Consider the following 56,551-nt stretch of genomic DNA (forward strand, 5'->3'; position numbering starts at 1 on the left):
GGAGACGCGTATCCGGGAGAGCGTTCCGGGACTGCCCGGTCTGGTCGACGACGTCGTGGCCACGGCCCGTGCGCTGCCCGGCACCGCCCCCCTGCTCGTCGTCGGGGTGTGCTTCGGGGCGATCGTCGGCCTGGAAGCCGTGCGCGCACTCCAGCGGGACGACAGTGTCCGCGTCGCCGGCATGGTGGCCGTCTCGCAGTGGGCGGTGACCGAGAAGCCCGATCCCGAGCGCCGGTTGCTGCGCGACACGGACGACACCGACGACGTACTGGCGATCCTCGACGGGTTCGGCGGAGTCCCGGAGAGGCTCGCCGCCAACGAGCAGATGCTCAAGCTGGTGCTGCCGACGATCGTGGCGGACATCCGTGCCGTCGAGGACTACTCGTCGGGCCCCGACCCCCTTCTCCGGTGTCCGCTCCTGACCGTGTTCGGGGACGAGGACCCGCTGTGCCCGGAGGAACGGACCGCCGACTGGGCCCTGTTCGGCGAGAACACCCGCACTGTCTGGCTGCCGGGCGGACACATGCTGCTGACGGACAGTCCCGCCCTCGTGGTGGACGCCCTCGTCGGCAATCTCGACCAGTTCGCGGCAGAACAGTCCTAGCCCGCCCACCCGGCCGAACCGAGGTTGACCTCCATGACGACCGTGCAGGCCCCCGCCGACCGCCCGTCGACCGATGCGGACCACCGGCTCGACGCGCTCCTGCTCGAACGGTGGGAGCGTGATCCCGCACTTCCCGCGATCGTCTCCGGCGAGACCGCCCTCACCATGGGCGAGTTGAGGGAACGGGTCCTGCGGACCGCGGCGGCCCTTCGCGCGCACGGCGTACGGGCCGGTGACCGCGTCGTGATCCACCACGAGCGCTCCGTCGAGTTCGTGGTGGCCGTGCTGGGCGCCATGTTCGCGGGCGCCGCCCACGCGGCACTCGGCGTGGACGACCCGCCGCGGCGCATCCTGCGGTCCGTCCAGGACTGCGCGCCCCGGGCCGTGCTCACCGAATCCGCGCTGCGCGACCGTTTCTCGGACGTACCCGGCCTGTCGGACCTGGTCGTCCTGACGGACGAGGAGTGCGCCACGTACGCGCCGACGCCCGAATCCGTACAAGGGGACGTGGACGTACGGGGGGACGCGTCCGCGGACGACCCCGTCGCCGTCATCCACACCTCGGGATCCACCGGCCGCCCCAAGGCCTCGCTGATCAGTCACCGCGCTCTCGTCTCACGGATCAGGGCCCTGCAGACCACGCACCGCATGGACGAGCGCGACCGGATGATCCACCACACGGTGTGCACGTTCGACATGCATCTCGGCGAGCTGTACTGGCCGTTGCTCGCCGGCGCCACCGTCGTCGTCGCGGCCCCGGGCCGCCATCGCGACGCGGACCATCTCGCGGACCTCATACGCGACCAGGGGATCACGACGGTCTACTTCGGCGTGTCCCAGCTCGAACTCTTCCTGCTGACCCGCGATCCCGCCGAGCGGTACGACGGACTGCGGCAGGTGCTCACCGGCGGCGAACCGCTCGGTCCCGACCTGGTCAGGCGCTTCCACTCGCGCTCCACCGCCTCCCTCACCAATATCTACGGGCCCAGCGAGTGCACGATCTACTGCACGGCCTGGGTGCTGCCGCGCGATCCCGACCTGGACACCGTGCTCATCGGCCCCGCCATCCAGGACACCGAACTGTGGATCCTCGACGAGAAGGGCGCTCCGGTCGCCGAAGGGGAAACCGGCGAGCTCTACATCGGCGGCGCCGGCGTCGCCCTCGGCTATCTGAACCGGCCCGAACTCACCGCCGAGCGTTTCCTCGGCGCCGAGCGTTTTCCCAACGCCCCCGCTGTGAGCCCGGACAGCCGCTTCTACCGTTCCGGCGACCTGGTCAGGGCGCGGCCGGGCGGTGTGCTGGAGTTCCTCGGCCGGGCCGACCGGCAGGTGAAGATCCGGGGCATCCGCATCGAGCCCGGCGAGATCGAGGAGACCGCCAAGCGCTGTACGGGAGTCCGGCAGGCGGCGGTCGTGGCGCACGGCTCGGGTGCCGAGAAGCGGCTCGCCGCGTTCGTGGTGCCCGAGAAGGGCGTGGCATCGGACAGCCTGCCGTCGTCCGTGCGCGAGGCGCTGCGGACCTGGCTACCGCCGTACATGGTGCCCTCGGCCATCGAGGTGACGGACGAGCTGCCGCTGACGCCGAACGGCAAGCTGGACCGCCGTCTCCTGGAGGCCCGGGCGGCACAGCGGTCGGCCGAACCCGCGCCCGCGCGGGCCGTACACCGGGCGCCCGCCGACACCCCCGCCGACACGTCCGTGGACGCGGAACCGGATGTGGAGAGCGTCGTGTCCGAGGTGTGGTGCGAGGTCCTCCAGGTCTCCGCCGTGGGCCGGGACGACGACTTCTTCGACCTGGGCGGCGATTCCTTCAAGGTGCTCCGCGTCGTCGAGACCCTCCGGGAACGGCTGCGGGCGGACATCCCCCTGGCGGCGCTGCTGCTGGAGCCGACGGCCGCCGACTTCAGCGAGGAACTGCGCCGCATCATGGCGCACGGGCCCACGGACTGAACCCGGGAGCCCGGGGAGACCAGGGAGTCCGGGCGTCCAGGGAGTTCCGGGAGCGCGAAACGGGGGCCCGGAACTCCCGGGCCCCCGCGTCTCGTTCCGTACGGAGCTGCTACTTGGCTGCTACTGCGCTGCTACGGCGCGTCCGTGACCGTGCCGTCGAGCACCGGCCCCTCCACCTGTTCGCCGTCCTCCGTCCAGAGGGACAGCCGGATCCGCAGTGACTCCTCCGGCTCGCTCACGCCGTCCGCGACGACGGGAATCGTCACGTCGGTGCTCAGCTCGCCCTGGGGAATGGCGAGGGGCAGATAGAGCCCTTCCAGCTCGGACAGCGGCCGGGAGGGGGCCGGTGACTCACCGGTGGTCTCGTCCAGCCAGGCCGGGTCGACGTCGGTGGTGGACAGTTCGGCGCCGTCGACCGGCGCGAACGCGGAGTCGATCCAGATCTCCGTGTCGGCGACCGCGGACTGGGTGATCCGCCACGTCAGGCTCTGGCCCTCGGTGGCCCGGCTCGGGACCGGCGTCACGCTGAACGTGGGCATCGGGTCGTCGTCCCTCACGGTCACACCGCCGAGGTGGTTGCCGACCACCGTGCCCTGGACGGCCTTCGCGAACACGTTGTACGCCGTGCCGTAGCTGTAGCGGGTGTTGCCGGGCACCTCGACAGGCACATCGATGCTGTCGCCGCCGGGGCGCACGGTCACCACCCGGGACGTGGTCTCACGGGTCTCGGGGTCCGAGACGAAGAGCCGGATCCGACCACTGCCCTGCCCGGAGAGGCGTACCGGCACCTGGTAGGTCTTGACTCCGGAGTCGCCCTCGTCGGCGGTCAGCCGACCGATGTCGACGCGGGGGAGCGAGACCGGTCGTACCTCCGCCATGCCGGGGCGCCAGCCCCAGGCGTCGATCAGCCACGCCTTTCCAGACCCGCTGCGAGGGGTCAGTTCCAGGGACTTCACCTGCTTGAGGTCCAGCCCGGCCGCGGTCGCGGCGGTCAGCGGTACGCGTACCTCCTGGCCCCAGTACGAGGTCGTCCGCTCGGTGCCCGGCAGCCCGTCGAGGCGGATGTCGCCGAGCGTCGCCCGTCGGCCCGCGGTGTCCGTGAGGGACACGTCCACGCGGGTGCCGGTGGTGTTCGGGGGCACGACGACCCGCAGGGCCAGCGACTTGGCCCCGGTCACGGAGACCGTTCGCTCCGGCTGCACCCGTACCGCGGAACCCGGCGTCGACCAGTCGAGCGCCACGGCGTTGCGGCCCGGTTCCCGGTCGGTCTCCCAGCCGGCGAAGTGCGGCGACGCGCCGGGCTCGTCAGGGTTGAGGCAGCTCGTCGCCGGGTCGGGGTCGACCTGCTCGCACAGCCGGCCGCCGTCCACCTTCACCGAGGGATCGGGAAGGAACCCGCCGGCGCGACGGGCACCGACGGCGTGGGTGAGGACGCGGGCGGGACCCGCGGACTTCGCCCGTACGCCGGAGCCGTCCAGCAGCGGCCTGACCCGGTCGTCGCCCGCGACGAACAGCCGGGCCGCGGCGGCTGTGTAGGTGGAGCCGGCGGCCTGTTGCTGCCTGGCGGTCAGGCGCGTCGCGGCGCCCGGCGTGCACACCGCGTCCGGCGACCCCTCGTCGTCCCAGAAGTCGTCGTTGGCGGGCGCCTCGGCCTGGCCCGGCGTCCACTCGGTGTTGAAGTAGTTGTGGTTGGCGCCGACCATGTAGACCGCGCTGTGCAGAGCGGCACCACGGCTGACGCCACGGGTCCCGTCCACGTAGATCTCACCCTGCAGATCGGACACATCGCCGTCGCAGCCGGGCAGGATCGTCATCGACGGCACCTCGGGAGCGGGGTTCTGCCCGAAGACGGTGGGGCCGATGAGGACGGTCCCGCGGATCTTCCAGCGCACCGGACCCCGGTAGCCGTCCCGGTCGGCGGGAGGCTTGGAGAGGCTGTCCATCGCCGCCCGGTTCACGCCCTCGCCACCCCGCGAGTGACCGACCAGGAGTACGCGCGACAGGTCGGCCCGCGCGGCCTTCCGTACGATCTCCGGTGCCGAGGTCCGTCCGGCACCCGACCAGTTGGCCCAGCGGGCGAGGTGCTGCCGTACGAGGGACGAGCGGGCCTGTGCCCCGCCGTCCTCCGCCGCGAAGTCCTGTCCGTTGACGCCGTTGGCGGATATGGACACCGTCACATAGCCCTGGGACGCCAGCAGTTTCTGGTCGTGCAGATAGCCGCGGTGGCTCGGTATCGCCTTCGAGTCGGTGGGGCAGGGCCAGTCGCCGACGAAGTCGCCCTCGGGGCCCCCGGTGTAGCAGGTGGGGTGGCGGCCGTGCAGGAAGAGGGCCAGCGGGCGCTTGCCCTGGGCCCCGGCCGGTGCGACCACGGCCGCGCGCATCTCGACCGGTTCGGGGAAGTCGGGCAGCTTCACGGACTTCAGCTCGTACTCGCCGCTGACCGTGCGGTACGGGCCGGGGACGCCGGGGTCCACGGGGTTGACCGGTGGCAGGGACGACGGCTTCACCGGCGCCTTGGAGGAACGCCGCCGTGAGTCCTCCTCGATGCCGGCCTCGTCGAGGCGGCGGCCCGCGGCCCGCACCTGGAGGTCCTTCGCCGGTCCGAGCGCCACGCCCTGGAGGTCGAGGCTGAACGTGTGCCCGTCCTTCGCGGCGAGGGGCCGGCCCAGGAGCCGGTCGCCGGAGTAGAACTCGACGGCGGCGTCTCCCATGGGCACCGGTGTGGTCGAACGCCAGGTCAGCTGCTGACCGGCTCTCGTTCCGGTGATCTGCCAGCCCTCGGGCAGTCTGCCGTCGGGGTCGGCCGAGGCCGCGGGCGGTGCGGGATCGGCGGCCGGCCGGGCCTGTGCCACTCCTTGCGACCCCACCACCACCGCCAACAACGCCGCAGCGGCGACCAATGTGCGCCGGGCATGGATCAACGTCCTTCTCCTCCTGTTGGCTCCTGCGCCCGGGCACCTCGGTTGCCCCAGGTGACCCGGGCATCACTCTCGTCCCTGAGAAGAAGATGAGAATCGAGGCTGCGGGGTTGCTCGGAGCGGACGTCGGGCCGAGGCAGGCGGAGGCCTCAAGTGGAGCTTGGGGAGGCGGAGTTGACCCCGCGGGGAACCTCCCGGTCGGAGCCGGGGAGGGAATCGTCGGACGGGCGGACCCTAGGAGCCGAGCGTCGCCAGGGCCGGGCCGAAGGCGATGAGCAGCGGGATGAGCGGGGCCAGGGCCGCGGCCGTCGTCGTACCGCGTCGCTGGGTCCGGGGCAGTCGGGGCGGCGGGTCCAGGAGGCGCTCCACCCGCTGGTGGAGCAGGGGGCGGGGAGTGGCGCAGGACAGGACGCCCCGGTGCTGGTTCAGCTCGATCAGCGCGAGAGCCGTGGTGAGGTGCCCGCAGCGACGGGAGGCCGTGTCGTCGGCGGAGAGCTCGACCAGGCGGTGGGTCTGGTCGCGGAAGTGGGTGAAGAGCGGGATGCCAGGGAAGCCGGAGGCCAGCGCCTGGGAGAGGTGCAGGAGCCAGTCGTGGCGGGCCCGGGCGTGACCCAGTTCATGGGCCTGGATGGCGTCCAGCTGGTGGTCGGTGAGGCGCTGCAGCGCGCCCGTGGTGACGACGAGCTGGGGCGGGCTGCCCGGCATCCACCAGGCGTCCGGGTACTCGTCCTCCAGCACGAGGAGCGGGCCGCGGGAGTCGCTGAGCCCGGCCGGCAGCTCGGGGGCGCGTTCGCGCAGGTGCTCGCGGCGCAGCCGGCCCCGCCTGCGGGCCTCCGTCACCTCGCGCGCCAGCATGGCCGTGGTCCAGGCGGCACCGCCGGCCAGCAGCAGCGTCAGCGCGGTGGTCCAGGGCGGGGCGGCGGCCAGGTCGTACGCCGCGGTGACCCTGGGCGGCGCGGGCGCGAAGACATGGACACGGACGGTGTGGAAGACCGCCGAGGCGCTCAGCACCAGCGAGGTCAGACAGCAGAGCAGCACGGTGGCGACCAGGCACTGCCACACCCACAGCGCGAGCACGGGCTCCCGGTCGGGCCAGAGCGCCCGAGTCAGGACACGGGGCGCCGCGACCGCGGCCGCCAGGGCGACGACCGCCATCAGGAGGAGGGAGATCGATACGGTCATGTCGCGGGGTACCTCTCGTCCGCCGGCCGTGCCGTGGTGAACGTGCCGCCCGTGGTCGCGGGGACGGCGGTGAGCCGTGCGGGGCGGACGGTCATGTCGCGGGCTCCTTCGGGAAGCGGCGGTGGACACGCTACCTGCCACCGGGGCCATGACGGCAATGAGCGGCACGACTGCGAACCGCGAGTAACCATGGACGGCATGGACGCATGGACGGTGGTGGCGCGGTGAGCGGGGCGAGTGGCGGGAGCGCGGCCGGTGATGGGAGCGCGGCCAGTGGTGGGCGCGGGGTGAGCGGTGGGTACTCCGGTACGCCGCTGGCCAAGAAGATCGGGATCAAGGCCGGGCACCGGGTGCGGTTGCTGCACCCGCCGGGGGAGGGGTGGGCGATCCCCGGGCTGCCCGAGGGCTGTGAGGTCGCCGAAGGCGGACCGAAGGAGGCGGACATCACCCTGGCCTTCTACCGGGAGGCGGCCGTTCTGGCCGCAGAGGGGTCCGGGCTCGTCGAGGCGCTCGCCGACTCCGCGATGCTCTGGATCGCCTGGCCGCGGAAGGCCGCCGGCCATGTCAGCGACATCACCGAGAACGGACTGCGGGAACTGTTCCTGCCCCTGGGTGTCGTGGATGTGAAGGTCGCCGCGCTCGGGGAGGACTGGTCGGGGCTGAAGTTCGTACGCCGCAGGGAGAACCGGCGTATTTAAAGAGTCCTTACCATGAACGGCTAGCATCGCCCCTTGTTGTCGAACGAGGTCGAGTGGTGGGGGTGGGCGCCGTGCCGATGGAGCCGCGGATCGCGGTGGCCGTGGTGACGATGGGCACACGGCCCCAGGAGGTCGACGCGCTGCTCGCGTCGGTGGCCAAGCAGGACGTCGCACCCACGCGGATCGTGATCGTCGGGAACGGCTGTCCGCTGCCCGAGTTCGCCGACCGGCTGGGGCTGCCCGGCGAGGTCACCGCCATCGAGGTCGACGAGAACCTCGGCTGCCCCGGCGGCCGGAACGTCGCGCTGCGCCGGCTGCGGGAGTTCGGGGACGTTGACGTCGTCGTCGACCTGGACGACGACGGGCTCCTCGTCGACCCGGACGTCCTGCGGCGGGTACGGGACCTGTACGCGGCCGATCCGCGCCTCGGCATCGTCGGATTCCGGATCGCCGACGAACACGGCGAGACCCAGCGGCGGCACGTGCCCCGGCTCGGTGCCAAGGACCCGATGCGGGGCGGGGAGGTCACCGGCTTCCTCGGCGGCGGACACGCCCTCTCCATGGAGATGCTCGCGCAGACCGGGGACTGGCCGGCCGAGTTCTTCTTCGCGCACGAGGAGACCGACCTGGCGTGGCGGGCCGCCGACGCGGGGTGGACCATCCGGTACGAGCCCGAGCTGCTGCTCCAGCACCCCAAGACCTCACCCGCACGGCACGCCATCTACTACCGCGTCACCGCCCGCAACCGCGTCTGGCTGGTCCGGCGCCGGCTGCCGCTCCCGCTCATCCCCGTCCACCTGGGGGTCTGGATCGCGCTGACTCTCCTGCGGACACGCTCTGTTGGCGGGCTGCGGGCATGGTTCGGCGGCTTTGTGGAGGGGCTCCGGGTCTCGGCGGGGGAGCGGCGGCCGATGCGCTGGGGGACCGTGTGGCGGCTCACGCGCCTGGGGCGGCCGCCGGTCGTCTGAGCGGGCTCCCGCCGACGTGCTCTCGGCCCCGGTCGCTACGGCGACACTCCCCCGAGCCGCGGCGACCTACGACGCCAACCGCGTACCGGAACGACCGGGTCCGAACGGTGATCAAATCAGGCCACGCCAACCGATCGCTAACATGGGGCGAACGGTGTGGCGAGGCACAGAGTTTCGCCTGGGAGGTGGCGGGAGCGGCGGATTCCGGCCGTTGACGGCCGCCGATGGGAAGAGGCGGACAGGTGGGCGGCGGACAGCGGTCGGATCGGGGCGCCGGGCTGCGCCGCGGTCGCTCGCCCGGCGCCCCGGGCGGGCCGTCGCCAGGGGCGATACCCGCGCCGCCGGAAGCACCGCCCGAGTTCTCGCCCGACTCCCCGTCCGAGTCCTCGCCCGAGCCGGGTTCCGGAGGGCGGTCCGGTCCGCGGTCCGGGTTGCCTCTCGGGCTGCGTTTCGGGCTGCGTTTCGGTCTTCTCGGGCCGACCGTCGTGTACGACGCCGACGGTGTGCCGCGGCCGGTGAGCAGCGCGAAGGGGCGGGTACTGCTCACCGCTCTGCTGCTGGAACCGGGCCGGGTCGTCTCCGTCGACGTGCTCAAGGACGCGCTGTGGGGCGGGACGCCGCCCGCCTCCGCGCACGCGTCGCTGCAGAACCACGTGACCCGTCTGCGGCGCCTCCTGGACGACCCGGACCGGCTGCGGTCGGTACCGCCCGGCTACCAACTGCGCGTATCTGAAGGCGAGTTGGACGTACGCCTCTTCGAGACCCGGATCGGCGCCGCCCGGGCGGCACACGCGCGGCGGGACTGGGAACGGGCCGTGGCCGAGGCCGTGGCGGCACTCGGGCTGTGGCGCGGCACCCCGCTGACCGGCATGCCTCCCGGCCTCGGCGGGCTCTCCCTCGTCCAACGGCTTGAGGAGGCACGGCTGTTCGCCCTGGAGTGCCGGTACGAGGCGGAGCTGGAGCTGGCCCGCGGGATGTCCGACGGGGACGTGCGACTCTCCGGTCTCGCGGGTCTCGCTCCCGAACTGGCCGCGCTGGTCGCGGAGTTCCCCCTCCGTGAGGCCTTCCATCGCCAGCTGATGATGGTCCTTCACCGGACGGGCCGCCGGGCCGAGGCCCTCGCCGTCCACCGCGACCTGCGCCGCACCCTCGTCCGCGAACTCGGCGTGGAACCGGGACTCACGGTCCGGGAGGCCCACCTGGAGATCCTGCGGGACGAGGGTTCGGGGGCACCGACGGATTCGAGGGCGGACGCGGGAACAGGGAAGGGCGCGCCTACGGAGACGCGATTGAGGTTGGGCACGGGGGTGCCCGCCGGTGCTGAGATCGGTGCCGCCGGGACAGCGGCTTCCACCGGAGCCGCGGCTTCGGGCGAGACAGTGGCTTCGGGCGGGACGGAGGCTTCCGCGGGGGCAACGGCTCCCGGCGTGGCAGCGACTTCCGCGGGGGCAGCGACTTCCGCCGGGACAGTGGCTTCCGCCGGGACAGTGGCTTCCGGCGGGACGGAGGCCCCCGCGGGGGCAACGGCTCCCGGCGTGGCAGCGACTTCCGCGGGGGCAGCGACTTCCGCCGGGACAGTGGCTTCCGCCGGGACAGTGGCTTCCGGCGGGACGGTGGCTTCCGCGGGGGCAACGGCTCCCGGCGTGGCAGCGACTTCCGCGGGGGCAGCGACTTCCGCGGGGACAGTGGCTTCCGGCGGGGCAGCGGCTTCCGCAGGGGCAGCGGCTTCCGGCGAGTCCGCGGTCTCCGCGGGGGCAGCGGCTCCCGGCGAGGCAGTGGCTTCCGCCGAGGCAACGGCTTGCGGCGAGGCGGTGGCTTCCGCCGGGCGGCAGTTCGCCGGAGGCGACGGCGTCTCCGCCCCGCTGTCCGCCGAGTCGGCCTCCAGCCGTACTGATCAGCGCGGAGCCGACCACCAGCCCTCTGCGGAAGCCACCCGGGCCGCCCTGGCAGGCCCGGCCGCCCCGGCGGCCCCACCCGCCCCGGTCATCCAGGCGGCTCCAACCCCTCCAGGCGCTCCCAAGGAGCCCGCCCTCGTCCCCGTCCCCCGCCCCGCCCAACTCCCTCCCGCTCCCCTCTGTTTCACGGGTCGCGCCGAGACCATCGGCAGGCTGCGGGCCACGCTCGTGCCGACCGGCGGCGGGCACCCCAGCGTGGCCGTGGTCAGTGGCATGGCGGGCGTCGGAAAGAGCGCGCTCGGCGTACAGGTGGCGCACGGGCTGCGGGCCGAGTTCCCGGACGCCCAGCTGTACGTACGGCTGCACGGGGCCACGCCAGGCGTGCCGCCGCTCACCGTCGGGCAGGCCCTCGCCGCGCTGCTCCGCGACCTGGGTGTGGAACCGCGGGGCGTCCCCGAACACCCGGACGCGGCAAGCGCGTTGCTCCGCTCGCTGCTGGCGCCCACCCGCACCCTGCTCGTACTCGACGACGCGGTGAACGCCGCCCAGGTCCGCCCCCTGCTGCCCGCGGGCCCCGGCTGCGCGGTGATCGTCACCAGCCGCTCGCCCCTCACCGCGCTGGACGGCGTGACCCGCTTCCCGCTCGCCCCCCTCTCCGACGAGGAGAGCGCCGAACTGCTGCGGGCCGTCTCAGGACGGGGCGGCCTCGACGGTACGCACCCTCTCGTCGGCCTCACCGGACGGCTGCCGCTCGCACTGCGGATCGTCGCCGCCAGGCTCGCCGCCCGCCAGGTCCTCACACCGGACGCGCTCGCCGGTCAACTGGCCGCCAGCGACGGACGGTTGCACCACCTCGAATACGACGACCTCAGCGTGCGCCGCTCGCTCGCGGTGGCCCTCGACGCGCTGCGGGCCTCGGACCGCGAGGCCGACCGGGACGCCGCCCGCGCCCTGCGCCGGATCGGGGCGCTCGACCTGCCGACGTACGGGGTCCCGCTCCTCGCCCGGCTCCTGGGCACCGACGAACGCCGAACCGAGGCCGCCCTCGACCGCCTCGTCGACGTCGCCCTCCTCGACGAGACGACGTACGGCCGCTACGCCCCGCACGACCTCGTACGCGACTTCGCCCGCGAGGTCGCCCGAGAGGCGACGGAGAGGGGGAACCCTGGCCGCACGGACCCTGGTCTAACGGGCTCCGGCCCCACGGACCCTGGCCCCACGGGCTCCGGCCCCACGGACCCTGGCCCCACGGAATCCAGCCTCACGAACTCCGGCCCCACGAACCCCGGCCCCACAGACCCGGACCCCACCGACATCGCCCTCCGCTGGTACATCGCCTCCGCCCGCCGGTGCGTACCGGCTCTGATCCCCGCCGGTGTCGACCGCGACAACCGGCTGGGTGCGACGACGGCCGAGCCGGAGGGCGCGGGCGCCGGAGACGGTGAGGCCGTGCCGTTCGCGTCGGCCGCCGAGGCCGTCGCCTGGGGGGACCGCGAGGTGGCGAACGTCGTCGCGCTCGTCGAGGGCCGCGCCGCCGCGTCCCCGCTGGTCCCCGTCCTCGTACGCGCCCTCTTCCCCTATCTGCAGCGCCGCGGCCGGCTGCGTGAGCTGGCGGTGCTCGGCCGGCGGGCGCTGACGGTGGCGCGGCGGCTCGGGGACGACGCCGCCGAGGCGATCGCGCTGTCCGACCTGGCGGGCCTCCACTTCATGCAGGGACACGCGGGCAAGGCGCTCGTCCTGACCGACCAGGCCCTCATCCGCTGGCGCGGCCTCGGCGTCGTCCCGCGCATCCAGCGCTGCCTCAACAACCGCGGGCTGCTGCTGGAGAGCCTGGGCCGGTACGTCGAGTGCGAACTCGCCCTGCGGGAAAGCCTGGAGCTGGCACGGGAGCTGGGCGACCTGGACGGCGAGGCCGTCGCCTACAGCAACCTCGGCAACCTCTACGAGCACTCCGATCCGCGCGCCGCCATCGACTGGCACGAGCGGAGCCTCGCGCTCGGCGAGACCATGGGCGACTCCCGGGTCCGTGAGTCCGGGCACTGCAACATCGGGTACGCCCACCTCACACTCGGCGAACCGGCCCGTGCGCTGGAGCACTTCGACCGTGCCCTGAGCGTCTCGGACGGGGTCGACTGGCAGAGCGGCTCCCAGACCCGCCTCGGTCTCGTCCGTGCGCTCCGCGGCCTCGGCCGCACCGAGCGGGCCGCCCGAGAGTGCGCGCTGCTGCTGGCCCGCGCCGAACAGCGCGCCGACCGCTACACCGCCGGTCTCGCCCGGCACCAGCAGGGCCTGCTGCACCGGTCGGCGGGCCGCCCCGACGAGGCGTACGAGCAGTGGGAACTGGCCCTCGACGACCTGGACGGCACCGACAGCACGGTGTCCGACGAACTGCGGGAGCTACTGCTTATCCGCCTCAATGGGCCTTCCACACAGGGAAGTTGAGCGGGTCTCATCGCGAACGGGCGGGGAGCGCTCCCACTTGGCCCCGCTCACTTCACTTCGCGTCCGCGTAACACTCCACCACCGCCGTCGTGAACGGAAACCGCACCGGCGTCTCCCCGAACGTCAGCCGCCCCGCCAGCTCCGCGGCCTCCCGGATGGCCTCGACCACGGTGTCGGCCTCCGCCGCCGGACAGTGCACCATCACCTCGTCGTGCTGGAAGAAGACCAGCTCGGCCGCCATGTCCCGGCAGGTGCGGCGGAGTGCGGCGAGTACGAGGAGGGTCCAGTCGGCGGCACTGCCCTGTACGACGAAGTTGCGCGCGAAGCGGCCCCTGGCACGGGAGTTGGTCGAGGCGTACCCCGGCACCCAGTCCTGGGCGTCCCCGGGCTCGGTGCCCTCGCCCGGCACGACGCCGACCTGCTCGCTCTCCGGAATCCCCGCCTCTTCCCCGGAGGAGTCCGACCCCGCCGCCGGAGGGCACGTCCGACCCAGCCAGGTCCGCACGAGCCGCCCCTCCTCGCCCTCCCGCGCCGCGTCGTCCACGTACGCCACCGCCTTGGGGAAGCGGCGGCGCAGCAGTGCGAGGTTCTTGAGGCCGTCGCCGGAGGTCTGGCCGTAGACCGCGCCGAGCACGGCGAGCTTGGCCTGTGCGCGGTCGCCGGAGAAGGCGCGGTCGGACACGGACTGGTAGAGGTCGGTCTCCCGCCCGGCGACCTCCATCAGGCCGGGGTCGCGGGAGATCGCGGCCAGCACCCGCGGCTCCATCTGGTCGGCGTCCGCGACGACGAGCCGCCAGCCGGGGTCGGCGACCGCGGCGCGACGGATGACCTTGGGGATCTGCAGCGCGCCCCCGCCGTTGGTCACCCAGCGCCCCGTGACCGTCCCGCCCGGCAGGTACTCCGGTCTGAACCGCCCGTCCCGCACCCAGTCCTGGAGCCACGACCAGCCGTGGGCGACCCAGATGCGGTACAGCTTCTTGTACTCGACGAGCGGCTTCACGGCCGGGTGGTCGATCGACTCGATCTCCCAGCGCCGAGTGGATCTGATCTTGATCCCGGCCTGCGCGAAGGCCTTGATGACATCGGCGGGCAGATCGGGCCGCACCCGTCTCCCGAACGCGGCCGACACCTCGTCCGTGAGCTCGGCGAGGCGGCGCGGCTCGCCCCCTCCCGTGTACCGCTCGCCCAGCAGTTCGTGCAGCACGTCCCGGTGCACGTCCGCGCTCCACGGCATCCCGGACGCGTTCATCTCGGTCGCCACGAGCATGCCCGCCGACTCGGCGGCCGTCAGCAGCCGCATCCGCCCGGGGTGCTCGGCCGCGTCGTGTCTTCGCTGCTGGTCCCCGTACACCTCGATGAGCTGTTCCAGCGGTACGTGGACGGGGCGGGGCTCGAAGAGGGAGGACTGCGAACCGGGCTCGGCGGAGCGCTGCGGGGGATCGGGCGGTACGGGACCGCCGCGCAGCCGGGCCAGGGCGGCGGCCGCCGAGCGGGGTTCGCCGAGCCGTCCCTCGTGGCCGAGGAGGAGGGTCTCGGCGGCCTCCATGTCGTAACACCGCTCCACGCGGACGCCCGCTTCGCGCAACCGCGGATAGACCTCGGCCGTCGCCCGCCACACCCAGCGCGTGACGTCCGGCCGCGACCGTACGGACTCGGCGAGATCCGGCTCTCTCAGGACCGGTCCTGCGGGCAGCCCGTCGGGGCCGAGGGGGGCGAGCTCGGCGCCGCCGTCCTCGGCCGGCGCGAGAGCCCACCGGTCGGTCATGACTTCGAGTCTTGCAGGAGGGTCTGACAACGGCCCTGAACTGCGCGTCTGCGGTTCAGGGCCGTGTCCGGCACCGGGCGCACGAAGCGCCCCACCGTCGGTCGGTCAGTCCTCCTGGAGGGACTGCCGCACCTTCTCCAGCGCCTCCGCGAGGTTCGCCTCGGCCGCCGCCTTGTCGATGCCGAGTCCGCTGAGGAGGCCCGTGCCGGCCTCGTGCTCCAGCAGCGCGAGCAGGATGTGCTCGGTGCCGATGTAGTTGTGGCCCAGCCGGAGTGCCTCGCGGAAGGTGAGTTCGAGGCACTTCTTGGCGTTGCTGTCGAACGGGATGAGCGCGGGTACGTCCTCGGCGCTCGGCGGGAGGGCGGCCGTCGCGGCCTCGCGCACGGCGTCCAGGGTGACGCCCTGCGCGGTGATCGCCTTCGCCCCGAGGCCCTCCGGCTCGGAGATCAGGCCGAGGACCAGGTGCTCGGTACGGATCTGGTCGTTGCTCGCGGCCCTGGCCTTCTCCTGGGAGACCACCACGACGTTCCTGGCCCGTGGCGTGTACCGGCTGAAGCCCTGGCTGGGATCGAGGTCCGACTCCGCCTTCGGCACGAACCGCTTCTGGGCCGCCTGCCGGGTGACCCCCATGCTCCTGCCGATGTCCGTCCAGGACGCGCCCGAACGCCGGGCCTGGTCCACGAAGTGACCGATCAGATGGTCGGCCACGTCGCCGAGGTGGTCCGCCGCGATCACCGCGTCCTGGAGTTGGTCGAGAGCGTCGTCGTGGACTTTCTTGATGGCCTCGATCAGATCGTCGAGGCGTACGGAGGTGGTGGCGCGTGGATTCGTGGTCATGTGTCAACCGTAGGTTGACAGTAAATGGGTGTCAACCCCGAGTTGACACCTGCCGTACCGACCCCACCCCGACGCGCGAAACGATCGAGGAATGACGCGTGACACGATCGGGGAATGAGCAGTACGCCCAGCACCGTGGAGCGCGCCTTCGAGGCCGCCCTCTACGCCGATTCCGACGCGGCCCTCGACACCGGCGCCTCGCTCCTCGCCTCCGACCCCGCCTCCGACACCGAACTGGCCCGCCGCGGCGCGGAGTTCGTCGAGGGAGCCTGGCGGCGCGGCTGGCAGCCCGCCGATGTCGTACGGATCGTGCGCCGCGAGCTGGACGAGACGCACGTACGCCTGGTGTCGGCGCTGATCCTCGACGAGAGCGGCCGGAATCGGCAGCCGCGCGGCCCGCGCTGGACGGCACAGCTCGAAGAGCTGACCGCCGAGGCGGCCGGGACGAAGGCACCCCGCACCGAACCCCGCACCGACCGCTTCTCGTACGCCACCGCCGTACTCGGGCTGTACCGGCTGCTGCTCCGCCTGCCCTCCATCGAGCCGTTGGACGTGGACGCGCCCAAGGGGGCGGCCGGTGCCCCGAAGGACTCCCGCATGCTCACCCGAATCCGCGCGCTGCTCGCCAAGGCCGAGGCGACCGGGTTCCCGGAGGAGGCGGAGGCGCTGAGCGCCAAGGCGCAGGAGCTGATGGCGCGGCACAGCATCGACGAGGCGCTGCTGGCGGCCCGTACACACGCCAAGGACGCGCCCGGCGCCTGCCGCATCGGCGTCGACCCGCCCTACGAGACGGCCAAGGCGGTACTCCTCGACGCGGTGTCCGGGGCCAACCGCTGCCGGGCGGTGTGGAACGAGGCCCTCGGCTTCTCGACCGTCGTCGGCTTCGAACCCGACCTGGAGGCCGTCGAACTCCTCTACACCTCGCTCCTCGTGCAGGCCACCGCCGCGATGACGAAGGCGGAGGCGGCACAGCGGGCGGGCGGCAGGAAGCGTACGAAGTCCTTCCGGCAGTCCTTCCTCGCCGCGTACGCCCATCGCATCGGCGACCGGCTGGCGGAGGCGGCGGAGGGGCAAGTGACGGTTTCCGAGGGGGAGTCGCTGCCGGTTCTGGCGGCCCGGGACGTGGCGGTCACGGACGAGACCGAGCGGATGTTCCCGGCGACCGTCACGACCAGGCTGCGCGGGGTCAACGACGCGGCCGGCTGGGAGGAAGGAGCCGCCGCGGCGGACCGCGCCCAGGTGAGGGCACGGCCGCCGCTGAGGTGACCCGGACGGATCCGGGGCGGTGGTTCGGGGCCGGAGGCTCAGTCGCCGGCGCGCTGGAACGGGCTCACCGAGGCGTCCGGCTCGCTCTCGCTCCGCAGCGCGACCTCGCCGTACTTCCAGGGGAAGGACAGGTCGGCGCCCGCGCCGGGCAGGCCGAACTTCACGGTCTTCACGGCGGCACCCTTCGTCGCGTCGCCCGCGGGCCCTCGTACGTACGTGATCGTGAAGGCGGTGGTCTCGTCCGGCTTGAGGGTCAGCTTCTCCGGCTTCGCGGAGTCCTCCGGGGTCAGCGACCAGGTGGTGCCGCCCGCGGTCAGGTCGACGCGGGGGAAGCCCTCCAGGGTGCAGTCGCCGCCGGAGCGGTTGGTGAGGGTGACGGAGACGCTCCCGGTGTCACCGGCGGCCGGGGCCTCGCTCGCGGCGACCTCCTGCCCGACCTGGTCGGCCTCGCACGCGGTGGAACCGGCGGGGGACGCCGAGTTGTCGGCCTTCTTGGTCCCCTCGTCACCGCTGCCGCCGTCGCCGCATGCGGTCAGGGTGAGGGCCGCCACGAGGGCGGTGAGTGCGGAGACGGCTATGGGTAGGGCGCGCATGGCTTACCTCTGACTTCCGGGACCTGCTTCTGGGTCCGGCTTGCGGGGACTTCGGGTGCGTGGCGGTGCTCGTAGATCATCGGTCATCGGTATCGGTCACCGGTATCGGCCATCGCGCGGCGTACGCTGGCGCGGTGAGCTGGCGACGGGCGCTGAAGGACACCGCTCGCTCCGGCATCGCCGTCGAGAGGAAGCGGCTCGAACCGCTCATCGCGGTGCGCGGAGCCGCGGGACTCGCGATCGTCATCGCGCTGAGCCTGTGGCTCTTCGGCCCCGCGGCCGCCGCGAGTTCGGCGTTCGGGGCGTTCCAGGCGGCCATCGCGACGTTCCAGCGCAGCTGGCGCCCCCGCCCCGAACTGGCCATCGCCTCCGGTACGAGCCTCGCCGTGTCCACGTTCCTCGGCTACCTCACCATCTCCAAGGAACCGCTCTTCCTCGCGCTCCTCGTGGTGTGGACCTTCGCCGCCGGGATGAGCTGGGCCGCGGGCCCGACCATTGGCCTGATCGCCTCCTCGAACGTGGCGATCATGCTGGTGACGGTCACCCTGCCGACCTCCGTCGCCCAGGCCGCGGGCCACGCCGCGATGATGATCGTGGGCGGCCTGGTGCAGGCGGCGCTGATCGTCCTGTTCCCCGTACGACGCTGGGGTGCCCACCGGGACGCGCTCGCCGACGCGCTGGCGGCCGAGGCGGACTACGCGCGCCGGCTGCGGCACGACCCGGTCGCGTCCTTCGACCCGCAGCCCCTGATGGAGGCGCGCAACGCGGCCGCCGTCACCCCGCGCCAGGCCCGCCGCCGCCCCGCCGAACTCCATGGCGCCCGCGGCGTCGCCGAACGCATCCGCCCGGTCCTCGCCTCCCTCGCCGACCCCACGATGGGCGTCCCGGCCGAGGGCCCGGCCCGCGACCGCGTCCGCGAACTCCTCGCCTCCGCGGCCGCCCTCCTCGACGCCGCGGCCCACGCCATCCGCCACGGCGAACCCGTCTCCGTCCCACCGGCAGCCCTGGCCACCTTCCGCACCCCGGACACCGGCAGCATCCTCACCGGAGCCCCCTACCGAGCGATGACCCGCCTCAGCACCCTCCTCCAGGACGTGGTGGAAACAGCGGGGGGCACCCCAGCCCCGTCAGGGGCGCGGGGAACTGCGCGCTCAGCCGAGAACGACGGTCAGTCGACATCGGGCCGAGCCCCAACCCACCCAGGGGCGCGGGGAACTGCGCGACCAGCCCCCACGACCCGCAGCCGATCCACGACCCGCAGTCGCCCCACCTTCTTCGCCCTCATCCCCAAAGCGCTCAAAGCCATGCGCACCCAACTCCACCGCGGCTCCCCCATCACCCGCCACGCCACCCGCGTATCCGCAGTGGCGGCCACCGGCTACATCCTCGGCACCTGGCTCCCCCTCGGCCACGGCTACTGGGCCCCCCTGACCTCGGTCATGGTCATGCGCCCGGACTTCTCCCAGACCTACAGCCGGGCCGTGGCACGCCTGGCCGGCACGGTCATCGGCGTGGCCGTGGCCACAGGCGTGGTACAGGCGGCGACCCCCGGCACGCTCCAGTCCGGCACACTCGCCGTGACGAGCGCCGCGCTCATGTACCTCCTCATGCGCACGGGCCAGTTCGCGACCCAGGCCTGCATCGCCGCGTACGTCGTCTTCCTGCTCGGCATGGGCGGCGAGGAGTGGACCCAGACCGTTCCCGAACGCGTCCTGCTCACCCTCATGGGCGGATTCCTGGCGATGCTGGCGTACGCCGTCTACCCGGCCTGGGAGACCCCGCGCCTGCGCACCCGCCTCGCGGACTGGCTGGCCGCGCAGGGCCCGTACGCCGCCGCGGTCTTCGGCTCGTACGCGGACCCGTCCGCGAGCAACGCCCTAGACGTCCGCGGTGCCCTGCTCACCGCCCGTACCGCCCGCGCGGCCTGGCACGCGGCGGTGGCCCGCGCCACCGCCGAACCGGTCCGCCACCGCGGCCTCTCCCGCACGGCGGCCGACGACGCCGAGGACGCGCTCGCCCAGCTCGGCCGCGTGGCCATGCTCCTGGAGGCCCACCTCCCGGAACGCGGCGCGACCCCCGTACCGCCCGCCGCCCGCTTCGCCGACGCCCTGCGCGAGTCCACCCACCAGGGCGCGAAGGCCATCCGCGAACGCCGGGTCCCCACCTGGGACGCGGTACGCGAGGCCCTGGACGCCTGGGAGACCGAGAACCCCGAGAACGCCGACAAGGTCGTACGCAACACCGCGACCCTCGTCCTCGACACCCTCACCGAGCTCTCCGAGGCCCTCGACACGGCCGTACCGCCCATGACGCTCGACGGAACGGCCCCCGAAAAGCCGGACGGGCCGCGAAACCCGAAGGATTCCGCGACCCGCTGAGTGAGCCGCCGACGCGAGCCGACGCGATGTGAACCGGCGTGCCGTGCGCCATGTGAACCGGCGTGACGCGCGCCGGGCGTGACGTGAAACGGAGCCTCAGGACCCCAGACTCGCCGTAGGCAGCCCGGACGGCATCTTGCCGCCCTCCGCCTTCGTATACGTTTCCTCGCCGAAGCCCTCCCACGTGACCTTCAGGGTCGTGGAGTCGACCGAGTCGACCATGCCCTCGGCCCGGTCCTTGTTCCCGTCGGAGCACTTCAGCTCGATCATGCGCATGCCCGAGGTCTCCCCGGCGGTGCCGCTGCACACGGACCCGCCCGTCGAGAACAGTCCGGCCTCCTCGCCGGTGATCACCAGCGCCACGGCCTTGCCGCTCTTGGTGGCCAGCCAGCTGCCCTCCAGCGCCCCGACCTTGCCCTTGCTCCCGCCGGAATCACCGGAACCGCCGGAACCGCCGGAACCACCTGTTCCGCCACCGGTGCCGGTGTCGGCCGACCCGGTCGATGCCGTGCCGGTGGAGGAGGGGGAGTCGTCGCTCCCGCCGTCGTCACCGCTGCAGCCGGTCGTCAGGACGAGCGCGGCCGCCAGCCCCGCCGCCGCGGCCGCGATCCGCGCCTGCCCGCGCGAGATGGTCGCCGAAGTCACTGAAGCCCCCAAGGGTCTGGCCGGACGAGTCGCCGGTACCCGCCGGGTACCGCCGGTGGCGCCGATGCAACCGGGAACGACCGCCAGCAAGCTACCAGGCGCCTCGTCCGGCACCTCGGGAAGCACGCCCGCCCGACAACGAAGCACGCCCGCCCGGCACCGGGGGAGCGCCGGCGCCACCGACGGAGTCCGCTACCAGGAGGACTTCCGGACCCCCGGCAGGAACCCCTTGTGCGCCTGGTCCCGCAGGTTCACCCGCGAGAGCCCGAACGTGCGCAGGTAGCCGCGCGGCCGCCCGTCCACGCTGTCCCGGTTGCGTACGCGCGTGGCGCTCGCGTCCCGCGGCTGCCGCTCCAACTCGCTCCGGGCGGCGGCCCGTTCGGCGTCCGTCGAGGACGGCCTGCGGATGATCTCCTTCAGCTCGGCCCGCCGCCCGGCGTACCGGGCGACGATCTCCTGCCGCTTGTCGTTCTTCGCGATCTTGCTCTTCTTGGCCATCAGACCCTCACCCCACGGGCCCGGATCCGGGCCACGGCGGCCTCGACACCGATGACGTCGACCGTCTTGATGCCCTTCGTGCTCAGCCTCAGCCGTACGTACCGGCCCTCGCCCGGCAGCCAGTACCGCTTGCTCTGGATGTTGGGGTCGAAGCGGCGCGACGTGCGCCGGTGCGAGTGGGAGATGGAGTTCCCGAAGCCCGGCTGGGCCCCGGTCAGCATGCAGTGCGCGGACATGTGAGTGACGTACCTCTCTGATTTCTCGTTATCGATAATGGGATCCGTTTTCATATACTAGCCACATGGCACGCAACGAACTCCGTCCGGTCATCAAGCTCCGGTCCACGGCCGGGACCGGCTACACGTACGTCACCCGCAAGAACCGCCGTAACGACCCCGACCGGATGACCCTGCGCAAGTACGACCCCGTCGCCGGCCGGCACGTCGACTTCCGAGAGGAGCGCTGAGCGTCATGCGCGAGGAAATCCACCCGGCGTACGGTCCCGTCGTCTTCCGGGACCGGGCCGCGAATCACGCCTTCCTGACCCGCTCGACCCTCGTCGCCGGGGCGGGCGGGAAGACGATCGAGTGGGAGGACGGCAACACCTACCCGGTCATCGACGTCGAGATCTCGAACGTGAGCCACCCCTTCTACACGGGGACGGCCCGGGTCATGGACACGGCCGGCCGCGTGGAGCGCTTCGAGCGCCGGTTCGGCAGGCGCGACGGCAGGCGCACCGGCGAGCACGACGGTGAGCGCGGCGGCCGACGCGACGACCCGCGCGGGGAGCGCTGATGCTGTCCGTCGCCATCGTGGGCGGGCTGCACGCCGATGCCCGCCGGGCGGCCGTCGACCGGCTGCTCGCCGAGGTGCCCGGGTCGGTGGCGCTCCACCACGACCTGGCAACGGCCGTACGTGGCACGGTGGTTCGCACCATTCGCGACCGCACCGGAATCGTCTCCGCCGGCGAGGCGCCCCTCGTCAACGACTGCGCGTGCTGCGCTCTGCGCGAGGACCTGGTCCCCGAACTGGAGCGCCTCGCGGACGACGGACTGACCCGGCTCGCGATCGTCGAGCTCTGGGACTCGGTCGAGCCGAAGGCGATGGCCGAGGTGGTGGCGAGCGCGGACCTCCGCCTGACCGGCGTCATCACGGCGGTCGACCCCGCCCTGGTGCTGCCCTACCTCGGCAACGGCGACGACCTCGCCGAAGCGGGCCTCGCCGCCGCCACCACCGACCAGCGCACGGTCGCCGACACCTTCGCCCGCCAACTGGAGTACGCGCCCGTCCTGGCCCTCGCCACTTCGGAGGACGCCGACGACGAGGACCGCGCCCTCCTGGCCCAACTCCATCCGACGGCCCGCCAGGTCCCGATAGGCAACGGCGGCTCGTCGGGCGGGGAGGGCGTTGGCGAGGACGGCGACTGGGAGTCGTGGTTCGAGAGGCGACCGGCCGAGGGGCAGGGCCTCGCGGGACCGACGGGGTCGGCAGGGCCGGCGGGAGCCGCCCCGGCGGACGCGGACCCCGGGCGGTCCCCGCTCGCGGAAGCCGCGTTCGGCGGCTTCGACGTGGAGGCGGCCGCCGCCGCTCAGCATCCGGCCTGCGCGTTGTTGCCGGCCGAGGCGGACGAGTGCGGGGTCTCCACGCTCGTCTGGCACCGGCGGCGGCCGTTCCACCCGGAGCGGCTGTACGCGGCGCTGGAGGATCTGTGCTGCGCGGCGGCGCGCAGCCGCGGTCGGTTCTGGCTCGCGGACCGGCCCGACACGCTGCTGCACTGGGACGCCGCGGGAGGCGCCCTGTGCGTGGAGAACGCCGGGCCCTGGCTGGCCTCCCTGCCCGACGCGGCCTGGGAGCTGGTGCCGCCGGTACGCCGTGCCGCGGCCGCGCTCGACTGGCATCCGGAGCACGGCGACTGCTGCCAGCACCTCGTCTTCACGTCACCGGGCCTCGACCGCGACGGACTCGAACTGCTCCTGGAGTCCTGCCTGCTGACGGACGCGGAGTACGCGGCCGGACGCACCGCCTGGAAACAGCTCCCGCCCGCCTTCGACTCCCTCCTGGAGGTCTGACCATGCCCCGCAAGCCCGACCGCAAGCCGACGCCGCGCCCCAATCCGCTGGGCACGGCGAAGATCACGTACATCGACTACAAGGACACGGACCTGCTGAGGAAGTTCATCTCCGACCGGGGCAAGATCCGCAGTCGGCGGGTGACGCGGGTGACCGCCCAGCAGCAGCGGCTGCTGGCCCGTGCGATCAAGAACGCGCGGGAGATGGCTTTGCTTCCGTATTCGTCACGCTGAGCCCGACGCCGGAAGCGCTTCGACCACGGGCCGCCCGCGGCCGGTCCCGCAGTTCCCCGCGCCCCCTCCAGAACGCCCCGTCCCGCCCATTCAATCTGTGGGCGGGACGGGGCGTTCTGGAACACAAAGGGCCCGGTACGCGTCCCTTATTCATACGGGGGCAGGCGTTGGAACGATTCGGCCCGTGGGACCGTCAAACGTGTAACCGCAGGACCACCCCCCGTGCACGTGCATCTGCTCATGCAACTGCATGTGAAGAGCGGCTATGATCCGGGCAGTTGACCAACACTGCATCACTGGCAACAGACGCCAATGCACCACCGGGGAGCGACCTGTGGACCACGACGTGTACAACGGCATGGCTGCCACGGAGCTGCGCGGAGCGGCCTGGCAGAAGAGCAGGCACAGCAACTCGCAGGGCTCCTGCGTGGAGTTCGCCCGGCTGCCGGGCGGCGAGGTGGCGGTGCGCAACTCGAACTTCCCCGACGGCCCCGCCCTCATCTACACGCCCGCCGAGATCGAGGCCATGCTCCTGGGCATCAAGGACGGCGAGTTCGACCACCTGATCGCGGGCTGAGGGCGGGCCTGCAGTCGGCCGCCGGGAGTCGGCCCGCAGCCGGTCGGCGGGGCAACTCGCCCTATTCGGGGATGTTCACGGACCGTAGACGGTCGGTAACGCGCGTAGAACCGCGGCGCGAAAAAGCGCCGCGGTTCCTCATGCGGAAGGGCCCAGCCTGAACAGCGCCCAGACGACCTTGCCGTTGAGCGTGCCGGCGAGCGGGTGCCATCCCCAGCCGTCGGCGAACGAGTCGACCAGGAACAGCCCGCGGCCCGACTCCGCCGAGAAGTCCTCGGAGTCGCCCGCGACCGGGCTGTCGTGACTGGGGTCGCGCACCGCGCACACGAGTCTCTCGGTCCACCGCATCAGGTGCAGCCGCACGGGCGCGTCCTGGTCGCAGGGGCGTGGAGTGTCCGCGGGCAGGGCGTGCCGCAGCGCGTTGGTGACGAGTTCCGAGACCACCAGACAGACGTCGTCGAATCGGTTGCCGATGTCCCACTGGTCCAGCGTGCGGCGGGTGAACTGCCGCGCGTCACGCACCGCTTCGTAGCGGGGCGGCAGGGCGCAGGAGGCGGCGTTGGACACGGACGCGGGGTCCAGTGGCGGAAGCCCCTGCCGTAACGGCTCGAGCATGGTCGATCCATTCGTCCCCATGCGAGGCACTCCCGGGGTTCGCGGTCGTTGCGATGCAGCGGTGGCGCGAGACCATCGTTCCGAATGCGTTCGGCAGATGCAAGGGCAGATGCACGTGCACGTGCCCGAATTGGACCTTCCCATACCGCTTCTTGGTCATTTTTTCCGCGACCTTCTCGCCGCTTTTTTGTGTCTGGCTTGTCTTCTCCTTGTCGATTCCTGTGTGTCCCCGCTGAAACCTTGCCGTTTCTGTAATCGAACGAGTACTGCTTGGAGTGATTTAGTGGCAGACTGCGGCCCTTGAAGACGGGTTGGGGAGGCGGACGAACGTGAGCGCGCAGGAGTCGGGATCGGTGGTACGGCGCATGCTGCTCGGCTCACACCTGAGGCGGCTGCGCGAGTCGCGCGGCGTCACCAGGGAAAAGGCCGGCTACTCGATCCGCGCCTCCGAATCGAAGATCAGCCGTATGGAGTTGGGCCGGGTGAGCTTCAAGACGAGAGACGTCGAGGATCTGCTGACGCTCTACGGGATCGCCGACGAGGCGGAGCGCGCCTCCCTGCTCTCCCTCGCCAAGGAGGCCAACGTCGCGGGCTGGTGGCACAGTTACTCGGACGTCCTGCCCAGCTGGTTCCCGACGTATGTCGGCCTGGAGGGCGCCGCGTCCCTGATCCGCTCCTACGAGGTCCAGTTCGTGCACGGCCTGCTGCAGACCGAGGCGTACGCGCACGCGGTCGTGGCGCGGGGCATGAAGGGCGCGAGCGAGGCGGACATCGAGCGGCGCGTGGCGCTGCGCCTGGAGCGCCAGAAGTACCTCGTGTCGGAGAGCGCCCCGGACTTCCACGTCGTACTCGACGAGGCCGCGCTGCGACGCCCGTACGGCGACCGGGAGGTGATGCGGGGGCAGCTCCAGCACCTCATCGACATCTCCCAGCGTCCCAACGTGCGGCTTCAGGTCATGCCGTTCAGCTTCGGCGGGCACGCCGGCGAGAGCGGGGCCTTCACGGTGCTCAGCTTCCCCGAGTCCGATCTGTCCGACGTCGTATACCTGGAGCAGCTCACCAGTGCGCTGTATCTGGACAAGCGCGAGGACGTCACCCAGTACGAGAAGGCGATGAAGGAGCTCCAGCAGGACAGCCCCGGTCCCGACGAGAGCCGTGACTTGCTCAGGGGTCTGCTGCAGCTCTCCTGAATCCGCTCTCCAACTCCCTTGAGACACCAGTACGATGACGTGTGATCAGACCGTGAAGATGATCGTTCGGGTGTCTGCTGCGGCAGCAAGGGATTGAGGGATCACATGTCGTCCTACTTCACCGACCTGGCTCAGCAGTACATCGACGGCGAGTGGCGTCCCGGCACGGGCTCCTGGGACATCATCGACTTCAACCCGTACGACGGTGAGAAGCTCGCGTCGATCACGATAGCCACGGTCGACGAGGTGGATCAGGCCTATCGGGCCGCCGCCCGCGCCCAGAAGGAATGGGCCGCGACGAACCCGTACGCGCGTCGTGGCGTGTTCGAGAAGGCCCTGCGGATCATCGAGGAGCGCGAGCAGGAGATCGCCGAGGTGATCATCGCGGAGCTCGGCGGCACGCATCTGAAGGCCGGCTTCGAACTGCACCTCGCCAAGGAGTTCCTGCGCGAGTCGATCAACCTGGCGCTGCGGCCCGAGGGCCGGATCATCCCCTCGCCGGTCGACGGCAAGGAGAACCGCCTCTACCTCGTCCCGGTCGGCGTCGTCGGTGTGATCAGCCCCTTCAACTTCCCGTTCCTGCTGTCGCTGAAGTCCGTCGCGCCCGCGCTTGCCCTCGGCAACGGCGTGGTCCTCAAGCCGCACCAGAACACCCCGATCGTGGGCGGTTCCCTGGTCGCGAAGATCTTCGAGGACGCGGGCCTGCCGGCCGGTCTGCTCAACGTCGTGATCACCGACATCGCGGAGATAGGCGACGCCTTCATCGAGCACCCGGTCCCGAAGGTCATCTCCTTCACCGGCTCCGACAAGGTCGGCCGCCACGTCGCCACCGTCTGCGCCGCGAATTTCAAGCGCTCCGTCCTCGAACTCGGCGGCAACAGCGCGCTGGTGGTCCTGGACGACGCGGACATCGACTACGCCGTGGACGCCGCGGTCTTCAGCCGGTACGTGCACCAGGGCCAGGTCTGCATGGCCGCGAACCGCGTCCTCGTGGACCGCTCGATCGAGGCCGAGTTCACCGAGAAGTTCGTCGCCAAGGTGAAGACGCTCAAGGTCGGCGACCCGAACGACCCGGGGACCGTCATCGGCCCGCTCATCAACTCCTCGCAGGCGGACTCCGTTTCGGGCGTCGTGGACCAGGCGATCGCCGAGGGTGCCACCGCCCTCGTGCACGGCACCGTCACCGACAACCTCGTCGAGCCGTCCGTGCTGACCGGCCTGCCCGCCGACTCCGACATCCTCCGCCAGGAGATCTTCGGCCCCGTGGCGCTCCTCGTCCCGTTCGACGGCGAGGAGGAGGCCGTGCGGATCGTCAACGACACCCCCTACGGGCTGAGCGGCGCCGTGCACACCGCCGACGTCGAACGCGGTGTCGCCTTCGCCAGGCAGATCGACACGGGCATGTTCCACGTGAACGACGGCACCGTGCACGACGAGCCGCTGGTCGACTTCGGCGGCGAGAAGTCCTCGGGCATCGGCCGGCTGAACGGCGAGTCGACGGTCGGCGCCTTCACCACCCAGAAGTGGATCTCGGTACAGCACGGGCGCAGCTTCTTCCCGTTCTGACCTGCCAACTCCTTTACGGGGCGCCCCTGCCGGCTTCGGCGAGGGCGCCCCGTGCCGCGTTTCGGTGTGCACGACCCGCCTCAGCGGCGGCTCAGCAGATAGGCGTCCGGCCCGTACGCGGCGGCGATGTCCTGCGCCGGGATGCCGAGCATCGTGGAGAACGCCGTCACGACCGGCAGATGGGCCGCGCCGGGCTCGTCCCCGGTGAGGAGGTCCCCGACCGCGTCACGGAGCACGGGGCTGCGGCGCAGCTGATCGACGGCCAGCGCGGCCGTCCGCGCGGTGCCCGGCTCCTGACGGCTCAGCAGACGGTAGAGCGCCATCGCCACCCGCCCGGTCGCCGCTCCCGCTCCCGCGTGCTCCCTGGCGTACGCCTCGGCCGAGCCGTGCGCGGCCAGGCTCAGCGCGTCCTGGATGCCGAGGGTCGTACCGGCCGCGAGGATCGGGTGGATGTGCCCGACCGCGTCGCCGACCAGCGCGATCCTGCCCTCGCCGTAGTGCACACGGGGGCGAAAACCGGTCGCGGACCACGTCAGCCGGCCCGCCGCGAGGGCATCGGCCAGCGGCCGGCGCAGCACCTCCGGCATCAGCGGCACGAAATGACGGTGCAGATACGCGTGCAGCGCCGGTGGTCGCGGATGCGTCGGGGGTACGTCGAGGACCACCCGGATCGCGTCGGGAGCGATGGAGTAGATGGCCACACCGTGCCCGGGCACCTCGCTCGCGACCTGGAACGACTCGTAGACCGGCAGCCCGGGCCCTTCGAGCACGACACCGGCGGAGTGCGACACGACGGTCTGCGGGGTGTGCCCGAACAGCGCGCGGCGGACGCCGGAGGAGCGGCCGTCCGCCGCCACCACGAGATCGGCGCGCAGCCGCGTCTCCTGCCCGTCCCGGGTCAGCCGGACCGTGCCGTCCGGTGTCGCCGAGGTGACGCGGGCGCAGGTGAGCACCTCAACGCCGGGCCGTTCCAGGACGCTGTCCCGCAGCGCGTCCACCAGCTCCGCGTGGGGCATCGACACGGCCCGCATGCCCCGCCGGTAGGGCACCACGACCGGCTCGTGCCCCTCGTCGGCCAGGTGCATGCTGACGCCCGTACCCCGGACGTGACCGCCCTCCGGGAGCGCGAGGCCCCAGCGCAGCAGCACATCGGCAGCGGTCGGATGCAGCCATTCCACGGCGAACGGCGAGGCGGGCCCCCGCTCCATGCGCTCGACCACCACGACCCGGGCACCGCGGTCGGCCAACGCGTGCGCGGCGGCGCAGCCGACCGGGCCGGCCCCCACGACGATCGCGTCCACGGAATCGCTCATGCCTGGCTCACATCCCGGGCTGGCGCCCTGTGTTGACGGTGCGTCACTGTTGGTGACCGATCGCCTACGGAACCTAACCCATGTCCGTTCCCCGCCCCGGCGGCGTACCACGATCGGGCGAGAAGGTCGCCGAGCCCGCGCGGCGCGGCGACGGGACCGGTAGGAAGGGGGCACCGTCGGGTGGCGCACCAGGCCGTTCCGAGGGCCGTGCGGGGTCGTTGAGAGAGTGCCGCACCAGGCCGGTCCGTGGGCCGGTCCGGGCCGACGGCGACCGCTTTTCCGACCTATCGCCAGGCGTGACGTGCGACGTGACGGCTGTGAAAGAAGGGTTCCTTGTCCCCCGTTCTCCCTCAGGCCGCCCCCGACCCTGCGTCAGCCCCCGCCCCCGACATCGCCGCCGCCTACGCGTCCTGCCGACGGCTGGTGAGGTCCTCCCGCTCCGTCGAGTACTCCGTCATGCAGCTGATGCCGGCCGCGCTGCGCCCCGCGTGCTGGGCCATGTACGCGGCCGCCGTGACGACCGACGCCCTCGTGGACGACGAGGAGGGCAGCCCGGCCGAGCGCGCCGCGAGACTGCAGGCCTGGGTGGACGCCCTGCGCGCGGAGCTCTCGGAGACTGGGTCCTCGCCCGTGGGACCGCCTATCGCGGGGCCCTCGCGCGCGGGGCCGTCCCACGGGCCCGGGGGTGACGGCCAAGGCCGTGCGGATCCGGTCCGCCGCGCGCTCGCGGACACCATCCGAACGTGGCAACTCGACGTCGAGACGTTGACGCCCGTCTTCACCGCGTTGCGCGAGGACGCCTCGGGCCGCCGCCCCCAGACCTGGCGCGAGTGGAGCCTGCGCACCCAGGCGGAGAACACCCCGTGGGCGATGTGGTGCCTGACTCTCCTGACCCGGGCCGGAGTTCCGACCACGGTCCGCCAGGAGCACCTGGAGGCCATGCCGGCCTTCCTCGACGGCCTCTATCTCACCGACACCCTCACCGATCTGGCGTCCGACCTCGGCCGCGGCATCCTGACGCTCCCGGAGGAGGCCCTCGCGGCTCATGGGGTCTCCGAGGCCGACCTCCTCGCCCGCCGCTGGACACCGCCCGTCGAGGCGCTGATCACCGGCCTGACCGAACAGGCCCACGACTGGCTGGAACAGCCCGCGCTGCAGCGGGGGGTGCACCCGGGGATGGCCGTCCTGCTCCGCACCTCCACCGATCTGTTCCGGGCCCGCGTCCGCACCGCCCGACGGCTCGGCCCCGCGCTGCTGCACCGCACCGCCGAACTGTCCCCGGCCGTACGGCTGCGGCTGCTCGCCCCGGCCCGCGTCCGTGCCGTACGAGCCTGGCGGCGGGCCGCGCTGGCGCAGCCGGCCGAGCCCGTGGTGGCCCTGCCCGAGCCCAGGCGCGAGGCCGACGCGGCGTTCCTCCCGCCGGTGCCGCCCCGCCCCCACCCGAGCGGAGAGTGCGCGCCGGACATCCCCGCGGAGCGGCTGCCCCGGCATGTGGGCGTCATCATGGACGGCAACGGCCGCTGGGCCGCACAGCAGGGACTGCCCCGCAGCGAGGGCCACCGCGTCGGCTCGGACGCCACCCGCGATGTCGTCCACGGGGCGCTGGAGCTCGGGCTGAGCCATCTGACGCTGTACGCGTTCTCCACCGAGAACTGGCGGCGCGACGCGAGCGAGGTCGCCCGGCTGTTCCGCACGATGCACGACACCCTGCGCGACTCGGACCTGCGTTCCCTCGACGTCCGGCTGCGCTGGGCGGGCAGTCCCGAGGGGCTCCCGGTGGACCTGGCCGACGCGCTCAGGCAGAGCGCGCGCGACAGCCGTCACAGGACCGGGCTGACGCTCACGCTGTGTGTCAACTACGGCGGCCGTGCCGAACTCGTCCAGGCCGCGGCGGGACTGGCCCGCGCCGCAGCGGCGGGCGAGCTGGACCCGGACCACATCGACGAACGTCTCCTCGCCGCCCATCTGCCGCACCCCCACCTTCCGGAGGTCGACCTGTTGTGGCGCACCGGCGGTGAACACCGGATCTCCAACTTCCTTCCCTGGCACCTCAGTTACAGCGAGCTCCACTTCACCGACACGCTGTGGCCCGAGGTCGACCGCCGGGACCTGTGGCGGGCGGTCAGCACGTACACGCAGCGCAGGCGACGGCACGGGGCCGCGCCGGTCGTGGAGGGCACGCGGGTCTGAAGCCCGGCATTCCGCCCGGGGTTCCGGAATTCCGCCCGGAGTCGGCTCCTATTGAGGACAGAAGCTGTCCGCAAGGGTCCGTAACTTGGTCGGTGTCAGCAGGCAAGAGGTCCCGATGAGAGGCGGCCACTCATGGTCATGCACGTGCACGCGGAGGCCCACGGCGACGAGCGCGGGGCGCTGCTCGCCTTCCTGGACGAGCAGCGCGGGGGTATCCGCCGGACGTTGCTCGGCCTGACCGACGAGCAGGCCGCGACCCGCCCGAGCGCCAGCGAACTCTCGCTCTCCGGGTTGCTCAAGCATGTCGCCGAGACCGAGCAGGGCTGGCTGTCGCGGGCCCGGCAGGTGGCGCCCGAAATCCAGCGCTCCGAGGAGAACTGGGGCGACAGCTTCCGGCTCGTCGGCGACGAGACCGTCGAGTCGATGCTCGGCCACTGGGACAAGGTCGCCGGGCAGACCGAGGACTTCATCCGTTCCGTGCCCAGCCTGAACGACACGTTCCCGCTGCCCGACGAGCCCTGGTTCCCGGACGACGAGGCCGTGTCGATGCGCTGGCTGATGCTCCGCCTGATCGCGGAGATGGCCCGGCACGCCGGCCACGCCGACGTCATCCGCGAGTCCCTGGACGGTAAGACCGCCTTCGAGTTGGTCGCGCAGGAGCAGGGAGCCTCCTGGGGGTGAGCCCTGGAGGTCTTCTGGAGGTGAGGTGCCGCCCGGCGCCGGGGAGACGGGCCATACGCTGGCTCCATGTCTGCGATCCGTCTCCTCGTGCTCGGCGCAGTGCGCCAGCACGGCCGGGCCCACGGCTACCAGGTGCGCAACGACCTGGAGTACTGGGGCGCGCACGAGTGGTCCAACGCCAAGCCGGGCTCGATCTACCACGCGCTCAAGCAGATGGCGAAGCAGGGACTGCTGATCGCCCACGAGATCGCGCCCTCCACGGCCGGCGGCCCGCCGCGCACGGAGTACGAGATCACGGAGGCGGGCACCGGGGAGTACCTCACGCTGCTGCGCCACTACCTCACCGCGTACGACCAGAAGCCGGACGTGCTCACCGCCGCACTCGGGTTCATGGTCGACCTGGACCGCGAGGAGGTCCTCGAACTGCTGGAGGAGCGGGTGCGCGCCATCGAGGAGTGGCGCAAGGGCGTGACCGAGTACTACACGCCCGAGGAAGGCCCCGAACAACTGGGCCACATCGGCGAGATCATGAACTTCTGGGTCACCTCCGCGGACACCGGCGCCCAGTGGACCCGCGGCCTGATCGAGCGGATCAGGGGCGGCGCGTACGTCTTCTCCGGCGAGGGGGATCCGTTCGTGGGGGTGCTGGCGGACGACGAAGAGAACCCGTATGCGACGGGGAAGCCTCATCCGGGGGACGCGGGCTGAGCGCATTCGGGGACGCGCGCTCGGTGAAGGCACGCGTGCTCGGCAGGCTCGGAGAATTTTCGCTAATCAAGTTTGACTAAGCGCCCGGACGGGCATACGGTTCACCGGCACGCTGGTAGTCAAGTTTGATTACTCGAAGGTGAAGGGAGCCCGATGACCGACGTGATCGTCGTCGAGGGCGTACGGAAGAGGTACGGAGACAAGCACGCGCTGGACGGGCTCGACCTGAGCGTCGGGCGCGGCACGGTGCACGGAGTGCTCGGGCCGAACGGCGCGGGCAAGACGACCCTGGTCCGCATCCTGGCCACCCTGCTGCGGCCCGACGAGGGCCGCGTCGAGGTGGCGGGGCACGACGTGAGGACCGACGCACACGAGGTGCGCTTCCGCATCGGACTGCTCGGCCAGCACGCGGCGCTCGACGAGGAGCTCGGCGGACGGCAGAACCTGGAGATGTTCGGCCGTCTCTACCACCTGGGTGCCCGCCGCGCGCGCGTGCGGGCCGACGAGCTCCTGGAGCGGTTCGGCCTGGGGGACACGGGCCGCAAGGCGGTCAAGCAGTACAGCGGAGGCATGCGGCGCCGGCTCGACCTCGCCGCCTCGCTCATCACCGAACCGGAGGTGCTCTTCCTGGACGAGCCGACGACGGGCCTGGACCCGCGAGGACGCGCGGAGGTGTGGAACGCGGTGCGCTCCCTGGTCGGCGGCGGCACGACCGTGCTGCTCACCACGCAGTACCTGGAGGAGGCGGACCAGCTCGCCGACCGCATCTCGGTCATCGACCGGGGTCAGGTCATCGCGGACGGCACGGCGGACGAGCTGAAGGCGAAGACGGGCGGCGACCGGATCGACGTCGTCCTGCACGACGCGGGCCAACTGGGCGCCGCCGTGGCCCTGTTGCCGTTCGACAAGGCCACCCTCTCCGTGGACGCCGACCGGCGCCTGCTCAGCGCCCCGGTCACCGACCGCATGACGGCCCTCGCCGGGGCCGTACGCGCCCTGGAGGAGGCCGGGATAGAGGCCGAGGACATCGCACTGCGCCGGCCGACCCTGGACGAGGTCTTCCTGCATCTGACCGGCAAGACCGAGGAGGCCGCGTGAGTACGTCGTTGAGCTGGGCCGTCACCGACTCCTGGACCATGACCCGACGCGAACTCGCCCACTGGGCACGGCAGCCCTTCCAGGTCTTCGTGGGGCTGGCGTTCCCCGTGATGCTCCTGCTGATGTTCGGCTATCTGATGGGCGGCGGCAGCGGCATCTCGGGCGACTACCGCGAGTACCTGGTACCGGGCATGTTCGCGCTGACCATGGCCTTCGGCCTCGACGCCACCATGGTCGCGGTCACCCAGGACCTCAACAAGGGAGTGATCGACCGGTTCCGGTCGATGCCGATGACCGTCGGCGCCGTCCTCGTGGGCCGTTCGGCCGCGGACATGCTGCAGTCGGCCCTCTCCCTGGTGGTCCTCGTCGGCGTCGGGCTCGCGGTCGGCTGGACCTGGCACGGCTCGTTCGCGGCCTTCCTGGGCGCGCTCGGCCTGCTGCTCCTGCTGCGGTTCGCGATGCTGTGGATAGGCATCCACCTGGCGATGGTGGCGGGCAAGCCGGAACTCGTGGTCACCGTGCAGATCCTGGTCTGGCCGGTGAGCTTCCTGTCCAACGCCTTCGCCACTCCCGAGTCCATGCCGGGCTGGCTGGGGGCGACCGTCGAGTGGAACCCCATGTCCGCGACGGCCACGGCGGTACGTGACCTGTTCGGCAACGAAGGCGGCGCGGTGAGCACGTCCTGGGCGGCGGAACACGCCCAACTCCTGGCGGTGCTCTGGCCGCTCGCCCTGATCGCGGTGTTCTTCCCGCTGGCGGTACGGAGGTTCGGGGCGCTGAGCAAGTAGGGGGTCCGGGCGGGGACCGGTACGGGGTGGTGGCTGCCGGGGCGGGCTGGGCGTGGGTACGGGCCGGGCGTTGGTACGGGCCAGGCCTCGGTTCGTGCCAGGCCTCGGTTCGTGCCAGGCCTCGGTACGGGTCGGTCCAGGCGCGGGTCGGTCACCCCCGCGGCGAAGTCGCCGGGACGAAGTGGGAACCCGATCGCGGCGAGCGGTGTACCAGAAGCAGACGCTGCGCGAGGAGCGCGGCGGGGCATCGGTTCGTCGCTGATCGGGGGATTCCATGGGGTGGTCGGGGCTGAGGAGGAGGGCCGCCGCGGTTCTGGCCGCGGTGCTCGGGGTGTCGGCGTTGCTGGGGGCGTGCGCCGAGGCCGAGCCGCGAGGGGGCGGTGCGGCGGGGGCCGCGAGGTCTTCGCCCGCCGGGGCCTCGTCAGCCGGGTCCTCGGGCGCCGCGGCCGATCCGGCGGGATCCGGGGTGACGCCTCCCCGGATCCCGTCGGCACCCGGGCTGCCCGGCAGTCCGTCGGGCGTCGACTTCGCGGCGGACGGCAGCGGCTTCGCGCTCTTCGCGCAGTGCGGGGAGAAGCGCTGCCGGCAGAGCGTGGCCGTGCTGGACAGAGGAGCGGACGCCTGGCGCCCGGTGCGCTCGCCGCTGCCGGACGTGACGGGCGATCTCGGAATCACGGTGGGGCTCACCGGACTGGGCCCAGGCCGCGCGCTGATCACCGAGGGCGTCTGGCCGCCGACGTACCGGACCTGGTTCACGGCCGACGGCGGCCGCACCTGGCGGACGGGCTCGGAGAAACCCTCGGGGACGATCCCGGTGGTGCCCGAGGGAGGCGCTCTGGTCCGGGACTGCGTGAAGGTGCTGGACGACAACAGCTACTGCGAGCGGTCCCGACTGCTCGTCGTTCTGCCGGACACGGGTGAGTTCCGCGTGCTGGCCACGCAGCCGCCGCTGGAAGGGGTGGTGAGCCCGGCGGGGGAGGTCACCCTCACGGCCGGAACCGTGAACCCGCCGGAGGGGCCGGACGTGCTCTTCGCCGCGGCCGACGACCCGCGGACGGGCAGGCCCGTGCTCGCCGCCAGTGAGGACCGGGGACGCACGTGGAGGAGGGCCCCGCTCCCGGGCGCCGACCGGGCGTCACATGTGCGCGTGACAGAGGCGGACGGCACGCTGTATGCCCTGGAGACGGGCCAGTTGCCTGAGGACGACACCGTGAAGAACGGCCTGCGGGCCATCCACCGCAGCACCGACGCCGGCCACACCTGGCAGCGCGTCTGGAGGCACCGCAAGGGCGCGGAGCCCCGCTCCAGCCTCGGTGACCTGGTGGTCGCCGCCGACGGCAGCCTCACCGTCCACGGCGAGGACGGCGTCTGGCGCAGTACCGACGGCGGCCGCACCTTCCAGCGGGGCAGCGGCGGGCGAGGCATCTCGGGCTCCGTCACCGTGACGCCGCTGGGCTACCTGGGGGCCGACAGCTTCGGCGCAGGGACCTTCCGGATATCCGCCGACGGCACCCACTGGCACCGGTTCGAACTGGGGGACGGCGACTGACCGGAGGGGGCGGAAGCGACGGAGGTGGGGGCGGCGGTGGCGGCGGAGGCGCTGGCGGGGCCGGTGCCGGAAGGGACGACCGTGCCGGGAAGGCCCGCTCAGTGGTGGAAGCCGGTCGCCGCCCCCTTGTCCCGGGTCAGCGGGTGCTGCTGCTGGCGCAGTTCGGGCAGCAGACGGCCCAGGTCCTCCACGAACAGCTCGGCGAGGTCGGACGAGAACCCGTTGCGGCACACCACCCGCAGCACGGACAGGTCCTCACGGTTCTCGGGGAAGGTGTACGCCGGCAGCAGCCAGCCCCGCTCCCGCATACGCCGGGACACGTCGAAGACGTCGTACGCGGTGATGTCCGGAGCCGTTGTGAACGCGAACACCGGCAACTGGTCGCCCCGGGTGAGGAGACGGAAGTCGCCGAGCGCCTCGATCCGTTCGGCGAGCCCCAGGGCGACGTCCCGCGTCGTCTGCTGAACAGCCCGGTAGCCCTCGCGGCCCAGCCGAAGGAAGGTGTAGTACTGCGCCACGACCTGCGCCCCCGGCCGGGAGAAGTTGAGCGCGAAGGTCGGCATGTCACCGCCCAGGTAGTTGACCCGGAAGACCAGCTCCTCCGGCAGCTCGGCGGCCGAGCGCCACAGCGCCCAGCCGACACCCGGGTAGACCAGTCCGTACTTGTGCCCCGAGGTGTTGATGGAGGAGACACGCGGCAGCCGGAAGTCCCAGACCAGGTCCTCGTCGAGGAAGGGAGCGACCATCGCGCCGGACGCGCCGTCGACGTGGACGGGGATGTCCAGACCCGTGCGCGACTGCAACTCGTCCAGGGCGGCGCAGAGTTCGGCGATCGGCTCGTACGATCCGTCAAAGGTGGAGCCGAGGATGCCGACGACGCCGATGGTGTTCTCGTCGCACAGTTCGGCGGCGGCCTGCGGGTCGAGGTGGAACCGGTCGCCCTCCATGGGCACCTGACGGGCCTCGACCTCCCAGAAGTTGCAGAACTTGTCCCAGCAGACCTGGACGTTGACGCCCATGACGAGATTGGGGCGGGCCCCCGGATACCGGTCGGCGTTGCGCTTGGCCCAGCGGCGCTTGAGCGCCATGCCCGCGAGCATGCACGCCTCGCTGGACCCCGTCGTGGAACAGCCCACGGCGGCGGACGGATCCGGCGCGTTCCACAGGTCGGCGAGCATCGCCACACATCGCCGCTCCAGCTCGGCCGTGCGCGGGTACTCGTCCTTGTCGATCATGTTCTTGTCGCTGCACTCGGTCATCAGCACCCCGGCCTGGGGTTCCATCCAGGTGGTGACGAAGGTGGCGAGGTTGAGGCGGGAGTTGCCGTCCAGCATCAGCTCGTCGTGCACCAGCTGATACGCGGTGGAGGGCGGCAGCGGCCCGTCCGGCAGCCGGTGCTGGGGCGGGGCCTCGGTCATGCCGCCGACCGGATTCGCCTGCCCGTAGAAGGGGTTGACGGTCGCGGGACGCTCGTCGGGCTGCTCGGGGCCGGTGTGCAGCGGCATGGGTCCTCCGGTCGGTGAGGTCGGGCCTCCATGGTGGGCCACCACCTCGTCATAAGCGGGTAAAACCGGCATGGCACCCGGTGGATTCGGGTCCGGCGGAAGCGGCCGGTGGATTCCGGCTTGCACCTCACGTGACGTGAGGCCGCAGCCTGGGACGCGTACCGAAAAGGAGGGAGCGGAGACGATGAGCTACTCCGTGGGACAGGTCGCCGGTTTCGCCGGGGTGACGGTGCGGACGCTGCACCACTACGACGAGATCGGGCTGCTCGTGCCGAGCGAGCGCAGCCACGCGGGCCACCGGCGCTACGGCGACGAGGATCTCGACCGGCTGCAGCAGATCCTGTTCTACCGGGAGCTGGGCTTTCCGCTCGACGAGGTCGCGGCCCTGCTCGACGACCCGGAGGCGGACCCGCGCGCGCATCTGCGCCGCCAGCACGAGCTGCTGACCGCCCGGATCGAGAAGCTGCAGAAGATGGCCGCGGCCGTGGAGCACGCCATGGAGGCACGCACGATGGGCATCAACCTCACACCCGAGGAGAAGTTCGAGGTCTTCGGCGACAAGGACCCCGAGGAGCACGCGGAGGAGGCCGAGCGCCGCTGGGGAGGCACCGAGGCGTACGCGGAGTCGCAGCGCCGCGCCGCCCGCTACACCAAGGACGACTGGAAGCGCATGCAGGCCGAGGTCGCCTCCTGGGGCGAGCGCTATGACGCCCTCATGGAGGCCGGCGAGCCCGCCACGGGGGAGCGGGCCATGGACATGGCCGAGGAACACCGGCAGCACATCGGCCAGTGGTTCTACGACTGCTCGTACGAGATCCACCGGGGTCTCGGCGAGATGTACATGTCGGACGAGCGGTTCAAGGCGTTCTACGACTCCATGCGTCCGGGGCTCGCCGAGCACCTGAGGGACGCGATCACGGCGAACGCGGCACGGCACGAGGCCTGAGGGCGCGGGCGGCAAGAGGCCCGAGGCGATCGGCGAATGCCCGCGAGTAGAGGGAGGGCGGTAAGGGGCGTTCGCAATGGCGGGCGCCCCTTACCCCCGTACAGCCGTCGCGCTATTCCTTGACCATCACCACGGCCGTGCCGTACGCGCACACCTCCGTTCCGACGTCCGACGCCTCGGTCACGTCGAAGCGGAACGCCAGCACACCGTTGGCGCCCCGCGCGCGTGCCTGCTCGACGAGCCGTTCCATCGCCTGGTTGCGGGTCTCCACCAGCGTCTTGGTGAGGCCCTTGAGCTCGCCGCCGATCATCGACTTCAGACCCGCGCCGATCTGGCTGCCCAGATGCCTGGAGCGCACGGTCAGTCCGAAGACCTCACCGACGACCTGCTCGACCCGGTAGCCGGGCACGTCGTTCGTCGTCACGACCAGTACGTCGGGCTGGGGTCCCTGACCGCCGCCGTATTCTTCGATTCCCATGGCTCACAGCTTTGTCCCAGTCGGGGCACAGTGCATCCTGTAGGAGCCGGTGGAACCTGGACCCTTCATGCTGCGTTGATAACTTTGGTCGGCCACACCCTCGCCTGCCGCATATCCACCACCCTCAGGAGTCCGGAATCGTGACGACGACGCTTGCCCTCGGCCCAAGCTGGTTGGATCCGGACTACCTTCTCGACTCGTTCGGCATCTGGGGCCTGCTCCTGATCGTCTTCGCCGAGTCCGGCCTGCTCATCGGCTTCTTCCTGCCGGGTGACTCCCTGCTGTTCACGGCGGGTCTGCTGATCACGTCGAACCAGCTGGACTTCCCGCTCTGGGCCGCCATCGTTCTGATCTGCATCGCCGCGATCGTCGGCGACCAGGTGGGCTACATGTTCGGCAAGAAGGTGGGGCCGTCGCTCTTCACCCGGCCGGACTCGCGCCTCTTCAAACAGGAGAACGTGGTCAAGGCCCACGAGTTCTTCGAGAAGTACGGCCCCAAGTCCCTGGTCCTGGCCCGCTTCGTGCCCATCGTGCGGACGTTCACGCCGATCATCGCCGGTGTCAGCGGCATGAAGTACCGCTCGTTCCTGATCTTCAACGTGGTCGGCGGCATCCTCTGGGGCGCGGGCGTCACACTGCTCGGCTCCTGGCTCGGCCAGATCGACTTCGTGAAGAAGAACATCGAGCCGATCCTGCTCCTGATCGTCTTCATCTCGGTGGTCCCGATCATCATCGAGTTCATGCGGGCCCGCAGTAAGTCCAAGAAGAACCCGCAGCAGCAGCCCCCGGCGCCGCAGGTCATGGACGATCAGACGACCCAGCTCCGCCGCATCCCCCCGGCCCACGAGAACGGTCAGAACGGCCAGGACGACTACTACGGCAACAACGCCAACGGCGGCCAGAACCAGCAGTACCAACAGCAGCCCTACACCCCGGACCAGGGCTACGACCAGAACTACGGCGGCTACCCCCAGGACCAGTACGCCCAGCAGTACCCCCAGAACTACCCGCCCCAGAACCAGCAGCAGTACCCCCAGCCCCCGTACCCCCAGGACCCGAACCAGGGCCAGCAGTACCCCCAGAACCAGGGCCACCCGTACGGCCAGAACTACCCGCAGAACTGACGAACGCGGCTCAACCGAAGCGCGCCCCATAAGGGGCGCGGGGAACTGCGCGATCAGCCAAAGGCAACCCGCACCCGGCTACGAACGACAGCCACCCACGATCAAAGCCGCCCCAAGAGGACCCGCACCTCAGAACCCGCGGGTCCTCTTCGCCGCCCTCCGCGCCCCGGCGGAAGCCCCGGGCAGACGCAGGAACAGCCGAGAAATCTCGGACCCCAGATTCACCCCGATAGCGATGGCCATCGCAAGAGCGGCCGCCTTCGTCAGCGACACCAGCCCCTCGTCGACATCGTTCTGAGCGATCGCCAGCAGCCCGAAATACGTGGCCGACCCCGGCAACAGGGGCCCGATCGCCGCGGTGGTGTAAGGCAGCGCCGAAGCGAACCGGTACCGCGACAGCAGCTGTCCGAACAGCCCCACGAGCCCGGCCGCCGCGGCCGTGGAGGCGACGGGCGAGATCTCGCCCGCGTAGTGCATGGCCCCGTACACACTCCACGCCACGCCCCCGTTGAGCGTCACGATCAGCACAGTGGAACGTTCCTGCTGGAGCAGCACCGCGAAGGTCAGCGTCAGGAGCATCGACGCGGCGATCTGCCAGTACGGCCGCTCGGCGGACTGCAGGGCCGTGTCCGGATTGAGTTCGGCGCCCAGCGTCACGCCGAAGTACAGGATCACGAGGACGCCGATGACGATGCCGACGTAGAAGTACATGACTTCCAGGAGCCGGGCCGCCGCGGTGATGTAGTAGCCGGTCAGCCCGTCCTGCACGCCCGCCACCAGCGCACGTCCGGGCAGCAGCGCGAAGAGCCCACCGGTGATCACCGCTGACGCCCGCACGTCGACGTGCGCGATCGTCAGCGCGGCACCCATCGCGGCGGCCGGCATCGCGGCCATCGTGAACTGGTAGAACTCCGGCAGCCCGCGCCCCGCGCACAGCCACGCCAGCCGGTCGCCCAGCATCGCGCCGACGGCGGCCGCGACGAACACGATCGCGTCACCGCCGACGAGCACGGAGGCCGCGCCCGCGAGCAGCCCGGTGGCGAGGGTCAGCACCCAGCCGCTGTACGGGTGCCGGTTGCGGCGGATCTCAGCGAGCCGCCGGTAGGACTCCTCCAGGGAGACCTCGGTCTGGTCGTCGCTGATGTCGTCGACGAGCTGGTAGACGGCCGCCAGACGTGTGTAGTCGGTGCCCCGGCGCCGTACGGTCCGTGACGCGGTCACCGGATCCTCGACCAGCGACGGCTGGTACGAGATGGACAGCAGCGTGAAGGTGACGCCCGGCTCGCAGCGGTCGAGGCCGTACGAACGGCAGACGGCGAACATCGCCGCCTCCACGTCCTCGGCGCCCTCGCCGCCGGCGAGCAGCAACTCGCCGATACGCAGGGTCAGGTCGAGCACGCGCGGGACGGCCGGACCCTCGTCCTCCGTCTTCTGCACGGTCTCGGGGACGGGCCGCTCGGCGACGGGCATGCGCAGCATCGTGCGCATCCGGTCCTGCCAGGGGACGTCCTTGGTGAGATCGACCCGCGGTATGCCGGTGGGCGGGGTGAAGGCGAGCGGCGCGTGCTTCGCGCTGTAGGTCCTCGGCGTGCTGAACGCCGACCCCTCCGAGTCGGTGGCGGGCACCTGCGGGACGCCGAGCCCCTTGGGAAGCGCGAACTCCGACGTCGTCGAGGACTCCTCCTCGACCGGCGCGGGCTGCGCCACCACACCGGCGGGCGGGACGAACGCACTCCTCGCCTCGTCCGACTGCGGCTTACGGTCTTCCGCCTCCGGCTCGGTCACCCACGACTCCTGAATCGCACATTCGGTACGCCTCAGTATGCGCACTGACAGACAAAGGGGCCGCGCGACCCCGTGGGGGTCACGCGGCCCTCAGGCCACGGGGGGTCAGTGACCGCCCGTCTCCTTGAACCGCTTGTAGGACCGCTCGATCTCGGCCTCGGCGTCCGTACGACCCACCCAGTTGGCGCCCTCGACGGACTTGCCCGGCTCCAGGTCCTTGTAGACCTCGAAGAAGTGCTGGATCTCCAGACGGTCGAACTCCGACACGTGGTGGATGTCCCGCAGGTGCTCCACGCGAGGGTCGTGCGCGGGCACGCACAGCAGCTTGTCGTCGCCGCCGGCCTCGTCCGTCATACGGAACATGCCGATCGTGCGGCACTGGATGAGACAGCCGGGGAAGGTCGGCTCGTCCAGGATGACCAGCGCGTCCAGCGGGTCGCCGTCCTCGCCGAGGGTGTTCTCGACGAAGCCGTAGTCGGCCGGGTAACTGGTCGAGGTGAAGAGGCGACGGTCCAGACGGATCCGACCGGTCTCGTGGTCCACCTCGTACTTGTTCCGTGAACCCTTCGGAATCTCGATCGTGACGTCGAACTCCACCGGTGGCTCCTCCATGATCAGCACATAGTTCTGGTGGTTAAGTGTCCCTCACGCAGGTGTGTGATCGCGAAAGGGGCTGGTGGTCGTGCCAGAGCTGAAGGCTTGGCGGGCCGCGAGACCGCATGTGGTGCGGGTCGCGCGGTCCGTGAGACCGCAACTCGTACGGGCCGTGGGAACAGTGAAGCCACCGCTCGTCCGGGCCGCAGGAGCCGTGAAGCCGCTGGTCACGCAGCCGTCGACCGTGCAGTTCACGGCGGGCGCCGCCACCCTCGGACTCGTCGTGGCGGCCACCGTGGTCACTGCGGCCGGGCCCTGGGACTCCACCGGTCAGCGTACGGCGGAGCGCGACTGGGCCGCATCGCAGGGGCGCGCAGGTGGCGCAGATCACGGTCATGTGTCCGGTACGTCCGGAAAGGCGCCGGCGCCCGCCCCCAGCGCCGCGTCCGTGCTCACCGGACTCGGCGGTTCCGTCGGCGCCGGGCCGTCCCCCACGGAGAAGGCCCTCGCCGACGTCCTCGGCCCGCTCCTCGACAACGCCGCGCTGGGCTCCGAACGCGCGGCCGCCGTCGTCGACCTGGCCACCGGAAAGCGCCTGTACGGCAAGGGCGCGGGCGACGCGCTGACCCCGGCGTCCACGACGAAGATCGCCACGGCCGTCGCAGCACTCACCGCGGCGGGCGCCGACCATCGCATCGAGACCCGTACGGTCCTGGAACCGGACACCGAGGAGGTCGTCCTCGTCGGCGGCGGCGACCCCACGCTGACCGCCCGCAAGGACGCGGAGGGCAACGCGAGCCTGCGCACCCTCGCCGACGAAACCGCCCGCGCCCTCAAGGACCGCAAAGCCCGTCGAGGTGCAGAGGTGACCCTCTCGTACGACACCTCGCTGTACGAGGGCCCCGACGTGCACCCCATCGGGCTCGACAACACCAATGTCGCCCGGGTCACCGCCCTGATGGCCGACGAGGGGCGGCTCGACGACACCTCAAGCGGCACCGCGAAGCGCAGCGAGGACCCGGCGGCCGACGCGGCGAAGAAGTTCGCGGATCTGCTGAAGGACCGCGGCATCAAGACCACGGTCCCCGGCCCCTCCAAGGCGACCGACCGCGCCAAGGCCCTCGCCACGGTGAAGTCCCCGCCCCTGTCCGCCCTGGTCGAACGCATGCTGACCAACAGCGACAACGACATCGCCGAGGCCCTGGCCCGCCAGACGGCCGTCGCCGCGGACGAACCGGCGAGCTTCAAGGGCGGCGGCACCGCCATCCGCAAGCAGCTGAAGAAGCTCGGACTGCCGCTCAAGGGCGCGGAGTTCGCCGACGGCAGCGGCCTGGACCGCGCCGACAAGCTCACCGCGGACCTGCTCACCGCCCTGCTGGCCAAGGCCGCCGACCCCGCCCACCCGGAGCTGCGCGCCGCCCTCACAGGCCTCCCCGTGGCCGGTTTCACCGGCACCCTCAGCACGCGCTACGCCGGCCAGCCCGGCACCGGCCTCGTACGCGCCAAGACGGGCACCCTGACCGGCGTACACACCCTGGCGGGCACCGTTGTGGACACGGACGGCCACCTCCTGGCCTTCGCCTTCCTGACGGCCTCCGACCCACCCACAGAGCCGACGGCAACCCAGAAGGCCCTGGACGCCCTGGCATCAACACTGGCGACCTGCGGCTGCAAGTGAAACTGCCGCTGTCGGCGAGCCCCGCAGGGGCAGCCGACAGCGGCGCGGGGAACTGCGCGCTCAGCCACAGCGGACCCGCACCCGATCCACAAGGGCAGCCCCTGCGGTCCACTCCCTGCCCCAAGCGGCAGCGCTCACGTACGGTTGACTGCATGACGAGCATCGGTGGTGCGGAGATGGTCGACTGGAATCTCGCGGTGGCGACCGCGACCCGGCTCGTAAGGCCGGGCCCAGAAGTGAGCCGCGACGAGGCCAGGGCCGTCGTCGCGGAGCTGCGCCGGCACGCAAAGGCCTCGGAGGAGCACGTCCGCGGCTTCACGCGGATGGGTGGCGACGACCTCCACGACACCCCCATCCTCGTCGTCGACCGCCCGGGCTGGGTCCGGGCGAACGTCGCCGGGTTCCGGGAACTGCTCAAACCGCTGCTCGACAAGATGCAGGAACGTCGCGGCAGCACCCCCGGCGGAGCCGTCCTGGGCGCCGTCGGCGGCAAGGTCACCGGCGTCGAGCTGGGCATGCTGCTGTCCTTCCTCTCCTCCCGGGTCCTCGGCCAGTACGAGACCTTCGCCCCGGCCACGCGCGAACTCCCGGCCGGCGAGAACGGCGGCGGACGACTTCTCCTGGTCGCGCCGAACATCGTGCACGTGGAGCGCGAACTCGACGTCCAGCCCCACGACTTCCGGCTCTGGGTCTGCCTCCACGAGGAGACCCACCGCACGCAGTTCACGGCCGTGCCCTGGCTGCGTGACCACCTCGAGGGCGAAATCCAGTCTTTCTTGGGGGAGACCGAGGTCGACCCCATGACCGTCCTGGAGCGCATCCGCGAGGCCGCCCAGTCCCTCGCGGGCGGCCGCCCCGAGGGCGAGGAGGGCGACGACCAGCGCTCCATCGTCGAGATCGTGCAGACCCCCGCCCAGCGCGAGATCCTCGGCCGGCTGACCGCCGTGATGTCCCTCCTGGAGGGACACGCCGACTTCGTGATGGACGGCGTCGGCCCCGCCGTCGTCCCGTCCGTCGCCGAGATCCGCGAGAAATTCCAGCAGCGACGCGCCCGCGGCGCCTCCCGCCTCGACCTGGCCCTGCGCAAGCTCCTCGGCCTCGACGCCAAACTGCGCCAGTACCGCGACGGGGAGCGATTCGTCCGCGCGGTCGTGGACGAGGTCGGCATGGACGGCTTCAACCGGGTGTGGACCTCACCGAACACGCTCCCGACCAAGTCGGAGATCGCCAAACCGGCGGACTGGGTCGCGCGGGTGCACCGTAAGGCAGAGTCGTGAATTGAATCCGGCCGACGGCAGGTGAACGCCCCTCCAATCACCCGTCCGAGGGACCGTGAGCGATGGGTAGGCGTGCAATGCTCGGGGAACGGCCCGGTTCTGTCACCATCTACACACTCTGAGTGACCGACCTCGGGCTCACCCCCCGACAATTTCATGAAGGGAACCGGACATGGGTCCCCATCCTGCGGTCGCGGCGATACGCCTGGCGGTCCGCCGCGTGCTCCATGACGTCCTCACCGATCACACGCCCTCACCCGACGCCACCTCCGCCCCCTCCGCCTCGCCCGGCACTTCGCACGAGCAGCCGCCCCCGCCGCTCGTGCTCGTCGCGTGCTCCGGCGGCGCCGACTCCATGGCGCTCGCCTCCGCCCTCGCCTTCGAAGCCCCCAAACTCGGCATCCGCGCCGGTGGTGTCACCGTGGACCACGGTCTGCAGCCCGGCTCCGACCTGCGCGCAGCGGAGGTGGTGCTGCGCCTCAACGAACTCGGCCTGGCCCCGGTCGAGTCCGTGGCCGTCAGCGTCGGCCGGGACGGCGGGCCCGAGGCCGCGGCCCGCGACGCCCGCTACGGCGCTCTGGACGCCGCCGCAGAGCGCCACGGCGCCGCCGCTGTCCTGCTCGGCCACACCCGCGACGACCAAGCCGAAACCGTCCTGCTCGGCCTGGCCCGCGGCTCCGGCATCCGTTCCCTGTCCGGAATGGCCGCCGTCTCCGGAGGACCGGGAGCCGCCCGTCGCTACCGCCGCCCCTTCCTGCACCTCGACCGGCAGACCGCCCGCAAGGCCTGCATGGTCCAGTCCCTGCCCGTGTGGGACGACCCCCACAACGCGGATCCGGCGTACACCCGTTCCCGGCTGCGCCACGAGGGACTGCCCGCCCTGGAGAAGGCGCTCGGCAAGGGCGTCGTCGAGGCACTCGCCCGTACGGCTCAGCTGTCCCGTGACGACGCCGACGCGCTCGACGCGTGGGCGGGTCAGGCCGAGGCGTCCGTACGCGACGCCACGGGCCTCCTGGAGTGCGCCAAGCTGTACGCCCTGCCGCCCGCCGTGCGCCGCCGCATCCTGCGCCGCGCCGCCATCGAGGCCGGGGCGCCCGCCGGTTCGCTGTTCGCCCGGCACATCGAAGAGGTCGACCGGCTGATCACCGGCTGGCGCGGTCAGGGAGCCATCAACCTCCCGGGCAAAGTCGTCGCCCAGCGGCAGGGTGGCAGACTGGTGATTCGGCAAGGCTGAAAAAGGGTTCCCCTTCGGGGAGCGACCCGCCCCGGAGGGCAACCCCTTCGGGGAGCGGCTCCTCTTCGGGGAGGGCCGGGAAGCAGCCGGTGGGACGACCGAAAGTGATGCGGGTGGACGCGAAAGACCTGGGCACCGACCTCAAGTCGGTGCTCATCACCAAGGAAGAGATCGACGCGAAGCTGGGCGAGCTGGCTGCGAAGATCGACGCGGAGTACGCGGGCAAGGACCTGCTGATCGTCGGTGTCCTCAAGGGCGCCGTGATGGTCATGGCGGACCTGGCCCGGGCCCTGTCCACCCCCGTCACCATGGACTGGATGGCGGTGTCCTCGTACGGGGCGGGCACCCAGTCCTCCGGAGTGGTGCGGATCCTCAAGGACCTCGACACCGACATCAAGGGCAAGCACGTCCTGATCGTCGAGGACATCATCGACTCCGGGCTCACACTCTCCTGGCTCATCTCCAACCTCGGCTCCCGCGAGCCCGCGTCCCTCAAGGTGTGCACGCTGCTGCGCAAGCCGGAGGCCGCGAAGGTCGCGATCGACGTGGAGTGGGTCGGCTTCGACATTCCCAACGAGTTCGTCATCGGCTACGGCCTCGACTACGCGGAGAAGTACCGGAACCTGCCGTTCGTCGGTACGCTCGCGCCTCACGTCTACGGCGGCTGAGGCACCCTGGAGGGACGGCGTCCCACCGACAGGGGTCCAACCCCTGTAGGACGTCCGGGAACCCCAGCGGGTTTCGCGCCGTTGGAGCATGCGTAGACGGGTTTGTCAGCCGGACCGCGCAGCTTCGGGTGACAATGCTGAGGTACCGTCCGAAGAACAGTCTTATCAAACTCACTATGGCAGGAGGGACGGGGCGGCACCGCTCCGTATGGATGGACGTGAAGCGATACTTCCGTGGGCCGGTCATGTGGATCGTGCTGGCCGTCCTTGCCGTGGTCGTGTTGATGCAGGTCGTCGGCTCGTCCGGTGGCTACAAGACGGTGGACACAGGCCAGGTCGTCCAGGCGATCAATGACAACAAGGTCCAGCAGGCCAAGCTCACCACCGGCGACGAGCAGGTCATCAAGATCGAGCTCAAGGACGGTACAAAGGTCGAGGGCAGCTCGAAGATCCAGGCGAGCTACATCGGCGACCAGGGCGTGGCCCTGGCCACCACCCTCCAGGACAAGTTCCAGAACAAGCAGATTCCGGACGGCTACACGGTCTCGCCGACCAAGCAGAACGCTTTCGTCGGCATCCTGCTGTCCCTGCTCCCCTTCGTCCTCATCGTCGTTGTCTTCCTGTTCCTGATGAATCAGATGCAGGGCGGCGGCTCCCGGGTCATGAACTTCGGGAAGTCCAAGGCGAAGCTCATCACCAAGGACACCCCGAAGACGACGTTCGCCGACGTGGCGGGCTCGGACGAGGCGGTCGAGGAGCTCCACGAGATCAAGGAGTTCCTCCAGGAGCCGGCGAAGTTCCAGGCCGTCGGGGCGAAGATCCCCAAGGGCGTGCTCCTCTACGGGCCTCCCGGTACGGGCAAGACGCTGCTCGCGCGTGCTGTCGCGGGTGAGGCGGGCGTCCCGTTCTACTCGATCTCCGGTTCCGACTTCGTCGAGATGTTCGTCGGTGTCGGTGCCTCCCGAGTCCGTGACCTCTTCGAGCAGGCCAAGGCGAACGCCCCGGCGATCGTCTTCGTCGACGAGATCGACGCGGTCGGCCGCCATCGCGGCGCCGGCCTCGGCGGCGGTCACGACGAGCGCGAGCAGACGCTGAACCAGCTGCTCGTCGAGATGGACGGCTTCGACGTCAAGGGCGGCGTGATTCTCATCGCCGCCACGAACCGTCCGGACATCCTCGACCCGGCCCTCCTGCGCCCCGGCCGGTTCGACCGCCAGATCGCGGTCGACCGCCCGGACATGCAGGGCCGTCTGGAGATCCTCAAGGTCCACCAGAAGGGCAAGCCGGTCGCACCGGACGTCGACCTGGGCGCGGTTGCCCGGCGTACGCCCGGCTTCACGGGCGCCGACCTGTCGAACGTGCTGAACGAAGCCGCGCTGCTCACCGCACGCAGCAACCTGAAGCTCATCGACAACAACATGCTCGACGAGGCGATCGACCGTGTGGTCGCGGGCCCGCAGAAGCGGACCCGGATCATGTCGGACAAGGAGAAGAAGATCACCGCGTACCACGAGGGCGGACACGCTCTGGTCGCGGCGGCGTCTCCGAACTCCGACCCGGTCCACAAGATCACGATCCTCTCCAGAGGCCGTGCTCTGGGCTACACGATGGTCCTGCCGGACGAGGACAAGTACTCCACGACCCGCAACGAAATGCTCGACCAGCTGGCATACATGCTGGGCGGGCGCGCGGCCGAGGAGCTCGTCTTCCACGACCCGACCACGGGTGCCGCGAACGACATCGAGAAGGCCACCGCCACGGCCCGCGCGATGGTCACGCAGTACGGCATGACCGAGCGTCTCGGCGCGATCAAGTTCGGCGGCGACAACACCGAGCCCTTCCTGGGCCGGGAGATGTCGCACCCGCGCGACTACTCGGAAGAGGTCGCCGCGCTCGTCGACGAAGAGGTCAAGAAGCTCATCGAGAACGCGCACAACGAGGCCTGGGAGATCCTGGTCGAGAACCGCGACGTCCTCGATGCGCTGGTCCTCCAGCTGCTGGAGAAGGAGACGCTGAGCAAGGAGCAGATCGCCGAGGTCTTCGCTCCCCTCGTCAAGCGTCCGGCCCGCCCCGCGTGGACCGGTTCCTCCCGGCGCACGCCGTCCACCCGCCCGCCGGTGCTCTCCCCCAGGGAGCTGTCACTGACGAACGGGACGAACGGCGCCAGCCCCGCGATCACCGCGAGCACCAGTGCCTCCACCGAGGCGCTCCCGGTGACCGAGTCGGCCCCCGAGGACCGTTCCGAGAGCTGATCCAGGCTCGGGTGCGATACGTCTCACCAGGCCCGGAACGAATGCCGCGCCCCCCAGGTCTTAGCCTGGGGGGCGCGGCATCTTTGTATGCCCGAACATGAGACGCGTGATCCGTACGCGTCACAGGCTCAGGAACGAGGCACGAGATGACCGATCCCGTGACGCTGGACGGCGAGGGCACGATCGGCGAATTCGACGAGAAGCGCGCCGAGAACGCCGTACGAGAGCTGCTGATCGCGGTCGGTGAGGACCCGGACCGTGAGGGGCTGCGGGAGACGCCGGGGCGGGTCGCCCGGGCGTACAAGGAGATCTTCGCGGGGCTGTGGCAGACGCCCGAGGAGGTCCTGACGACGACGTTCGATCTCGGCCACGACGAGATGATCCTGGTGAAGGACATCGAGGTGTTCTCGACGTGCGAGCACCATCTGGTGCCGTTCAGGGGCGTCGCGCACGTCGGGTACATCCCGAGCACGAACGGCAAGATCACGGGGCTGTCCAAGCTGGCGCGGCTCGTGGACGTCTACGCCCGGCGGCCGCAGGTGCAGGAACGACTCACCACGCAGATCGCCGAATCGCTGATGGAGATCCTGGAGCCGCGTGGCGTGATCGTGGTGGTCGAGTGCGAGCACATGTGCATGTCCATGCGGGGGATTCGCAAGCCGGGGGCGAAGACCATAACGTCGGCCGTTCGGGGGCAGCTGCGGGATGCGGCCACCCGGAATGAGGCCATGAGTCTGATCATGGCTCGCTGAGCGCGGCGGGTCGCTTCGCGGGACGTTTTCCCTCACGGGAGCTTTCCCTCACGGGAGCGCTTCGCGGTACGTGCGGGTTTGTTGTGGCCGGGCGCGCAGTTCCCCGCGCCCCTGGAACTACGGGGCTGCGCCCCGTTACGTCGCTCGGGCCGTGCCGCCGTTCGTGTCGTCGTCCTCCGGGAGTTTGCAGACGCGCTCCAGGAAGAAGGCGGCCGCTATGACGGCGATGCCGGCGAGGACGGAGAAGCCGGCGTAGATGGCCTGGTCCCGGCGGGCGGGGATGTCGAGGGACTCCAGGAGGAAGACGCCCGTGCCGCCGTACATACCGGCGACGAGGGCGGCCACAAGGGCGCTGGCCTGGCCGAAAACGACCGCTCGGGCCGCCATCATGGGGTCGACGCCCTTCGCGTCCGGGCGGCGCTCGCGCTGGGCCTTGAGACGGGCCCTCAGGGAGAGCGCCGTGGCCAGGAGCACGACGGCGATCAGGGCGAGGACGATGGGGGCGGCCAGCGGAACCCGGGGGAGTGTCCCGACCGAGTTCCACAGGCGGGCACCCGCCCAGGACAGCAACCCGGCGACGAAGAACACCGCGGCCAGCGTCCTGATGCGCAGCTCTTTCACATTGCCCCTTCGATCGACCCGCCCGTGTGCGTCTCGACCTTAACGACTACTCGGGCAGCTGGAGTTCCAGGTCGGCGCGGGGCGCGACACCTTCCCGGGGGACGTCGGCGAGGAGGTGCGCCACGGGGCCGCGGCCGGGCAGCTGGGCCTCGGGCTCCACGTCGTACCAGGGGGCCAGGACGAAGGCGCGCTCGTGGGCCCGGGGGTGGGGGAGGGTCAGGACCGGGTCGTCGGAGACCACGTCCGCGTACGCCACGATGTCCACGTCGATCGTGCGGGGGCCCCAGCGCTCGTCCCGGACGCGGTGGAAGGCCTCCTCGACCGCGTGGGCCCGCTCCAGGAGCGAGGAGGGCGGGAGGGTCGTCTTCAGCACGATCACCGCGTTGAAGTACGTCGGCTGGCTGCCCGGGGCCACGCCCCACGGCTCCGTCTCGTACACCGGGGAGACCGCTTTGATGCGGACGCCCGGGGTGTCCTCCAGGGCGTCGATGGCGCCCTGGAGGGTCTCCAGACGGTTTCCGAGGTTCGAGCCGAGGGAGAGCACGGCGCGCCTGGGGTTCTGCAGGGTCGTGTCGGCGGCGTCCACGCGCTCCACCACGGAGGCGGGCACCGGCTGGACGGTCGGGTCGCTCTGGCCCTCGGTGAACGCGGTCATACTCGGCTCCGGGTGATGGTGACTGTCACGTCGTCGAAGGGGACCGTGATCGGGGCGTCCGGTTTGTGGACGCACACCTCGATCTCCTGGACCCCCTCGTGCTTGAGGCACGTCTGGGCGATGCGCTCGGCGAGCGTCTCGAGGAGGTTCACCGGCTCGCCCTCGACGACGGCCACGACCTCCTCCGCCACGATGCCGTAGTGCACGGTCTTCGTGAGGTCGTCGTCGGCCGCGGCAGGCCGGGTGTCCAGGCCGAGTGTGAGGTCCACGATGAAGGTCTGGCCCTCTTCGCGTTCCTTGGGAAAGACACCGTGGTGCCCACGGGCCCTGAGGCCGCGCAGCGCGACACGATCCACGCGAATCACTCCTGCAATCGTCGGTAACGGCGGGCTCTCCCGAGTGCGGTCGGCAACACCGGCCTCATTCGAATCTACCTGCGAGCACTGACAGCGCTCGCCCACAGGGGGCTCGCCCCGCCCGGGGGCAACAAGGGTTCATCGAGTGTTTTCTTTGGGGGCGTGCGACGGCTCACGGGCTGGTAGCCGCCCCTACCCCGGGGCCGGTGATCTCAATCTCTGCCTGGCCCATACCCACTCAAGCGGGCGACTCGTCCTCTTCTTCCTCGCCGGATTCGGCCAGTACGGGAGAGGCGTGGTGCGACCAGAGTTTCCAGCCCTCGGGTGTGCGGCGGAACACATTCGTGGCGACGACGAGCTGGCCCACGAGCGGGCCGAGTTCGTCGCTGTCCTCGGGGGACGGGCCGCCGCTGAGGATGTTCTCCGTACAGGTCACCAGGGCGGTGTCGCCGGTGACCGAGACGTGCACGTCGGTCAGGAAGAACTGGATGTACTCGGTGTTCGCCATGATCAGCGCGTACGACCTCAGGACCTCGCCCCGGCCGTTGAGCACCGGCCAGCCGGGGTGGACGCAGGAGACCTCGCCGGCCTGTGCGGGGTCGTGGTACTCCTCGTCGTGGCCCAGGTCGGACGGGGTCAGCCAGATCGAGGACAGCACTTCGAAGTCGCCCCGCTCCATCGCCTCGTAGAAGGCGGTGTTGGCGAGTTCGACCTGCTCGACGTCCGTGTGGGGGGCGCTCACCGGTCTCCCTCTGCGGTCCGGGCGCCCTCCACGGCCCGGGCGACCCGGACGGCGTCGGCGGTGGCCCGTACCTCGTGGACGCGGACGGCCCACGCGCCCTGGTGGGCGGCGAGCGCGGAGACGGCCGCGGTGGCGGCGTCCCGCTCCCGGGCGGGCGGCGGGGCGCCCTCGGGGCCCGCCAGTACGCGGCCAAGGAACCGCTTGCGGGAGGCGGCGACCAGCACGGGGTGTCCGAGCTCCCGGAGACGGTCGAGGTGGGCGAGGAGGATCAGGTCGTGCTCGGCCTCCTTGGAGAAGCCCAGGCCCGGATCGACGACTATGCGGTCCGCGGCGACACCGCCCGCCAGAACGGCCTCCACGCGCGCGTGGAGTTCGGCGACGACTTCGGAGACGACGTCCACGTACGACCCTCGTACGGTGCTGCCCTGGAGGAAGCCGCGCCAGTGCATGACCACGAAGGGGGCGCCCGCGGCGGCGACGGCCGGGATCATCGCCGGGTCGGCGAGGCCGCCGCTCACGTCGTTGACGAGGACGGCGCCCGCGGCGAGCGAGCGCTCGGCCACGGAGGCGCGCATCGTGTCGACCGAGACGGTGACGCCCTCCGAGGCGAGGCCGCGGACCACCGGGATGACGCGCTTGAGCTCCTCAGCCTCGTCCACGCGGGCGGCGCCGGGGCGGGTGGACTCGCCGCCCACGTCGACCAGGTCCGCGCCTTCCGCGACCAGGTCGAGGCCGTGCTTGACGGCGGCGGTCGTGTCGAACCAGTGGCCGCCGTCCGAGAAGGAATCGGGGGTCACGTTCACGACGCCCATGACCGCGCAGCGGTCCCATTCCGGGAGGCCCGCGACTTGGCTGCGCCCGCTCCTTTTGCTCATGTCCCCAGCCTAGGCCCCCGGCGGTGAGCGGTTGGTCGCCCTTGGTGGTGGGGGGCTCGTCTTGTTCGGCGGCTGCTCGTTGTCCGTGGCTGGGGCCCATTGCCGCTTCGCGGCTTGTTTCCCGCCCACCCACCCGTGAATCGGGCGTCAAGGTTCGGGTTCAACGCCTCGGCCCCCCGACGAGCCCAGAAAGCAGCCGACCGCCGCGCGGCGCGGGGGTGGGCGTCGCGTGGCGGTCGGGGTCTGAGTGGGGGCGGGGGTGCGGAGGCGGTTACGCCGCTCGTGCGTTTCGTTTTGTCACGGCGTGGGCGCAGGGGCGCGGGGCCGGGGCGCGGCGGCGCAGGAGGCCGGGGAGGGCGAGGTTCACGAAGCCCTCGGCCTGCATGGCGGCGAAGCCGATGCGGGGGAGGTCGCGGGAGGAGCGGTAGACGACGAAACGAGGCTCCCAGTAGGGGCGGAACTTCGCGTTGAACTTGTAGAGCGACTCGATCTGGAACCAGCGGGAGAGGAACACCAGCAGACCGCGCCAGGCCCGCAGGACGGGTCCTGCGCCGATCTTCTCGCCGCGGGCCAGGGCCGAGCGGAACATCGCGAAGTTCAGGGAGACCCGGGCGACGCCCAGACGGGGAGCCGCCTGGAGGGCCGCCACGATGAGGAGTTCGTTCATGCCGGGGTCCGCCGAGCGGTCACGGCGCATGAGGTCGAGGGAGACCCCGTCCGTGCCCCAGGGGACGAAGTGGAGCACGGCCTTCAGATCGCCGTACGGGCCCGGATCGGTGTCTTCCTTGTGGGCCGTCGCGATGAGACAGTCGCCGTCCTCGGGGTCGCCGATGCGGCCGAGCGCCATGGAGAAGCCGCGCTCGGTGTCCGTGCCGCGCCAGGCCTCCGCGGCGCGCCGGATCCGGTCCAGCTCCCCCTCGCTCAGGTCACGGATGCGCCGTACGCGGGTCTCGTAACCGGCTCGCTCGATGCGCTTCACCATCTGGCGTACGTTCCGCATCGCGCGTCCGGCCAGGGAGAAATCCGCGACCTTCACCACCGCCTCGTCGCCCAGTTCGAGGGCGTCGAGGCCGGTCTCGCGGGTCCAGACCTCGCCGCCCGTCTCGGAGCAGCCCATGACGGCGGGCGTCCATGAGTGGGCCTTCGCCTCGTCCATGAAGCGTTCGATCGCGCCGGGCCAGGCCTCGACGTCCCCGATCGGGTCGCCGCTGGCGAGCATCACCCCGGAGACGACGCGGTAGGTCACCGCCGCCTTGCCGCTCGGCGAGAAGACGACCGCCTTGTCGCGGCGGAGCGCGAAGTGGCCGAGGGAATCGCGGCCGCCGTGCTTCTCCAGGAGGGCCCGCAGCCGTGTCTCGTCGTCCTCCGTCAGGCGTGCGGCCGGGTGTTCCGGGCGGAAGGCCAGATAGATGGTGGTCACGGCGGTCAATAGGCCGAGCGCACCGAGGGAGAAGGCCACGGTCCAGGACGTGTTGCCCTGGTAGTCGACCGGCCCCTCGAAGCCGAACAGGCCGTACAGCACATGGCTGATGCGGTCGGCGATGCTCGGGTTTCCGACCATCCGGTTGGGGTGGACGCTGACGATGACCAGGCCGAGCAGGAGTGAACCCGCGCCCATCAGGACGAAGTTGGCGAGGGCCCGCCAGCGGCTGCGCGGGTCGGGCAGCGCCTCGAACTCGCTCCGGTGGCGCAGCAGCGGGGCGAGCAGCGCCAGCGAGATGAGGACCCCGATGAGCGAGTGCCGGTAGGTGAACTGGGCGAGGGCGCCCGCCGGGAGCAGGATCACGGCCGCCCGCCACGCCCGCCGCTTGCGTCGGCGCAGACCGTGCGCGAGGAGCAGCAGCAGGACGCCCGCGCTGAGGGACAGGGCGGCCGCGAACGGACCGAACGCGCCCGGCAGCACCTCGGCGAGCGTGTGCATACGGCTGTTGCGGAAGCGCGGGAAGACACCCGCCGCGATGTCCAGAAGCCCTACGAGCGTGCAGGCCCTGGCGACCAGGGCGGGAACGGCCTCGGGGCGCGGACCGCGGAGTACGCCCCGCAGTCGGCCCGTTCGAGCCGGAACCTCGCCCGACATTTCCCCATCTATCCTGACAGACATCGCATCCCGTAGTTCCGCGAGAGACCTTGAATCCGGTGCCAATCCGGCATCCGGCGACATTGCGCCCTCTAGGACGGTGTCTTGGGGAGACAGGTTCACTCCGCATCGGAAAACCGTTTCAAAGGGCAAGGAAAGACCGGGGCAAGGCGCCGTGAAGGAAGCGGCGCCCGTCACCGGCCGGAAAGCGCAGGCAGGAACAGCTCATGGGTCTCACGAGCAACAAGGTGCTGGCATTCGCGGTCCTCTTCGCGGTGCTGCTGTTCGTCGGCACGGTGTGGTGGTGGCCGCGGCTCGCGCGTCGCAACTGGCGTGCCGTGTCCGGGCGGATCGGCCTCCTGCTGGCCACCCAGGTCGCGATCTTCGCGTCGATCGGCCTCGGCGCCAATCAGGCCTTCGGGTTCTACGCCAGCTGGGCCGATCTCCTCGGCCGGGAGTCGGGGCAGGGCATCGTGGTCGACCATGACGCCGGAGGCGCGAACGGCCCGCTCCAGGTGGTCGACACACGACAGGTGAACGTCTCCGGCGGAACGCGGCCGCAGATCGGCGGGCAGATCCAGAAGGTCGACATCGTGGGCCGGCGGACCCATATCGCGTCTCCCGCGTACGTCTATCTGCCGCCGGAGTACTTCCAACCGCAGTACCGCACCCGTACGTTCCCCGCGGCTGTCGTACTGACCGGCTATCCGGGCACAGCCGAAGCGCTCATCAAGGGCCTGCACTATCCGCAGACGGCGCACCGGCTGGCGAAGAACGGCACGATGCAGCCGATGATCCTGGTCATGATGCGGCCGACCGTCGCGCCGCCCCGCGACACGGAATGCGTGGACGTTCCCGGCGGCCCGAAGACCGAGTCGTTCTTCGCCAAGGACCTGCCCGACGCGGTATCGCACCACTACAGGGTGGGCAAAAAGCCCGGGAGCTGGGGAATCGTCGGCGATTCAACGGGCGGATACTGCGCGCTGAAGCTCGCGATGCACCACCCGGGGACATACGCCGCCGGGGCCGGCCTTTCCCCCTACTACAGGGCGCCGAGCGACCCCACGACAGGCGATCTCTTCCACGGGGACGAGGAGTTGAAGAACCGCGCCGACCTGATGTGGTACCTGAAGCACAGGCCCGCGCCCGACACCTCACTGCTCGTCAGCAGCAGCAGGAACGGCGAGAGCAACTACCAGGAGACGCTGCGGTTCATCGACCTGGTGCAGGCGAAGAAGCCGACCCGGATCTCGTCGATCATCCTCGACAGCGGAGGGCACAACTTCAACACCTGGCGGCGCGAGATCCCGGCGACCCTGCAGTGGCTCAGCGGACGGCTGAGCGACCGCTGACGGTCTTTTCCCGGGCGGCATTCTTTCCCACTCGGAATTCCGCAATCCACAGGAGAAGGGTCGATTCGGGAGAAGGTCGATCAAGAAACAGCGGCCGTGCAGTGGCAGTTGGGGCGGTCGTTGAGGGACCGAAGTCGTGGTCGTCGAGCGGCCGGTGCGGAGATTGCCCGGTGATGGTGCGGTGAGAAGGTCTCGGTGTGGCTGTGTTTTTGCCCCGCGGGGCACCACGATTCGCCTACGCGCGGTAAGTTTCTGGCCATGCCACGAGGACGTCACCGCCATTCCCCACCTCTGCACCGGCTGTTGCCCCCCTCGGCGATCGCAGGCGTCTCCGCCGTCTGCGCCGCGGGGCCATGGCTGTTCT

Annotated in this window: 50 protein-coding genes (2 of these 50 running past the window's edge); 30 read left to right on the forward strand and 20 right to left on the reverse strand. The window is 71.2% G+C overall.

The window, feature by feature from the left end; all coding sequences use genetic code 11:
• Nucleotides 1-604 carry the 3' portion of a thioesterase II family protein gene (locus JEQ17_RS25825; RefSeq protein WP_200397428.1) on the forward strand. It extends 179 nt beyond the left edge of the window, so only the last 604 of its 783 coding nucleotides appear in the window; the start codon falls outside the window, past its left edge; the stop codon is at nt 602-604.
• A 33-nt stretch (nt 605-637) separates the two neighbouring features.
• Nucleotides 638-2,554 carry an amino acid adenylation domain-containing protein gene (locus JEQ17_RS25830; protein WP_200397429.1) on the forward strand — a complete coding sequence of 639 codons (1,917 nt, stop codon included), beginning with the start codon at nt 638-640 and terminating at the stop codon, nt 2,552-2,554.
• 131 nt (nt 2,555-2,685) lie between these two features.
• Here JEQ17_RS25830 and JEQ17_RS25835 read toward each other — a convergent pair whose 3' ends face one another.
• Nucleotides 2,686-5,475 (reverse strand): alpha/beta hydrolase, encoded by a 2,790-nt coding sequence (locus JEQ17_RS25835; RefSeq protein ID WP_200397430.1) that lies wholly within the window; start codon nt 5,473-5,475, stop codon nt 2,686-2,688.
• A 231-nt stretch (nt 5,476-5,706) separates the two neighbouring features.
• Nucleotides 5,707-6,654: a M56 family metallopeptidase gene (locus tag JEQ17_RS25840; protein WP_200397431.1), complete on the reverse strand. Its 948-nt coding sequence runs from the start codon at nt 6,652-6,654 to the stop codon at nt 5,707-5,709.
• Nucleotides 6,655-6,941: 287 nt separating this feature from the next.
• Between JEQ17_RS25840 and JEQ17_RS25845 the strand changes: the two genes are divergently transcribed.
• The 3 genes from JEQ17_RS25845 to JEQ17_RS25860 all read left to right on the forward strand — a co-directional run bounded on the left by JEQ17_RS25845 (nt 6,942) and on the right by JEQ17_RS25860 (nt 12,657).
• A complete protein-coding gene (locus JEQ17_RS25845; protein ID WP_200397432.1) occupies nt 6,942-7,352 on the forward strand; it encodes a DUF3052 domain-containing protein in 411 nt (136 codons plus the stop codon).
• Between the two features lie 77 nt (nt 7,353-7,429).
• Nucleotides 7,430-8,320, forward strand: a complete 891-nt coding sequence (locus tag JEQ17_RS25850; protein ID WP_200401718.1) for a glycosyltransferase family 2 protein — start codon at nt 7,430-7,432, stop codon at nt 8,318-8,320.
• Between the two features lie 515 nt (nt 8,321-8,835).
• The gene (locus JEQ17_RS25860) at nt 8,836-12,657 is read left to right on the forward strand and encodes a BTAD domain-containing putative transcriptional regulator (RefSeq protein ID WP_407700084.1); all 3,822 of its coding nucleotides are present in this window, start codon (nt 8,836-8,838) and stop codon (nt 12,655-12,657) included.
• Between the two features lie 52 nt (nt 12,658-12,709).
• Here JEQ17_RS25860 and JEQ17_RS25865 read toward each other — a convergent pair whose 3' ends face one another.
• Both JEQ17_RS25865 and JEQ17_RS25870 read right to left on the reverse strand, forming a co-directional pair.
• The gene (locus tag JEQ17_RS25865; RefSeq protein ID WP_200397433.1) at nt 12,710-14,422 is read right to left on the reverse strand and encodes a bifunctional 3'-5' exonuclease/DNA polymerase; all 1,713 of its coding nucleotides are present in this window, start codon (nt 14,420-14,422) and stop codon (nt 12,710-12,712) included.
• A gap of 105 nt (nt 14,423-14,527) precedes the next feature.
• Complete coding sequence (locus tag JEQ17_RS25870) at nt 14,528-15,259, reverse strand: Clp protease N-terminal domain-containing protein (protein WP_200397434.1); 732 nt, start codon at nt 15,257-15,259, stop codon at nt 14,528-14,530.
• 114 nt (nt 15,260-15,373) lie between these two features.
• On the opposite strand from JEQ17_RS25870, the gene JEQ17_RS25875 reads away from it, so the two are divergent.
• Nucleotides 15,374-16,525, forward strand: a complete 1,152-nt coding sequence (locus JEQ17_RS25875) for a DUF2786 domain-containing protein (RefSeq protein WP_200397435.1) — start codon at nt 15,374-15,376, stop codon at nt 16,523-16,525.
• 38 nt (nt 16,526-16,563) lie between these two features.
• On the opposite strand, the gene JEQ17_RS25880 is transcribed toward JEQ17_RS25875, so the two are convergent.
• Entirely contained in the window at nt 16,564-17,118 is a 555-nt protein-coding gene (locus JEQ17_RS25880; protein WP_200397436.1) for a DUF4232 domain-containing protein, read from the reverse strand.
• Nucleotides 17,119-17,252: 134 nt separating this feature from the next.
• Here JEQ17_RS25880 and JEQ17_RS25885 point away from each other — a divergent pair, with 134 nt between their 5' ends.
• On the forward strand, nt 17,253-19,496 hold the full coding sequence (locus JEQ17_RS25885; RefSeq protein WP_200397437.1) for an FUSC family protein: 2,244 nt from the start codon (nt 17,253-17,255) through the stop codon (nt 19,494-19,496).
• 96 nt (nt 19,497-19,592) lie between these two features.
• Here JEQ17_RS25885 and JEQ17_RS25890 read toward each other — a convergent pair whose 3' ends face one another.
• The 3 genes from JEQ17_RS25890 to rpmB all read right to left on the reverse strand — a co-directional run bounded on the left by JEQ17_RS25890 (nt 19,593) and on the right by rpmB (nt 20,875).
• Entirely contained in the window at nt 19,593-20,141 is a 549-nt protein-coding gene (locus tag JEQ17_RS25890; protein ID WP_200397438.1) for a hypothetical protein, read from the reverse strand.
• A 192-nt stretch (nt 20,142-20,333) separates the two neighbouring features.
• A complete protein-coding gene (gene rpsN / locus JEQ17_RS25895) occupies nt 20,334-20,639 on the reverse strand; it encodes a 30S ribosomal protein S14 (RefSeq protein ID WP_200397439.1) in 306 nt (101 codons plus the stop codon).
• Nucleotides 20,639-20,875 carry a 50S ribosomal protein L28 gene (rpmB, locus tag JEQ17_RS25900; protein ID WP_143640365.1) on the reverse strand — a complete coding sequence of 79 codons (237 nt, stop codon included), beginning with the start codon at nt 20,873-20,875 and terminating at the stop codon, nt 20,639-20,641. Before rpmB ends, rpsN begins: the two co-directional genes overlap by 1 nt.
• Nucleotides 20,876-20,940: 65 nt before the next feature.
• On the opposite strand from rpmB, the gene rpmG reads away from it, so the two are divergent.
• The 5 genes from rpmG to JEQ17_RS25925 all read left to right on the forward strand — a co-directional run bounded on the left by rpmG (nt 20,941) and on the right by JEQ17_RS25925 (nt 23,518).
• A complete protein-coding gene (gene rpmG, locus JEQ17_RS25905; RefSeq protein WP_030573688.1) occupies nt 20,941-21,105 on the forward strand; it encodes a 50S ribosomal protein L33 in 165 nt (54 codons plus the stop codon).
• A gap of 5 nt (nt 21,106-21,110) precedes the next feature.
• Nucleotides 21,111-21,434 carry a type B 50S ribosomal protein L31 gene (locus JEQ17_RS25910; protein WP_200397440.1) on the forward strand — a complete coding sequence of 108 codons (324 nt, stop codon included), beginning with the start codon at nt 21,111-21,113 and terminating at the stop codon, nt 21,432-21,434.
• Nucleotides 21,434-22,708, forward strand: a complete 1,275-nt coding sequence (locus JEQ17_RS25915) for a GTP-binding protein (RefSeq protein ID WP_200397441.1) — start codon at nt 21,434-21,436, stop codon at nt 22,706-22,708. The genes JEQ17_RS25910 and JEQ17_RS25915 overlap by 1 nt, the downstream gene beginning before the upstream one ends.
• Before the next feature lie 2 nt (nt 22,709-22,710).
• On the forward strand, nt 22,711-22,941 hold the full coding sequence (gene rpsR, locus JEQ17_RS25920; RefSeq protein WP_200397442.1) for a 30S ribosomal protein S18: 231 nt from the start codon (nt 22,711-22,713) through the stop codon (nt 22,939-22,941).
• Nucleotides 22,942-23,299: 358 nt separating this feature from the next.
• Nucleotides 23,300-23,518, forward strand: coding sequence for a DUF397 domain-containing protein (locus JEQ17_RS25925; RefSeq protein ID WP_200401720.1), 219 nt, complete (start codon nt 23,300-23,302; stop codon nt 23,516-23,518).
• A 138-nt stretch (nt 23,519-23,656) separates the two neighbouring features.
• Here JEQ17_RS25925 and JEQ17_RS25930 read toward each other — a convergent pair whose 3' ends face one another.
• Nucleotides 23,657-24,133: an ATP-binding protein gene (locus JEQ17_RS25930; protein ID WP_234048372.1), complete on the reverse strand. Its 477-nt coding sequence runs from the start codon at nt 24,131-24,133 to the stop codon at nt 23,657-23,659.
• A 365-nt stretch (nt 24,134-24,498) separates the two neighbouring features.
• Between JEQ17_RS25930 and JEQ17_RS25935 the strand changes: the two genes are divergently transcribed.
• Together JEQ17_RS25935 and JEQ17_RS25940 are read left to right on the forward strand one after the other, a co-directional pair.
• A complete protein-coding gene (locus JEQ17_RS25935; RefSeq protein WP_200401721.1) occupies nt 24,499-25,323 on the forward strand; it encodes a helix-turn-helix domain-containing protein in 825 nt (274 codons plus the stop codon).
• A gap of 105 nt (nt 25,324-25,428) precedes the next feature.
• Complete coding sequence (locus tag JEQ17_RS25940) at nt 25,429-26,889, forward strand: aldehyde dehydrogenase family protein (protein WP_200397444.1); 1,461 nt, start codon at nt 25,429-25,431, stop codon at nt 26,887-26,889.
• Between the two features lie 80 nt (nt 26,890-26,969).
• Here the strand turns inward: JEQ17_RS25940 and JEQ17_RS25945 are convergent, their stop codons facing one another.
• Nucleotides 26,970-28,202 carry an FAD-dependent oxidoreductase gene (locus JEQ17_RS25945; RefSeq protein WP_200397445.1) on the reverse strand — a complete coding sequence of 411 codons (1,233 nt, stop codon included), beginning with the start codon at nt 28,200-28,202 and terminating at the stop codon, nt 26,970-26,972.
• Between the two features lie 333 nt (nt 28,203-28,535).
• Between JEQ17_RS25945 and uppS the strand changes: the two genes are divergently transcribed.
• The 6 genes from uppS to JEQ17_RS25975 all read left to right on the forward strand — a co-directional run bounded on the left by uppS (nt 28,536) and on the right by JEQ17_RS25975 (nt 35,216).
• Complete coding sequence (uppS, locus tag JEQ17_RS25950) at nt 28,536-30,392, forward strand: polyprenyl diphosphate synthase (RefSeq protein WP_234048373.1); 1,857 nt, start codon at nt 28,536-28,538, stop codon at nt 30,390-30,392.
• Between the two features lie 132 nt (nt 30,393-30,524).
• A complete protein-coding gene (locus JEQ17_RS25955; protein WP_200397446.1) occupies nt 30,525-31,073 on the forward strand; it encodes a DinB family protein in 549 nt (182 codons plus the stop codon).
• Between the two features lie 66 nt (nt 31,074-31,139).
• Complete coding sequence (locus JEQ17_RS25960; protein ID WP_200397447.1) at nt 31,140-31,781, forward strand: PadR family transcriptional regulator; 642 nt, start codon at nt 31,140-31,142, stop codon at nt 31,779-31,781.
• A gap of 153 nt (nt 31,782-31,934) precedes the next feature.
• A complete protein-coding gene (locus JEQ17_RS25965; protein ID WP_200397448.1) occupies nt 31,935-32,879 on the forward strand; it encodes an ATP-binding cassette domain-containing protein in 945 nt (314 codons plus the stop codon).
• A 38-nt stretch (nt 32,880-32,917) separates the two neighbouring features.
• Nucleotides 32,918-33,667, forward strand: a complete 750-nt coding sequence (locus tag JEQ17_RS25970) for an ABC transporter permease (RefSeq protein WP_200401723.1) — start codon at nt 32,918-32,920, stop codon at nt 33,665-33,667.
• Between the two features lie 466 nt (nt 33,668-34,133).
• Nucleotides 34,134-35,216 (forward strand): WD40/YVTN/BNR-like repeat-containing protein, encoded by a 1,083-nt coding sequence (locus tag JEQ17_RS25975; protein ID WP_200397449.1) that lies wholly within the window; start codon nt 34,134-34,136, stop codon nt 35,214-35,216.
• A 98-nt stretch (nt 35,217-35,314) separates the two neighbouring features.
• Here the strand turns inward: JEQ17_RS25975 and JEQ17_RS25980 are convergent, their stop codons facing one another.
• Nucleotides 35,315-36,721 carry a glutamate decarboxylase gene (locus JEQ17_RS25980; protein WP_200397450.1) on the reverse strand — a complete coding sequence of 469 codons (1,407 nt, stop codon included), beginning with the start codon at nt 36,719-36,721 and terminating at the stop codon, nt 35,315-35,317.
• 184 nt (nt 36,722-36,905) lie between these two features.
• Between JEQ17_RS25980 and JEQ17_RS25985 the strand changes: the two genes are divergently transcribed.
• Nucleotides 36,906-37,667 carry a MerR family transcriptional regulator gene (locus tag JEQ17_RS25985; RefSeq protein ID WP_200397451.1) on the forward strand — a complete coding sequence of 254 codons (762 nt, stop codon included), beginning with the start codon at nt 36,906-36,908 and terminating at the stop codon, nt 37,665-37,667.
• Nucleotides 37,668-37,779: 112 nt separating this feature from the next.
• Here the strand turns inward: JEQ17_RS25985 and JEQ17_RS25990 are convergent, their stop codons facing one another.
• Nucleotides 37,780-38,145 carry a YbjQ family protein gene (locus JEQ17_RS25990; RefSeq protein WP_055610766.1) on the reverse strand — a complete coding sequence of 122 codons (366 nt, stop codon included), beginning with the start codon at nt 38,143-38,145 and terminating at the stop codon, nt 37,780-37,782.
• Between the two features lie 140 nt (nt 38,146-38,285).
• Here JEQ17_RS25990 and JEQ17_RS25995 point away from each other — a divergent pair, with 140 nt between their 5' ends.
• On the forward strand, nt 38,286-39,269 hold the full coding sequence (locus JEQ17_RS25995) for a DedA family protein (RefSeq protein ID WP_200397452.1): 984 nt from the start codon (nt 38,286-38,288) through the stop codon (nt 39,267-39,269).
• 129 nt (nt 39,270-39,398) lie between these two features.
• Here the strand turns inward: JEQ17_RS25995 and JEQ17_RS26000 are convergent, their stop codons facing one another.
• Both JEQ17_RS26000 and JEQ17_RS26005 read right to left on the reverse strand, forming a co-directional pair.
• Nucleotides 39,399-41,054 (reverse strand): threonine/serine exporter family protein, encoded by a 1,656-nt coding sequence (locus JEQ17_RS26000; protein WP_234048374.1) that lies wholly within the window; start codon nt 41,052-41,054, stop codon nt 39,399-39,401.
• Between the two features lie 105 nt (nt 41,055-41,159).
• On the reverse strand, nt 41,160-41,651 hold the full coding sequence (locus tag JEQ17_RS26005) for an inorganic diphosphatase (RefSeq protein ID WP_033321679.1): 492 nt from the start codon (nt 41,649-41,651) through the stop codon (nt 41,160-41,162).
• 79 nt (nt 41,652-41,730) lie between these two features.
• Between JEQ17_RS26005 and dacB the strand changes: the two genes are divergently transcribed.
• The 6 genes from dacB to folE all read left to right on the forward strand — a co-directional run bounded on the left by dacB (nt 41,731) and on the right by folE (nt 49,509).
• The gene (gene dacB / locus JEQ17_RS26010; protein ID WP_200397453.1) at nt 41,731-43,326 is read left to right on the forward strand and encodes a D-alanyl-D-alanine carboxypeptidase/D-alanyl-D-alanine endopeptidase; all 1,596 of its coding nucleotides are present in this window, start codon (nt 41,731-41,733) and stop codon (nt 43,324-43,326) included.
• Nucleotides 43,327-43,478: 152 nt separating this feature from the next.
• Entirely contained in the window at nt 43,479-44,603 is a 1,125-nt protein-coding gene (locus tag JEQ17_RS26015) for a zinc-dependent metalloprotease (RefSeq protein ID WP_200397454.1), read from the forward strand.
• Nucleotides 44,604-44,775: 172 nt separating this feature from the next.
• The gene (gene tilS, locus JEQ17_RS26020) at nt 44,776-45,837 is read left to right on the forward strand and encodes a tRNA lysidine(34) synthetase TilS (RefSeq protein WP_200397455.1); all 1,062 of its coding nucleotides are present in this window, start codon (nt 44,776-44,778) and stop codon (nt 45,835-45,837) included.
• Nucleotides 45,838-45,944: 107 nt separating this feature from the next.
• Nucleotides 45,945-46,505, forward strand: coding sequence for a hypoxanthine phosphoribosyltransferase (hpt, locus tag JEQ17_RS26025; RefSeq protein WP_143640508.1), 561 nt, complete (start codon nt 45,945-45,947; stop codon nt 46,503-46,505).
• A gap of 212 nt (nt 46,506-46,717) precedes the next feature.
• Complete coding sequence (gene ftsH, locus JEQ17_RS26030; protein ID WP_200401725.1) at nt 46,718-48,757, forward strand: ATP-dependent zinc metalloprotease FtsH; 2,040 nt, start codon at nt 46,718-46,720, stop codon at nt 48,755-48,757.
• A gap of 146 nt (nt 48,758-48,903) precedes the next feature.
• Nucleotides 48,904-49,509 (forward strand): GTP cyclohydrolase I FolE, encoded by a 606-nt coding sequence (folE, locus tag JEQ17_RS26035; RefSeq protein ID WP_200397456.1) that lies wholly within the window; start codon nt 48,904-48,906, stop codon nt 49,507-49,509.
• 135 nt (nt 49,510-49,644) lie between these two features.
• Here folE and JEQ17_RS26040 read toward each other — a convergent pair whose 3' ends face one another.
• The 6 genes from JEQ17_RS26040 to JEQ17_RS26065 form a co-directional block, all read right to left on the reverse strand.
• Nucleotides 49,645-50,130 carry a DUF3180 domain-containing protein gene (locus JEQ17_RS26040; protein ID WP_200397457.1) on the reverse strand — a complete coding sequence of 162 codons (486 nt, stop codon included), beginning with the start codon at nt 50,128-50,130 and terminating at the stop codon, nt 49,645-49,647.
• A gap of 46 nt (nt 50,131-50,176) precedes the next feature.
• Nucleotides 50,177-50,785, reverse strand: a complete 609-nt coding sequence (folK, locus tag JEQ17_RS26045; RefSeq protein WP_200397458.1) for a 2-amino-4-hydroxy-6-hydroxymethyldihydropteridine diphosphokinase — start codon at nt 50,783-50,785, stop codon at nt 50,177-50,179.
• Nucleotides 50,782-51,141, reverse strand: a complete 360-nt coding sequence (gene folB, locus JEQ17_RS26050; protein WP_200397459.1) for a dihydroneopterin aldolase — start codon at nt 51,139-51,141, stop codon at nt 50,782-50,784. The genes folK and folB overlap by 4 nt, the downstream gene beginning before the upstream one ends.
• Nucleotides 51,142-51,379: 238 nt before the next feature.
• A complete protein-coding gene (locus JEQ17_RS26055) occupies nt 51,380-51,883 on the reverse strand; it encodes a nuclear transport factor 2 family protein (protein WP_200397460.1) in 504 nt (167 codons plus the stop codon).
• Nucleotides 51,880-52,758 carry a dihydropteroate synthase gene (folP, locus tag JEQ17_RS26060; RefSeq protein ID WP_189843165.1) on the reverse strand — a complete coding sequence of 293 codons (879 nt, stop codon included), beginning with the start codon at nt 52,756-52,758 and terminating at the stop codon, nt 51,880-51,882. The genes JEQ17_RS26055 and folP overlap by 4 nt, the downstream gene beginning before the upstream one ends.
• Nucleotides 52,759-53,029: 271 nt before the next feature.
• Entirely contained in the window at nt 53,030-54,835 is a 1,806-nt protein-coding gene (locus JEQ17_RS26065; protein ID WP_200397461.1) for a phosphatidylglycerol lysyltransferase domain-containing protein, read from the reverse strand.
• Between the two features lie 227 nt (nt 54,836-55,062).
• Between JEQ17_RS26065 and JEQ17_RS26070 the strand changes: the two genes are divergently transcribed.
• Both JEQ17_RS26070 and JEQ17_RS26075 read left to right on the forward strand, forming a co-directional pair.
• Complete coding sequence (locus JEQ17_RS26070) at nt 55,063-56,187, forward strand: alpha/beta hydrolase (protein ID WP_200397462.1); 1,125 nt, start codon at nt 55,063-55,065, stop codon at nt 56,185-56,187.
• A 258-nt stretch (nt 56,188-56,445) separates the two neighbouring features.
• On the forward strand, nt 56,446-56,551 hold the 5' portion of the coding sequence (locus JEQ17_RS26075) for a hypothetical protein (protein WP_200397463.1). Its footprint extends 1,769 nt past the window's final position; only the first 106 of its 1,875 coding nucleotides appear in the window; its start codon is at nt 56,446-56,448; the stop codon falls past the right edge of the window.

This window comes from Streptomyces liliifuscus, from assembly GCF_016598615.1.
Lineage (GTDB): Bacteria > Actinomycetota > Actinomycetes > Streptomycetales > Streptomycetaceae > Streptomyces > Streptomyces liliifuscus.

What these genes read in the sequence shown, in the direction of transcription:
- JEQ17_RS25830 (WP_200397429.1), top strand. Translation starts at nt 638, where the DNA reads ATGACGACCGTGCAGGCCCCCGCCGACCGCCCGTCGACCGATGCGGAC.
- JEQ17_RS25840 (WP_200397431.1), bottom strand. Translation starts at nt 6,654, where the DNA reads ATGACCGTATCGATCTCCCTCCTCCTGATGGCGGTCGTCGCCCTGGCG.
- JEQ17_RS25850 (WP_200401718.1), top strand. Translation starts at nt 7,430, where the DNA reads ATGGAGCCGCGGATCGCGGTGGCCGTGGTGACGATGGGCACACGGCCC.
- JEQ17_RS25865 (WP_200397433.1), bottom strand. Translation starts at nt 14,422, where the DNA reads ATGACCGACCGGTGGGCTCTCGCGCCGGCCGAGGACGGCGGCGCCGAG.
- JEQ17_RS25870 (WP_200397434.1), bottom strand. Translation starts at nt 15,259, where the DNA reads ATGACCACGAATCCACGCGCCACCACCTCCGTACGCCTCGACGATCTG.
- JEQ17_RS25875 (WP_200397435.1), top strand. Translation starts at nt 15,374, where the DNA reads ATGAGCAGTACGCCCAGCACCGTGGAGCGCGCCTTCGAGGCCGCCCTC.
- JEQ17_RS25880 (WP_200397436.1), bottom strand. Translation starts at nt 17,118, where the DNA reads ATGCGCGCCCTACCCATAGCCGTCTCCGCACTCACCGCCCTCGTGGCG.
- rpsN (WP_200397439.1), bottom strand. Translation starts at nt 20,639, where the DNA reads ATGGCCAAGAAGAGCAAGATCGCGAAGAACGACAAGCGGCAGGAGATC.
- rpmB (WP_143640365.1), bottom strand. Translation starts at nt 20,875, where the DNA reads ATGTCCGCGCACTGCATGCTGACCGGGGCCCAGCCGGGCTTCGGGAAC.
- rpmG (WP_030573688.1), top strand. Translation starts at nt 20,941, where the DNA reads ATGGCACGCAACGAACTCCGTCCGGTCATCAAGCTCCGGTCCACGGCC.
- JEQ17_RS25910 (WP_200397440.1), top strand. Translation starts at nt 21,111, where the DNA reads ATGCGCGAGGAAATCCACCCGGCGTACGGTCCCGTCGTCTTCCGGGAC.
- JEQ17_RS25915 (WP_200397441.1), top strand. Translation starts at nt 21,434, where the DNA reads ATGCTGTCCGTCGCCATCGTGGGCGGGCTGCACGCCGATGCCCGCCGG.
- rpsR (WP_200397442.1), top strand. Translation starts at nt 22,711, where the DNA reads ATGCCCCGCAAGCCCGACCGCAAGCCGACGCCGCGCCCCAATCCGCTG.
- JEQ17_RS25925 (WP_200401720.1), top strand. Translation starts at nt 23,300, where the DNA reads ATGGCTGCCACGGAGCTGCGCGGAGCGGCCTGGCAGAAGAGCAGGCAC.
- JEQ17_RS25930 (WP_234048372.1), bottom strand. Translation starts at nt 24,133, where the DNA reads ATGCTCGAGCCGTTACGGCAGGGGCTTCCGCCACTGGACCCCGCGTCC.
- JEQ17_RS25935 (WP_200401721.1), top strand. Translation starts at nt 24,499, where the DNA reads ATGCTGCTCGGCTCACACCTGAGGCGGCTGCGCGAGTCGCGCGGCGTC.
- JEQ17_RS25940 (WP_200397444.1), top strand. Translation starts at nt 25,429, where the DNA reads ATGTCGTCCTACTTCACCGACCTGGCTCAGCAGTACATCGACGGCGAG.
- JEQ17_RS25945 (WP_200397445.1), bottom strand. Translation starts at nt 28,202, where the DNA reads ATGAGCGATTCCGTGGACGCGATCGTCGTGGGGGCCGGCCCGGTCGGC.
- JEQ17_RS25955 (WP_200397446.1), top strand. Translation starts at nt 30,525, where the DNA reads ATGGTCATGCACGTGCACGCGGAGGCCCACGGCGACGAGCGCGGGGCG.
- JEQ17_RS25960 (WP_200397447.1), top strand. Translation starts at nt 31,140, where the DNA reads ATGTCTGCGATCCGTCTCCTCGTGCTCGGCGCAGTGCGCCAGCACGGC.
- JEQ17_RS25965 (WP_200397448.1), top strand. Translation starts at nt 31,935, where the DNA reads ATGACCGACGTGATCGTCGTCGAGGGCGTACGGAAGAGGTACGGAGAC.
- JEQ17_RS25970 (WP_200401723.1), top strand. Translation starts at nt 32,918, where the DNA reads ATGACCCGACGCGAACTCGCCCACTGGGCACGGCAGCCCTTCCAGGTC.
- JEQ17_RS25980 (WP_200397450.1), bottom strand. Translation starts at nt 36,721, where the DNA reads ATGCCGCTGCACACCGGCCCCGAGCAGCCCGACGAGCGTCCCGCGACC.
- JEQ17_RS25985 (WP_200397451.1), top strand. Translation starts at nt 36,906, where the DNA reads ATGAGCTACTCCGTGGGACAGGTCGCCGGTTTCGCCGGGGTGACGGTG.
- JEQ17_RS25990 (WP_055610766.1), bottom strand. Translation starts at nt 38,145, where the DNA reads ATGGGAATCGAAGAATACGGCGGCGGTCAGGGACCCCAGCCCGACGTA.
- JEQ17_RS26015 (WP_200397454.1), top strand. Translation starts at nt 43,479, where the DNA reads ATGACGAGCATCGGTGGTGCGGAGATGGTCGACTGGAATCTCGCGGTG.
- tilS (WP_200397455.1), top strand. Translation starts at nt 44,776, where the DNA reads ATGGGTCCCCATCCTGCGGTCGCGGCGATACGCCTGGCGGTCCGCCGC.
- hpt (WP_143640508.1), top strand. Translation starts at nt 45,945, where the DNA reads ATGCGGGTGGACGCGAAAGACCTGGGCACCGACCTCAAGTCGGTGCTC.
- ftsH (WP_200401725.1), top strand. Translation starts at nt 46,718, where the DNA reads ATGGACGTGAAGCGATACTTCCGTGGGCCGGTCATGTGGATCGTGCTG.
- folE (WP_200397456.1), top strand. Translation starts at nt 48,904, where the DNA reads ATGACCGATCCCGTGACGCTGGACGGCGAGGGCACGATCGGCGAATTC.
- folK (WP_200397458.1), bottom strand. Translation starts at nt 50,785, where the DNA reads ATGACCGCGTTCACCGAGGGCCAGAGCGACCCGACCGTCCAGCCGGTG.
- folP (WP_189843165.1), bottom strand. Translation starts at nt 52,758, where the DNA reads ATGAGCAAAAGGAGCGGGCGCAGCCAAGTCGCGGGCCTCCCGGAATGG.
- JEQ17_RS26065 (WP_200397461.1), bottom strand. Translation starts at nt 54,835, where the DNA reads ATGTCGGGCGAGGTTCCGGCTCGAACGGGCCGACTGCGGGGCGTACTC.
- JEQ17_RS26070 (WP_200397462.1), top strand. Translation starts at nt 55,063, where the DNA reads ATGGGTCTCACGAGCAACAAGGTGCTGGCATTCGCGGTCCTCTTCGCG.